Genomic DNA, 57,671 nt, shown 5'->3' with positions numbered 1-57,671 from the left:
GGGATATCCCTGAGGTGGATTTCCAGCTGTCTTATCAGATGTATAAGAACTATCATAACCATACTGACCCTTACTATAATATCAATCTGGATCCGGAGAGCTGCATACCCCGCAGAAGAAATGGGTAGAAGGGAATAATATTATGAAAAACTTAGTCAAAGGTATTATCAGGAAAGCTGCCAATGTGGCGCTGGATAAAACGACGCCGCTGGATACAAATGTGGCGGAAATAACTCCATATACATTCAGAAAGACAGAATTTCCCCGGAAGAGGATCAACCTTCTGGTTCCTTCTGTCAATCCGGAGCATGTGTTCGGAGGTATTTCCACTGCACTGAAATTTTTTGAGGAGCTGGCTGCAAAGACGGGATATGACAGGAGGATCATTCTGGTAGATTCTCCGCCTACAGAAGAAGCCCGGAAAAAATATGGCACAGATTATACCTTCCTGGAGCCTGAACAGGACAGTACTGACAGGGCACAGATAGTGCCGTACAGCAACAGGTATGGAAGGCAGATAGGCGTGTCTGATAAAGATATTTTTATGTTTACAGGCTGGTGGACAGCCCATTGTGCCCAGGAAGCCTGTGAAGAATTTGAAAAAAAAGAGGGGATTGCGCCCCGGCCTTTTATAAATTTTATACAGGATTTTGAACCTGGATTTTATCCATGGTCAACCAGGTATCTTTTAGCTGAGGCTTCTTACAAGAACAGGTATCCCCAGATCGCCATATTTAATACAGGGCTTCTGAGGGATTATTTCAAGCTTAACGGCTTCCGTTTCCAGCATGAATATGCATTTGAGCCTGTTTTGAATGCGAGTCTGAAAGAGGAGCTTTATAAGGCGGGGGACACTCTGGATAAAAAGAAGCAGATCCTCCTTTACGGCAGACCGGGAACTGAGAGGAATGCTTTTAATCTGATCGTGGCTGCCCTGAAAAAATGGGTTTGGATGCAGAAGGACATTGGTGAGTGGGAAATCTATTCTGCGGGAGAGCAGCATGAAGATGTAGATCTTGGAAACGGCAAAGTGATCCATTCAGTGGGTAAGCTTACTTTGAAGGGATATGCGGATATCTTAAAAGAGTCATATGCGGGCATCTCACTGATGGCATCCCCTCATCCGAGCTATCCGCCGCTGGAGATGAGCGTATTCGAGGTGAAGGTGATCACGAATACTTTTGCCAATAAGGACCTGAAGGATTTTAATGACAATATCATATCACTTGACAATATCAGTCCCAACTGCGTGTCGGCAAGGCTGATGGAAATCTGTGACGGATATACCCCAAAAGTGCCCCACAGGATCGTAAACAAAGACTATTGTGAGAATGCAGATATTTTTTCCTTTATCAGCGAGATAAAAGAGCTGCTGTAAACAGAAGGAGGCGTAAAAGTGGAAGAGCAGATAGGAAAAGTAAAACTAGACTATACCTTTTACCAGGGAGCGGACAGCTACAGTGACGGTGACATCGAAAATGTCCTGCTTAACTGGATCAAGAAAGAGTCCGATGTGAACAGGATTATCAGAGAGGACAGCCGCTGGCCGGTACTCTACCATTTTTCGCCTGTGCGCCAGAGCATTGTACAGTGGTATCCATTCAGAAAGAATGCCAGTGTCCTTGAGATAGGCGCAGGCTGCGGTGCAGTCACAGGCGCCCTCTGCGGGAAGGCTGCGGAGGTGACATGTGTGGAGCTCTCTAAACGCCGTTCTCTCATAAATGCCCACAGAAATAAAGAATGCGGCAATCTGAAGATCATGGTAGGAAATTTTAATGATATCCTGTTTCAGGAGAAATTTGATTATATCACCCTCATAGGCGTCCTGGAGTACGCAGCGTATTATACAGCTGCAGACCAGCCGTTCAGAGCATTTCTGGAGAATATCGGAGCCCTTTTAAAGCCTGACGGAAAGGTTTTAATAGCCATTGAAAACAGGTATGGGCTGAAGTACTGGGCGGGATGCAGGGAGGACCATACGGGACGTTTCTTTGACGGGCTGGAGGGCTACAGGCAGACGGACAGCATGGTGCGGACTTTTGGAAAGGATGAGATCACAGAGATCATTAAGGATGCAGGCTACAGCACCATAGATTTTTATTATCCGTTCCCTGATTATAAGTTCCCTTCACAGATCTTTTCAGATGATTATATGCCGAAGGCTGAGGATCTTGTATGTGCCCTGGAGAGCTATGACAGCGACAGGCTTCGGCTGTTTGATGAGACTGCGGTTTTCCAGGACATTGTGGAGAGCGGCAAATTTGACTTTTTTTCTAATTCTTTTTTTATAGAGATTGGCAGAAAAACAGAGGAGAAGGACCTTGAAGAAAATATTTTCTAAATTCACAAAAGAGCGGGATGAAAGATTTCAGATAGAGACAGGCATATACCTGGAGGACGGCGTGAAAAAAGTCGCCAAGCAGCCCCTCGGCGAAGCCTCAGTGGCACATGTGGAGCGCATGTTTGAGAATTATGTCTATTTCTCGGCAAAGGGGATCGACCTGTTTACACCTTGTAAGAGAGCGGATGGCGGGGTCATATTAGAGTTTGTGGAAGGTGATACTTACTATAATTTGCTTTTAGAAGCGATCAAAAACGGGAATGTGGAGAAACTGGCAAAAGTTCTTGAAAAGTACAGAAAGATCGTGGAATCTGCCTGTGACGGCCTTGTAGAAGAGTTCAAAAGCACGCCTGAATTTGAAGAGGTATTTGGAAAGCATGAGTGGCTGGAAGGGAAAAAGGCCTGCAGAAAGCTGGACATAGACCTGACGCTGGACAATCTGATCCTGACAGCTGATGGAAGCAGCAGGATCATTGATTATGAATGGATATTTGATTTTCCGGTTCCGGTGGACTTTGTCTATTACAGGGCAGTGCTGGCTCTCTATATCAAACACGGAAAGGAACTCAATGCTGTTGCAGAGCAGGACAGCCTGTACCAGATGTTTGGAATCAGGCCCGGGGATGCTGAGATATTCCGGCAGATGAATGATTCCTTTAACCAGTATGTCCAGGGCGGGGAAGATTCATATGAGAATGCGCTCAAGGCATATGAGAAGAAGAGCCGGCCTCTGTCCGGCTGGATCACGGATGTAAATTACTTCGCCCAGCTTTTTATGGGAGCAGACTGTTCCTTCTCAGAGGAAAAGAGCCAGGTGTTCAAGATAGAAGAAGACCAGAATAAAGTAAATATATCAATTGACTTAAGGCCGTATAAGGATCTGCGCGTGCTCCGCCTGGATCCCCTGAACCTGCCCTGCTCTGTGAAGAACCTGCGTTTCCAGATCCTGGAGAATAAAAGGGAGAGGGAAGTGTTTCTGGAGGATATGCGCCATAATGCCGTCTTCTTCAAGAAGCGTGAATTCATTTTTGAAGACGGGGATCCCCAGGTGATATGGGAGATACCTGAGACGATGAAGCCCGAGAGGATATGGATCTCATATGAGATTACCTCTAAAAACCTGGGTGAGAATGACGGGGTGAAAGCGGCCCTGAAGCTGGCAAAGCAGAACAGAGATGAATTGCTGGCTGTGATTGAAGATCTGAATAAAAAGAATGAAGAGCTTGGCAGCAGCCTGAGCGACAGGGAGCAGCGCCTGAATTATATACAGGGGACAAGGGCATACAAGCTGTTTTTGAAAAAGAAGGTGCTCAAAGTATTTGCAGGAGAAAAAAAGAATGAAAACAAAAAAGGCTGATTGGATGAAAAAATGGTCAAAAGAGCTGATATTTACAGGAGCTGTATTCCTTGCGATGACTCTGTGGGCGTTTTTCCAGCCCTTTGATTCAGCTCCCGATGAAGCTATGAGATATCAGATACCGGCATTTATCTTCAATTATGGGAAGCTTCCCCACGGGGGCGATCCGCTGATCAGAAGCGCCCAGTGGGGGCTTTCTTATGGGTTTGGTCCTCAGCTGAGCTATATTATAGAAGCGTTGTTTATGAAGGTCATGAGCATTATCTCCAAAAGAGACGGGGCGCTTATATTTGCTGCGCGCATGGTAAGTGTCTGCTGCGGCGCGGGGACAGTCTGGATGACGATCCTGATGTCTAAAAAGCTTTTTGAAAAAAAGTACAGGATGCTGTTTGTTTCACTTATCGGGCTTCTGCCTCAGTTCTTATACCTGGCTTCTTACGTGAATAATGATATCATGGCTCTGTTCGGTTCATCCATCATTGTCTATATGTGGATCTGCGGCATGGAGTCAGGGTGGAAGTATAAGCATTGCATAGGCCTGGCAGCCGGTATTGTGATCTGTACCCTGACATATTATAATTCCTATGGATTTATATTGTGCAGCATTATCCTTTTCTTTGCCAGCCTTTCAATTCAGAAGACTGCTCCTAAGGAGATCGCTAAAAGGGCGGCGCTCATCACTGTGCTTGTTCTGGCGCTGACAGGATGGTATTTTATCAGAAATTATATTATTTATGACGGAGATATCCTTGCAATGAACATAGGCTCCGAGTATGCGGAAAAATTTGCCGTGGACAGCCTGAAGCCGTCTATGAGGCAGACACCGTACAGCTCTGGTCAGTCTATAGTGGAAATGTTCATGGGAAAGAGCGGCTGGTTTGCAGTGTCATGGCGGAGCTTTGTGGGAGTATTCGGCTATATGGCAGTGTATCTTCCGAACTGGAATTACTTTTTCTATGCTTTTATATTCTGGATATCAGCGGGAAGCCTGCTGTTAAAAGCCTGGAAGAAGAAGGCAGGCATTGTAAAGCCTGTCTGCAGAGAAAAATCTGCGGCTGCAAAGTCACGTCTTTTTCATGCAGCTATGGCCGTGGCAGCGGTAATACCTTTTGGGCTGGCATTGTATTATTCATATTTCAGTGACTATCAGCCTCAGGGACGTTATCTGATGCCGATGCTGATCCCGCTGATGTATTTTGTGACACATGGCATAAGAATCGTGCTGGAGCATTTTATAAAGCCGGAGAAGACAGAGGCGGTCATCCGCATCATCACTGTTATAATGGCGTTCATAGCCATATATGCTTACCTGGGAGTCCTGATCCTTACATATTGGGGCAGCTTGAATCATATCTAGGAGAGGGAAGTAGAGGAGAAAAATGATAAATTTTAATGTACCGCCCTGTACGGGCAAAGAATTTGAATATATAAAAAAAGCTGTGGAGAATGGGAAGATCAGCGGTGACGGAGAGTTTACGAAGAAATGTTCAGCGTGGATAACAGAGCGCTACCATATCAGTCATGCACTGCTGACCACATCATGTACCCATGCCCTTGAAATGGCTGCTCTGCTGGCAGGAATCTGTCCGGGAGATGAAGTCATCCTTCCCTCTTATACATTCGTATCTACTGCTGATGCCTTTGTGCAGCGGGGAGCCAGTCTTGTGTTTGTGGATGTACATCCTGAAACAATGAATATGGATGAGCGTCTGGTGGCTGAAGCAGTTACAAAAAAGACAAAGGCGATCGTGCCGGTCCATTATGCAGGCGTAAGCTGTGAAATGGATGAACTGATGGAAATAGCAGAAGACCACAGTCTGGCAGTGGTGGAAGATGCGGCACAGGGTGTTGATTCTTATTATAAGGGACATGCCCTGGGAACAATTGGCGACTTTGGATGCTTCAGCTTCCATGAGACAAAGAATTATTCTATGGGAGAGGGCGGCGCCATCCTTTTTGACAAAGAAGAATATATAGAAAAGGCTGAGATACTGAGGGAAAAAGGTACAAACAGAAGTAAATTCTTCAGAGGGCAGCTTGACAAATATACGTGGGTAGATTACGGTTCTTCTTATCTTCCAAGCGATATGAACGCAGCATACCTGTGGGCGCAGCTGGAGATGGCAGATGAGATCAAGGCGGACCGCATGAGGACCTGGGAGTTTTATGATGAAGCTCTGCGTCCGCTGGCGGGAGCCGGATATATAGAGCAGCCGTATATACCTGAATATGCAGAACATAATGCTCATATGTACTATATTAAAGTGAAGGACCTGGATACAAGGCAGAAGCTGATCGGATGGCTGAGGGACAGAGGGATACAGAGCGTATTCCACTATGTGCCGCTGCACACTGCACCTGCAGGGATGAAATTCGGCCGCTTTTACGGAGAGGACCGTTATACAACAAAGGAGAGCGAACGTCTGCTCAGGCTTCCCCTTTATTATAATCTGGGGCAGGATGACAGAGAAAAAGTGGCAGAGGCTGTCACACAGTTCTTTATAAGGAAATAAATGTGAGGTCAATATGGCTCGGAAAATTTCATGGGGAAAGCTTATTAAAAGACTTTCTCCTTATAACATAAAAAAGGGGATCCTTTACCTGAAGCATTACGGTCCAAAAGAATTTGCTTCAAGGCTGGGGGAACGTTTTGAAAATACAGATATCGACTATAATGAATGGTATATGAGCCAGGTTCCTGATGAAAATGAACTGGAGAGGCAGAGAAAGCACAGCCTGGAATTCAGTTTAAAAATCAGCCTGGCAGTACCGCTTTATAATACTCCGGAAAAATTTCTGCGCCAGCTGATTGAGTGTGTACAGCTGCAGACATATACAAATTGGGAGCTCTGCCTGGCGGACGGCAGCCCTGATACTGAGCAGGGAGCCAGAGTCAGGGAGATTGTCCTTGAATATTCAGGCAGGGACGGCAGGATCAAATACAGGAGGCTGGAAAAAAATCTGGGGATCGCGGGCAATACAAACGCGGCTTTTGAGATGGCGGATGGTGATTTTGTGGCTCTTTTGGACCACGATGATCTGCTTGCCCCCTCTGCGGTCTATGAGGTGTTGAAGGCTTTGCAGGAACACCCCGGGGCGGATGCGGTCTATACAGATGAGGACAAGGTGGATACAGAACTGACTGAGCATTTTCAGCCTCATTTTAAGCCTGACTTCAGCCCGGACCTGCTTCGGGCAAATAATTATATCTGTCACTGGTTTGTTGTAAGGAAGACTCTTCTGGAGGAAGTGGGCGGACTCAGGAGTGAGTTCGACGGCGCCCAGGACTATGATTTTATATTCCGATGTACGGAAAAGGCAGGGGAAGTCGTCCATGTGCCGAAGATACTTTATCACTGGAGGGTGCATAAAGCATCCACAGCAGATAATCCCGCCAGCAAAATGTATGCCTTTGAGGCGGGAAAAAGAGCTATAGAGTCCCATCTTGACAGGTGCGGGCTACAGGGAGAGGTCAGCCATACGCCTGATTACGGTTTTTACAGAGTGAAATACAAGGTAAAAGATACCCCTCTTGTGTCAGTGGTGATACCGAATAAAGACCATGCAGATACGCTCCGGCAGTGTCTCAGGTCGGTCAGGGAGAAGACCACATACCCCAGGTATGAAATTATCATTGTTGAAAATAACAGTGTGGAGGATGAGACATTTGAACTCTACAGATCCCTGGAAGCCCAGGAGAATATAAAGGTCGTGCGCTGGGAGAGCGGATTTAATTATTCGGCAATCAACAATTACGGTTTTTCTGAAGCAAAGGGCGAGTATATTATCTGCCTGAATAATGACATCACTGTCATCACACCGGACTGGATGGAGGAACTGCTGGGACACTGCCAGAGGCCTGATACGGGAATTGTGGGAGCAAGACTGTACTATCCCGATGATACCATACAGCATGCGGGAATCGTTATCGGCATCGGCGGCATAGCAGGCAGTCTTTTTGTGAACATGCCCAGGAGCCGCTCGGGCTATCTGCATAAAGCCAGACTCCAGCAGGATCTGAGCGCTGTGACGGCAGCCTGTATGATGGTGAAACGGAGCGTGTGGGAAGAGGCCGGAGGCTTTGAAGAGAAACTGGCTGTGGCATTTAACGATGTGGATTTCTGCCTGAGGGTGAGGAAGGCCGGTTATCTTGTGGTATACGACCCGTATGTTGAGATGTATCATGATGAGTCAAAGACAAGAGGAGTGGAAGATACAAAAGAGAAGGTGCGGAGATTTCAGAGCGAGATTGAGTATATGAGGGGACATTGGATAAATATACTGAAAAATGGGGACCCTTATTATAATCCGAACCTTTCCCTGACCTCATGGAATTATGAGCTTAGAAATCTGGAATAAAAGAGGAATGGAATATGAGCGAAGTATCCATCGTGATACCGAATTACAATGGAATGGGATATCTGAAGGACTGTCTTGATTCCCTGGAAGTACAGAGCATGAGAGATTTTGAGACTATCCTTGTGGACAATGGTTCAGAGGATGATAGCGTCTCCTTTGTCCGGGAGAGATATCCCAAGGTCAGAATTAAGAGGCTGGAGAAGAATTATGGCTTCTGCAGAGCTGTAAATGAAGGAATCAGGATGAGCACAAGCCCTTACGTGATCCTGCTGAACAACGATACAAGGGCGGATATCCAGCTTGTCCAAAAGCTGCTGGCTGAGATAAAGAAATATCCCGGCTGTTTTTCAGTCCAGGCGAAGGTAGTGATGATGTCATCGCCTGATAAGATGGACGATGCGGGAGATTTCTACTGTGCACTTGGGTGGGCCTTTGCAGAGGGCAAAGGGAAGCCGGAGACAGATTATCAGAAATCCCGCAGGATATTTGCCAGCTGTGCTGCAGCCGCAATATACAGGAAATCAGTTTTTAAAGAGATCGGCCTTTTTGATGAGAGGCATTTTGCATACCTGGAGGATGTGGATATGGGATACAGGGCCAGGATATCCGGGTATGAGAACCGTTTTGCCGCTGATGCAGTGGTTTACCACCATGGCAGCGGTACGACCGGGTCTGTTTACAATGAATTTAAGATCCGCTATTCATCCAGAAATAATGTGTATGTGATCTATAAAAACATGCCGATTCTCCAGATAGTGCTGAACCTTCCCCTGCTTGCTTTGGGATTTGTTATTAAAGGCGTGTTTTTTTCTGTGAAAGGTTATGGGGGAGAGTACGTCAAAGGTGTTTTTTATGGTCTCAGGACAGCGAATAAATGCAGCAAAGTCAGATTTAAAACGAAAAATATTAGAAATTATCTTATAATACAGTTGGAATTATGGAGGAATATAGTCAGAAAGCTGGGCTTTTAAGGAAAACTTTATTTAAAAACAGTTGCCCTTTTGGGGGATGTATTGTATTATATTCCAATAAGAGATCTGCCTCTGAAGATATGTGCGGAGGATTACGATAGATAAAGCAAGGAGTGATAAACGGTGATAAAAGACAATCAGAAGTATTTTAACAGGCTGCATGTCGTGATTGATGCCTTTGTCATTGCAGCTTCCTATCTTTTAGCATGGTTTATTCAGTTCGAATTTATAGTAGATGAGACGACTGGCAAGCTTCCCGTGGGGACTTACATGTCGGCTCTTATTTTTGTGGTGCCGGGGCTTCTGCTCCTGTATTATGCCTTTAATCTCTATACGCCTAAGAGGGTACAGGGAAGACGCCTGGAAATCAGCAATATTTTTAAGGCAAATGTTATCGCCCTGCTATGCTTCTTTTTTGTGCTGTTTTTGACTCATCTTGATGACTTTTCACGAAAGATGGTTTTTATGTTCTTCGGACTGAACATGTGCCTGGAGGTGCTGGTGCGCATCCTGATCCGCATGGTACTCATGAATATGAGGAAGAAGGGCATGAATCTGAAGCATATCCTGCTGGTTGGCTACAGCAGGGGAGCGGAGGAGTATATAGACCGCATAAAAGCGAATCCCCAGTGGGGCTATCTCATACGGGGGATCCTTGACGATAATGTGGAGCGCGGGACAACTTACAAGGGTGTAAAGGTGATCGGACGGATAGACAATCTGATGGTGATCCTGCCTGAGAACAGGCTGGATGAAATAGCCATCACTCTTGGGCTGAATGAGTATTATAAGCTGGAACATATTGTTTCCCTGTGTGAAAAGTCAGGTGTGCATACAAAATTTATTCCGGATTATAATAACATTATTCCGACAAAACCTTACACAGAAGACCTGCTGGGGCTTCCTGTGATAAATATCCGCCACGTGCCGCTGACAAACACTTTTAACATGCTGGTTAAGAGGACTGTAGATATCGTGGGATCAATATGTGCGATCGTGCTGTTTTCACCGGTAATGCTGGCCGCTGCGGCGCTTGTGAAGCTGACATCGCCCGGACCGCTGATCTTTAAGCAGGAGAGAGTGGGACTCCACAACAGGCCTTTTATGATGTATAAGTTCCGTTCCATGGAGATACAGAGGGAACAGGAGGAGAAGGCGGGATGGACAGTAAAGAATGATCCCCGGGTGACAGGTATAGGGAAATTCATGCGGAGGACAAGTATTGATGAACTGCCTCAGCTGTTCAATGTCCTGAAGGGGGACATGAGCCTTGTGGGGCCCAGGCCGGAGAGGCCGCAGTTTGTGGAAAAATTCAGGGAAGAGATTCCAAGATATATGGTTAAGCACCAGGTGAGGCCGGGGATGACTGGCTGGGCGCAGGTAAATGGCTACAGAGGGGATACATCTATCAGGCGCCGGATCGAGTACGATCTGTACTATATTGAAAACTGGACAGTGGGACTCGATTTCAAGATTCTTTTGCTCACTGTATTTAAAGGATTTGTAAACAAGAATGCATATTAGAAAAGGGGAATATAATGACTGAAAGAAAAAATGGTAATGGCAGCAATAGTCAGAACAATACCAGAGCTGATTCAAGGCCGGCGGCGCAGGGGAACCGACGGTCAGGGCAGCGCCCTGAGGGCGGAGCCAGGAGCCAGGGGCCAAATGTCCCAAACATGAACCAGAGACATACGCAGGGACCAGGACCAAGGCAGGGCTACGGCCAGGGACCGGCAGGCCAGGGAAGGCCGCCACAGGGAGGGGCCAGACAGCCGGGATATGGTCCGGGAGCAGGAGGGCCGCCGCCCAGAAACGGGCGCCCGGGATATAACCAGGGTCCTTATGGACAGCCATACGGACAGGGAGCGCCAAGAGGCGCCAGGAGGCCACAGGAACCGGGGAGAGGTCCGGCAAGGCCCGCAGGAGGATACAGGCCGCCGGCAGGCAGACCGCCCGTGCAGCAGCCACCCAGGAAAAAAGGGAAGAAGCGTGTCATGTTCGCAGTGGAGATCCTGGCTCTTCTTGTACTGGCAGTAGGATTATTTGTATTCTCTAAATTTACAAAGCTGAGGCATGAAAATGTTGGAGATGTCGTTCTAAATGAAAATATCCCAACCTCGGAAGCAGACCTTATGAAGCAGTATACAAATATAGTCTTGTATGGCGTGGACTCCAGGGACGGCAATCTGACAACGGATGCCCACAGTGACACGATCATGATAGCCAGTATCAATAACAAGACAAAAGATGTGAAGCTGGTCTCAGTCTACAGGGATACTTATCTGGACAATACGAACGGAGAGTACAGGAAGGCGACGGAGTGTTATTACTTTGGCGGTCCGGAACGTTCCAGGAATATGCTGAATAAGAACCTGGATCTGAATATTGAAGATTTTGTGACGGTGAATTTTAACGCGGTAGTTGCCGTGGTGGACAGACTGGGCGGCATTGAACTGGATATCACAGATGATGAGGTTGTCTATATCAATGATTATTCAGTGGAAAATAAGCAGGTCACAGGAGTCGATTATGAGAACCTGACTCAGTCAGGGCTTCAGACCGTAAACGGTATCCAGGCGCTCGCATACTGCAGGATCAGATACGGCGGCGGTGACGACTTTAAGAGGACAGAACGTCAGAGGCTTGTATTAAGCAAGATCATTGAGAAGGTTAAGAATACAGATCCTCTCACTTTAAACGGCATTATTGACGATGTGCTCCCTGAGGTAGCAACCAGCCTCAGCACTACAGAGATACTCAGCCTTGCGACAAACGCGGCGTCTTATAATTTTGTGGATACAACAGGTTTCCCGTTTAACCAGACTCCAATGACCATCCCTTCCAGAAATGACTGTGTAGTACCAAATAATCTGGCAAATAATGTACAGCAGCTGCACCAGTGGATGTTTGGAAGCGAGGATTACACCCCGTCAGCTACGGTGCAGGAGATCAGCAATAAAATCATTAATGAGACCGGAGTGCAGTAAAGGATGAAAAAAACTGTAGATATAGTAATACCGACTTTTAAGCCGGATGAAAAATTTCATAATCTGATGCAGATGCTTTTTAAGCAGACGTATCAGATCGGACGCATCCTCGTTATGAATACGGACGCGTCCCTCTTCCCAAAGGAGGGATATGATAAGCTGCCGAATGTAGAGATCAGGCACCTTCCCCGGGAAGAATTTGACCATGGCGGCACTAGAGATAGGGCCGCCTGTCTTTTGGACGGAGATATTATTTTGTTTATGACGCAGGATGCAGTTCCGGCGGATGAGCGCCTTGTTGAAAGGCTGGCGGCATGTTTTGAAGATCCCGGCATAGGGGTGGCATATGCCAGGCAGCTTCCCTGTGAGGACTGCAGCATTGTAGAAAAATATACAAGAAGCTTTAATTATCCCGGACAGAGCAGGATCAAATCAAAGGAAGACCTGCAGGAGATGGGGATCAAGACATTCTTCTGTTCCAATGTCTGCGCGGCATACAGCCGCAGCTGGTATGAGAAGCTGGGAGGCTTTGAAAAACACACGATTTTTAATGAAGATATGATTTTTGCCGGCAGGCTGATCCAGGCCGGAGCTAAGATCGCATATGCGGCGGACGCTAAGGTGGTCCATTCCCATAATTACGGCTGCCTTGAGCAGTTTCACAGGAATTTTGATATGGGAGTTTCACAGGCTGACCACCCGGAGGTGTTTGGGATGGCCAGGTCAGAGAGTGAGGGGATAAAGCTGGTAAAGCAGACAGCCTCATATCTTTGTAAAATCCATAAACCGTGGCTGATCTTTGATCTTGTCCTTAAGAGCGGATTTAAGTTTTTAGGGTACAGGATGGGGAAGGCATATAAGAAGCTTCCAAAATGGCTGGTATTAAAATGTACCATGAACAGACATTATTTTTGCGGGCATCAATAAAAAGGAGGAAATGAACATGTGTGGAATTGTAGGTTATATTGGTGAGAATCAGGCGGGCCCCATCCTTTTGGATGGATTGTCTAAGCTGGAATACCGGGGATATGATTCGGCCGGCATCGCTGTCTATGACGGAAGCGAGATAAAGATGACAAAGTCAACCGGAAGGCTGAAGGTCCTGGAGGAGCTTACCCATGGAGGGGAGACTATGCCCGGAACTTCGGGGATAGGCCATACAAGATGGGCCACCCACGGGGCGCCTACAGATACAAATGCTCATCCGCATTTTAATAAAGACCGTTCCATTGTGGTTGTACATAATGGGATCATAGAAAACTATATAAAGTTGAAAAAAAAGCTTCAGTCAAAGGGCTATGAATTTATATCAGATACGGATACAGAGGTTGTGGCCCACCTTCTGGATTACTATTATAAAGGCGATCCGCTGGAGACAGTGACAAAGATCATGAACAGGGTGGAGGGCTCGTATGCTCTTGGAATCATGTTTCTGGATCACCCTGACGAGCTGTACGCAGTCCGAAAAGACAGCCCGCTCATCGTGGGACACGCAGAGGGGGGCAATCTGATCGCCTCAGATGTGCCGGCCGTATTAAAATATACGAGAAGGGTATATTTTATAGAGAATGAGGAGGTTGTGGTACTTAAAAAGGATTCCATGACTTTTTATAATATAGACGCTGAGGAGATCGAAAAGGAACCAGTGACGATCGAGTGGGATATCAGTGCGGCTGAAAAGGGCGGCTATGAGCATTTTATGCAGAAGGAGATGTATGAACAGCCAAAGGCAGTCACCGATACTCTGAATCCCCGGCTGAAAGGCAGCAGGATTGAAATAGAGGAACTGGGCATGACAGACGAAGAGATCAGGGCTGTCAGAAAGATCTTCATAGTGGCCTGCGGCTCAGCATATCATACAGGTGTGACTGCAAAATATGTTTTTGAGGGACTTGCCAGGATTCCCGTAGAGGTAGACCTGGCCTCAGAATTCAGGTACAGGGATCCTATACTGGAGGAAGGAACTCTTGTAATTATTGTCAGCCAGTCAGGTGAGACGGCAGATTCCCTTGCTGCCCTCAGAGAAGCGAAAGCGAGAGGCTGCAGAGTTCTGGGGATAGTGAATGTGGTTGGAAGCTCTATTGCCCGGGAGGCGGATAATGTAATGTATACCTGGGCGGGGCCGGAGATAGCTGTAGCCACCACAAAAGCGTACAGCACCCAGCTCATTGCAGAATATCTCCTTGCCCTGAAGTTTGCCCATGTGCGGGGCAGGATCAATGATGAAGAACTGGCCGGATACATCCGGGATCTGCAGCTTCTTCCGCAGCAGATAGAGATGCTTCTGAATAATAAAGAAAAGATACAGAAGTTTGCAAACAGATATATTGCCGCAAAAGATGTTTTCTTTATAGGGCGTGGAATCGATTATGCGATCTCTCTTGAGGGTTCCCTGAAGCTGAAAGAAATCTCATATATCCATTCCGAGGCTTACGCTGCCGGGGAGCTGAAGCATGGCACCATCTCACTGATAGAAGAGGGGACGCTGGTAGCCGCTGTCCTGACACAGGAAGACCTCTATAAAAAGATGATCAGCAATATGGTTGAGGTAAAAACAAGGGGTGCCTTTATACTGGCAGTGACAAATGCGGATAATGTAGAAGTGGAAAAAAGCGCTGACTATGTGATATATATCCCGAAGAACAATAAATACTTCACAAACTCCCTGGCGGTCATCCCGCTGCAGCTTTTCGGATACTATGTGGCTATCGGAAAGGGCTGCGACGTGGATAAACCAAGAAATCTGGCAAAGTCTGTCACTGTAGAGTAGTAACCGGAAATCTCCTTTTCGGCAAAAAATGTGGCTTGAAATAAACTTTTAAAAGATTAAACACAGATTGAACACAATTCCCTGATAAACTGTGAATAGTTACAGACAGAGAATAAAAAGGAGGTAGTTTATATGAATAACGAGTTCGATAATACTGATCCTGTAAATCATACAGAGCCTGAGAACACAAGCACAGAGAGGGAAACCGTGCCGCAGGAGCAGGGGAGCAGTGAAAATTCGTCTTTTTATCATTATACTTATGAAAAAGGCAGCAATGCCACGGGAACGGGAAATTTTGGAAATCAGCCATACAGCAGTACAGGAAGCCAGTCTTACCAGCAGAATGACAATCAGTCGGGACAGCAGTCATCAGGAAATACTTACAGGTATTCAGACGGAGGCCAGGGAAACGGGCAGGGGTACGGCGGGTATGGAAATTACCAGGGCTATTACCAGCAGGAACCTCCGAAACCTGAGAAAGAGAAAAAGGAAAAACAGCCTCACAAGAGAGGGCTGGGTCGTAAGATAGCAGTTGCGGCATGTCTGGCTCTTGTATTTGGCGTAGTGGGCGGGGCAGCCTTCCAGGCGACAAATTATTTTGGAGCTAAAATAACAGGACAGGATACAGTTACGGCTGCCGGAAAAAACAAGATTGAGACTGCCAAGGGCATAGACAGTGGTATATCTTCAAAAGAGATGCAGGGCAGCGCTTCAGGTACAGAGGCAGAGTCTAAAGAAGTTAATGCTGTCAGCGGATCGTCTGATGGTGTTGCAGCGGTAGCCAGGAATTCAATGCCTTCTATCGTGGCGATCACGAATAAGAGTGTGAAAGAAGTCCAGGATCTGTTTTTCGGGACAACACAGAGGGAAGCACTCAGCAGCGGTTCAGGTGTTATTATTGACCAGAATGATTCAGAACTTCTCATAGCAACTAATAATCATGTGGTGGATGGGGCAGAAGAGCTCAGTGTGTACTTTACAGTAGATGTGGATGATCCTGAGAGTTCAGTTGTCCAGGCTCAGGTAAAGGGTACAGATCCTGACCATGACCTGGCTGTAGTGGCAGTAAATCTCTCTGACATTCCGGCGGATGTTAAAGAACAGATAAAAATAGCTACCCTTGGTGACTCTGATTCACTTGAGGTAGGACAGCAGGCCATAGCCATAGGAAATGCTCTTGGCTACGGACAGTCGCTGACAGCAGGATATATCAGCGCCCTGAACAGGGAAGTGACAGTTGACAATATAACAAACAGCATGATACAGACTGATGCAGCCATAAACTTTGGAAACAGCGGCGGCGCGCTTCTCAATATAAAGGGAGAACTTATAGGAATCAATTCTGTAAAGGCAGCAGCGTCCGGTGTGGAAGGTATGGGATACGCAATCCCAATCAATACGGCGAAGCCGATACTAGACGAGCTGATGAACCGCACGACGAGGAGCAAGGTGACAGAGGAAGAAAAGGGATATATGGGAATTTCCCCATATGATGTCTCCGCAGAGGCCAGGCAGGTGTACAACATGCCGTCAGGAGCTTTTGTATATGAAGTAACAGAAGGAACCCCGGCAGAGAAGGCAGGAATCCATAAGGGCGATATCATCATAAAAGTCGATGGCGTGAACGTGGCGTCAGCCAGTGACCTGCTGGAGAGGATGAAGTACTACAAAGTCGGCGAGACTATAGATGTGGTTGTGGCAACAGCTGATAATGGCGAATATATAGAGAGAACAGTTACGATCACACTTGGTGAGAAACCGGAAGCAGCGTCTTCCTCAGGTGAGGGACAGCAGCAAGGGCAGCTGCCGGAAAGGTCAGATGGGATATTCCAGAGATAAAAGAATACGGATCATGATTAGAATGGGAACGCTTTTCGGGCATTTGTCCGGGCAGAGTTCTCATTCTTGTTTATAAAATCTTCACTTGTGTAAGATATCCATCTGGGCTATAATACTAAAGTATAGTATGGGAATTAAGTCGAAAAATAAAGAGAGGATACCATATGTCTGATAATAATAATATAGATGAAATTCTGGATATAGATTCACTGCATGAGGATCATGCAGATGATAATGACAAACCGGAAAAGGTAAAAGCAGCTTCTGCTGATAAAAATAAAAAAGAAGGCGGAAAGAAGACTGAAGATGAGTATGAGGATGTCTGTTTTGTCTGCCGCAGGCCGGAAAGCAGGGCGGGAAAGATGGTCCATCTTCCGAACAACATTCATATTTGCTCAGAGTGTATGCAGAAGGCATTTGATTCCATGAATGACCCTAATATGCCTTATGCGGATATGCTGTCGAATATGACAAACATGCCTAATATGACAAATATGCCAAACCTCAGTTTTTTCAACCTCAATGACATGGCAGACCAGATCCCCCAGAGGCAGAAGATAAAGAAAAAGAAGCCGAAGGAGGAGCCGCATGTGGCTTTTGATATTAAATCGATCCCGGCGCCTCATAAGATCAAGGCTCAGCTGGATGAGTTTGTGATCGGCCAGGAGTATGCGAAGAAAGTTATTTCTGTAGCTGTCTATAACCATTATAAAAGGGTGGAGACAGGGAGCATGGATGATATTGAGATTGAAAAGTCAAATATGCTGATGATCGGGCCAACCGGAAGCGGGAAGACTTATCTTGTAAAGACTCTGGCAAGGCTGCTGGATGTGCCCCTGGCCATAGCAGATGCCACCTCCCTCACAGAGGCGGGCTATATTGGAGATGATATTGAGAGTGTTGTCACAAAGCTTCTGGCTGCAGCCGACAATGATGTGGAGAAAGCTGAGCGGGGAATCATCTTCATCGATGAGATTGACAAGATAGCAAAAAAGAAGAATACAAACCAGAGGGATGTCAGCGGAGAATCAGTGCAGCAGGGCATGCTGAAGCTTTTAGAGGGAAGCGATGTGGAGGTGCCTGTGGGGGCCAACAGCAAGAATGCCATGGTTCCTCTTACAACAGTCAATACAAGAAATATATTATTTATCTGTGGCGGCGCATTCCCGGGGCTGGAAGACATTATAAAGGAAAGGCTGAACAAGCAGGCTTCCATAGGCTTCAGGGCGGATTTAAAGGATAAATATGACAATGATCCGGATATCCTGAGCAAGGTGACTCTGGAGGACATCAGGAACTTTGGGATGATCCCTGAGTTCATCGGAAGGCTTCCCATTGTCTATACGCTTCAGGGACTTACAAAAGATATGCTGGTAAAAATATTGAAGGAACCGAAGAATGCCATACTTAAGCAGTACCAGAAGCTGCTGGCTTTAGATGAGGTCAGGCTGGAATTTGAGGATCAGGCCCTTGAGGCCATCGCTGAAAAGGCATTGGAGAAAAAGACAGGCGCGAGGGCTCTGAGGGCGATCATAGAGGAGTTCATGCTGGATATCATGTATGAGATACCAAAAGATGACAATATTGGTACTGTAGTGATCACAAGACAGTATATTGAGCATACGGGCGGTCCCCATATTGAGATGAGAGGCGTCCTGAGCCTGGAGGGCTAGTAAATGTTTTATTTATTAATACCTGCTTCGATCTTTGGCGCGGATTCTTATATCAAACAGAAGATAGAGAATGAGGGAAAAGAAGGAGAGGCCAGGGAGATCCTGGGAGGAAAATTCCTCCTGAGAAAAGTACACAACAAAGGGGCCATGTTAAACTTTATGGAGGGCCGTCAGGAGATGGTGGCCGGATTTTCACTTGGGCTTGCGCTTTGTGTGGTTTTGGGATTTTTATACAGCCTTGGGCTGAAGGGCAGAGGATTTCTAAAATTTTCGCTAGCCCTGGTAACAGGCGGAGCCCTGAGCAATGTGTGTGACAGGCTGGTTCGGGGATATGTGGTGGACTATTTCAGCTTCAATGTCAAATGGAAAAAGTTCCGCCAGGTGGTTTTCAATATCTCTGATATTTTTATCTTTTTAGGCTCTATTCTGTTTATTTTTTGGAATACACACCACAAAAGTTGACAGGGAATGTCAAAAATGGTATTGTAGGTAGGAACGATATCTTCATAACCTTAGGAGAGAGTAAATATATATGGATGAATTTCAGGAACAATTTACAAAAGCGTTAAAAGGTCTGGTGGAATTAGCCAGGACGAAGAAGAATGTGTTGGAATACAGTGAGATTAATGACGCATTCAAGGGAATCGAGCTGAGCGAGGATAAGATGGACCTTATCCTGGAATATCTCGAGAAAAGCAATATTGATATTTTACAATCTGGCGTTGAAGAAGACACAGTCGACCTGCTTTTGGAAAGCGATGACGATATCCTTCTGGATGAGGAGGATGAAGTCGAGATCATTGACGATGTGGATGTCTTGGAAGGCGTCAGCACAGAGGATCCGGTCAGAATGTATTTAAAGGAGATCGGTAATGTACCTCTGCTCAGTACAGAAGAAGAAGTGGAGCTGGCAAAAAAAGTTGAACAGGGCGATGAAGAAGCTAAGAAGTCCCTCACGGAAGCTAACTTAAGGCTTGTTGTCAGTATCGCAAAAAAATACGTTGGCCGCGGAATGCCTTTCCTGGATCTGATCCAGGAGGGAAATATGGGGCTTATGAAGGCTGTAGATAAATTCGATTACACAAAAGGATACAAGTTCAGTACATATGCCACATGGTGGATCCGCCAGGCTATAACCAGGGGAATTGCTGACACGGGCAGGACTATCCGTGTACCCGTCCATATGGTAGAGACCATCAATAAGACACTCAGGATGACAAGGACCCTGCTGCAGGAGCTGGGGCGTGAACCGACCCCGGAAGAAGTGGCAGAGCGTCTTAATGTGCCTGTGTCAAAGGTGCGTGAAGTACTGAAGATCTCCAGGGATCCTGTATCTTTGGATACACCTATCGGTGAGGAGGATGACAGCCATCTTGGAGATTTCATTGAGGACGATTCTGCGCTTTCACCGGCAGATTCAGCGGCATTTTCTATGCTCCGGGCGGAGCTTGGGACTGCACTTGAATCTCTGACAGACAGGGAGAGGCAGGTAGTACAGCTGCGCTTCGGCCTGATAGACGGCCGGGCAAGGACCCTGGAAGAAGTAGGAAAAGAATTCAATGTCACCAGAGAACGTATCCGTCAGATAGAGGCGAAGGCTCTGCGCAAGCTGCGCCATCCGTCCAGAAGCAAGAGGCTGAAGGATTTTCTTATCTGATATGATCGCGGCAGCCGCCAAATTCACATACAGGCATGTTCACGGGGCTCATTGCCTCAGAAATAAAAAGGGCAGTTCTGGTATCCCATGGGGGATAACAGGACTGTCCTTTTGTGGTTTAGAGCTTCTTCTTAAAGGGAGCTCATTCCAAAGCTTTTCATATATCTGCAGGCATTGTCACCTTCGTTAAAGATAAGATCCAGCACAGAGACGGCATGCTCGAAGGCGCCGAAGAGCTGGGAGTATTCCGGGTAGCCTGAGTAGTCCATATATTTTAAAGTGATGCCGGCCTCCTCGAAAAGTTCGTCTACGATATAATCTCTGGCAGCGGGGCCGGAGAGATACTCTGTTCCGCCAGCCGATTTGCACAGACCCACCAGCCGTTCTGTTTTTCCATCCACCAGCTCATAGTCAGAGGACCAGGTGATTTTTGTGTTGATATTCAGAATTCGGCATATCTCTGTCAGAAAAAGGTAATTGATGCGGCTTATGTATGTTTCATTTTCACAGGCCTCGTAGACTTTTCTGATGCGGTCCGAATACTCCTTGAAATGAGGCGCTTTGGCATAATTATAGGAAATGGTTTTCCAGTGTTCCTGGCACCATTTATGGTCAAGCACTTCTGTTTCGTTTATTTTCTGAAAGAATTTCCCCTTATTGATAACAGGAATAGAGAGCCATTTGACTCCGTCTGTTGTTTTGATCTTGTTTCTGTTGCGCCAGTCCCGGCGGGTGTACTGCATATCGTCGTAAAGTATAAATTCATCCACCATGTTGATGATGTCAAAATATCCCTTCCAAGGAATATAGTTGGACTGTAATATTGCTATTTTTTTCATTTTGCTGCCTCCGTTTTGCAAAATCTCTTGTTATTCAATTTAATTCAATATTTCTATATAGCGCGATACAGGCAGGCGCTGCCTATATAATACTACAGCTTTTGGGGAAAAGAAAGGATAACATCCGAAAACACCTTGAATCCACAAAAAATGTTGAGATTTGGCATATGAGATGATATAATGGTCGGGTGTATAAAAGGGATGGGATCATTGCGGCATGACAGATTTGACTTGCCGGACCATCTGTAAGGAGATATAGACATGAAGAAAATTATGGTACTGGGCGCTATCTATGCTCAGGTTCCGCTGATCGAGGCTGCAAAGCGGCTGGGATATCATGCGGTGGCTGCCAGTATTCCGGGAGATTACCCTGGATTTGCGGCGGCGGATGAATGCTGTTATGTGGATATCACAGATCCCGAAGCTGTGGCAGAAGAGGCGTGCAGGCTGCAGGTGGACGGCGTCACTACATGCGGAATGGATACAGGTATCGTTGCCATGGGCAGGGCATGTGATAAACTGGGACTTTGCGGGATATCACAGCAGGCGGCGGCAGCGGCTTCTAATAAATATATGAGTAAAAAAGCATTTGTGGAGGCAGGAGTGCGCTGTGCAGATTACCGCGTTGTAAAAAATGAAGCTGATCTGGAGAGCGCCCTTGACAGTCTGGGACTTCCGGCAGCTGTTAAGGCAGTGGACCTGATGGGTAGCCGCGGTATATACAGGTGCAATACACGTGAGGAAGCTCATGCTGCTTTTGTGAAAGTGATGGATGAGACAAGACAGGAGTACTGTCTTGTGGAGGAATTTATAGACGGGCTTTTATTTGGCGCCGACGGCATGTTTTCTGAGGGGAAGCTGGTGTTTCTGCTCCCCTTTGGAACAGAAGCTTATATGGGGGGCCAGGTGGCTACTCCGGTGGGACACTGGGCGCCATTCGAATATCAGGATATGCTGGAAGAGATCAGGGCGCTTGTAACAAAGGCCGGAAATGCTCTCGGCATCCAGAATGGCCCCTTTAACTGTGATCTCATGCTCAGGGATGGCAGGGTATATCTGATAGAAATCAACGGCCGCCCCGGAGCTACATGTATCCCTGAGATCATCAGCAATTATTATGGGTGCAATTATTATGAGGTTATCTGCAGGCAGGCTGCGGGTGAAGATGTGAGCGGCTTTTTCCGTCTGGACGGCAGGGTTCCTTTTGCCAGTATCTCCCATATAATCGGGTCTGACAGAAATGGGATACTCAGGGAGATCAGGAATAATAATGAGATGGCAGATGATATATGCGATCTTACGTTTGGCGCAAAAACAGGGGACCGGGTCAGCCGGTACCAAAATGGAAGGGACAGGCTGGGGCAGGTCATTATAAAAGGAAGTACTCTGGAAGAGTGCCGGAGACGTATGGCAGAGGTAATGGACAATATCGAGCTTGTAATAGATGGCGGGTCTGAAAGCCTGGGTGATTAGATGGTAAAAAAAATAAATTCCAAAATGAATCTGAAACTTTTCCTGGCCCTTCATGCCAGCCTTTTGTTTTCCTCGCTGGGAGGAGTGGCTTCTAAAATGGCTGCCAATGAAGAAATGTTTTCGCTGTCATTTTTTATCTGGTACGGGCTTGTGCTTTTTATCATGTTCGGCTATGCTCTTATCTGGCAGCAGATCTTAAAGCATGTCCCTCTGACAGTTGCCTTTTCCAATAAACCGGTGGGGCTTGTATGGGGAATGGTGTGGGGGACCCTGTTCTTTCAGGAAGTGATCACCTGGAAGATGATTCTGGGGGCTGCCATTATTTTCGCGGGGATATACCTGGTGGTGACTGGCGATGAATAATATGACATATTCAGTAATATTGCTGCTGGTTTCAGTTTTTATCTCAGCGGTGTCCCAGATACTTTTAAAGAAGGCCACATACAGGCATTACGATACGAAACTCAGGGAATATTTAAATCCTTACGTGATCATTGCCTACGGGATGTTTTTTGTATCCACGATCCTGACAATGCTGGCACTGAAGACCGTGCCTCTGTCTATGCAGCCGATGCTGGAATCTACCAGCTACATCTATGTTTCCGTCATGGGATATTTTCTGCTGAAGGAGAGATTCTCAAAGAGGAAGATTCTTGGAATATGCGTGATCCTGCTGGGGATTTTCGTCTATTCCGTTTAGGAGGAAAAAACATGTTGGTATCTATAGTAATACCTTGTTATAACAGCGCCAGGACAATAGGGGACGTGGTCAGGCTGACTGTGGAAGAATTTGAAAAAATACCCGGCTATGAATGTGAATTTGTGCTGGTCAATGATTATTCAAAGGACAATACTTTTGAGGCAATTACCGCCCTCTGTGAACAATATCCTTTTGTGAAGGGGATCAGCCTGTCGAAAAATTTCGGACAGCATAATGCCATCATGGCAGGCCTGCATTACACAGAGGGGGAGTATATCATAGGGATGGACGATGATCTTCAGACACACCCCTCACAGATACATAAGCTTATAGAAAAGATAAGTGAAGGGTATGATGTTGTATTCGCCCGTTTTGCGGAAAAGAAATTTGGATTTATAAAGAAAATTACAAGTAAAGCGGCGGGTTTCCTCACGTGGCATATGATAAAGCGGCCTAAAGGTGTCAGCGCCAGCAATTTCTGGATATGCGCCAGATTTGTGAGAGATGAGATCGTAAAATATACGAATTATAACCTGTACCTGCAGGTGCTTTTCTACAGGACTACAGGGAGCGTGGCGAATGTGGAGGTTGAACATTTTGAAAGGGAAGAGGGAAAGTCAAACTATACATTTAAGAAGCTTCTTACATTATGGCTGTCCTGTCTGAACTATACTGTTGTGCCTCTCAGGATCTCCATGATACTGGGATGTCTGTTTGCAGGCGGCGGCTTTATAGGCGCCCTGGTCGTCCTTATCAGAAAGATCATGGACCCGGCTATCCCCATGGGATGGTCCTCCGTAATGTGCGCAATGTTCGTATTCTTTGGGATCGTCCTGCTTATGCTGGGGATCATTGGGGAGTACCTGGGCAAAGCGATCCTGAACCTGAACAATACTCCCCAGTATATAGTGAGGACTGAGTTAAATGTAAAGAAAGCCTCCCAGGATTCCGCAGATGACCATGAGCAGGATGGGATTTAGTTTCCACTTCCTCATTGCAAAGAAGGCACCCAGGAACAGGAAGACAGATATCACATCCAGATCCTGTATGGCTTTATAGTCCGAGGTGCCGCAGAAGGTGAGCAGAAGTATTACAGCGGCAGCTGACATGATAAGGCCCAGGGAAGCTGCTTTCAGGCTGTTCAGTATTTTTGGTATGTAATAGGAGCCGCTGTGCTTCTGGAAAAATGAGTCAAGCAATAGAGCAATGACAACTCCGGAGATGATACAGCCCAGGGTGGCGGCAGCGGCACCGGGCAGGCCGGCGGCCTTCAGACCCACAAAGGTGGAGGTATTGACGGCCAGGGGCCCCGGGGTCATCTGGGAGATTGTAATGATATCGGCAAAGACCTTTTCAGTCAGCCATCCGTATTTTTCAACTACCTGTTCCTGGATCAGAGGAATGATGGCATATCCTCCGCCTATGGAGAAAAAACCTATCTGCCAGAAGGCATAAAATAATTCTATCAGACGTTCCGTCAAAATTTTTTCCTCCTTTTTTCAATTAAAGCAGCAATAAGGCTGCAAAGACAGCACAGGAGCAGCAGGACTGCCACATTGATATCCAGAATGAAATTTGCCAGGAAAACAGCAGGCACCATTAATGTGAGCAGTTTTGAGCGCTGCTTTATAATAAGCGCATACATTTCCAGGACAAGGTCCGCGATAAGCGCCGCCACACCTGCCTGCATCCCCTTCAGCACTGCAGCTATAATAAGATTAGAAGCAAAGGCGGTGTAAAAAGTAGATATGACTGATAAAATAATAAGGGGAGGGAGTATAGCTCCCAGACAGCAGAGAACAGCACCGGCGGCTCCGCATATGCGCCAGCCCGTCAGAGCGGCCAGATTGACGGCAATGGCCCCGGGAGAGGACTGGGAGACTGCAGCGATGTCCATCAGTTCGTCTTCGCTGAAATATTTTTTCTTCTGAACAAAGTATTTTCTGACCATGGGCACCACCACATATCCGCCGCCAAATGTAAAAGCGCTGATAAAAAAGTGGATGCATGTCAGCCATAGGAGAGTACGCAGATTATTCTGCCTTTGTTTATTTTTCATGAGAAATTCCTTTCTGTCGTTTTGGCATGTAAATCCCTGGTTGCAGTTCGGCTGTCGACCTGTAATATTCCCTGCCATCCATCTACTATAAAGCTTGTACACCTATTTGTAAAATGATATAATTTTATAAAATCCATGAATTTATTTCATGATAGGAGGAGATCAGATGACATTGCGGCATCTTCAGATTCTGAGGGCTGTGGCTGATAACAGGAGTTTTACAAAAGCAGCTGCGCAGCTATATATCACACAATCGGCTGTATCCCATGCAATTAAGGAGCTAGAGGAAATGGCGGGGACAGCTCTTTTTGACAGAACATCAAAAAAGGTCTGTCTTACAGCATGCGGAAGGCTGCTGCTGCAGGAGAGCCTTCCGGTCCTGTCATCCTGCGAGAGCCTGGAGAAGAGGATGAAGGAGCTGGAAAAAGACACTCCGGTCAGGCTTGCATCCAGCATCACCATTGCAGGGTTCTGGCTGCCCGGGATAATCAGGAAAATTCAAGAGAAGCATCCCGGAATCAGGACTGAGGTGGAGGTAGTAAGCGCCTCAAATGCAGTAAAACTGCTGGAAAAGGGAGAGGTGGATGCCGCTCTCATAGAAGGCGTGATCCCGGAAGGGCCATATGAGAGCTTCACATTTGACTCCTACAGTCTGAAGGCTGTCTGTGCTCCCGGATATATACATGAGGACTGTGATGAGAGCAGAAAAAGCAGGGATACAGCACGCGTGGAGGGATCTCCCCGGCAGAAAACCATCAGTCCGTCTGCTCTGTGCAGAGAAAAGCTCCTGTTAAGGGAAAGGGGCAGCGCTATCCGGGATGCATTTGACAGCGCCATGCTTTTGAAAGGGTGCACAGCCCATCCCGTCTGGGTCAGCGTAAATTCTCAGGCCCTCATAGAGGCAGCAAGGGCAGGCCTTGGAATCACATTCCTTCCGGATATACTTGTTGAAAAAGAGATGAGAGAGGGAAGTCTTGCAGAAATACAGATAGAAGGGATCAGCCTGAAGAACGAACTTCATGTTATATACCACAAAGATAAGTACCTTACCGTATCATTTCAGGAACTGCTGCTTATGATAAAAAGTATCAGTCATCCCGCGGCTACCGTTTAAACGGATAGTGTGCTATAATATATCCTGTGGACAATAAATTGGAATGATTAGAAGGAGGATTAAAATGGCAGCTATTATAGGAAGCCCAAGCAGATACATACAGGGAAAAAGTGAATTGAAGAATCTTTGCAGCCATGCTGCAAATTACGGAAAATCTTTGTTTGTTCTTACAAGCCCATCCGGAAAAAAGAGAGTTGAGCCTGCAATCAGTGAAGGGCAGAAGGGAACAGAGACAGCAGTAGTGTATGAAGCATTTAACGGAGAATGCTGCATGACAGAGATCAACCGTGTGGCCGCAGCATGCAGGGCGGCAAATTGTGATGTAATCGTTGGAGTGGGAGGCGGCAAGATCCATGATACGGCTAAGGCGGCAGCATACTACCTGGGAGTCCCTGTAGTGATAGTTCCGACCATCGCATCTACAGATGCACCCTGCAGTGCGCTGTCTGTAATTTATACAGATGAAGGTGTTTTTGAAAGATATCTTTTCCTGCCGTCCAGCCCCAATATGGTCCTTGTGGATACAGATGTGGTAAGCAGGGCCCCAGCCCGTCTGCTGATCTCAGGAATGGGAGATGCTCTTGCCACATATTTTGAAGCCAGGGCGTGCCAGCGGTCAAATGCGGGGAACTGTGTCGGAGGAAAACAGACTCTGGCAGCTATGTCACTGGCAAAGCTCTGTTATGACACACTGCTTGAAAATGGTGTGAGCGCAATGCTTGCGGTGGAAAACAAGGTCTGCACAAAATCAGTGGAAAATGTTATAGAGGCGAATACATATCTTTCAGGGATAGGTTTTGAGAGCGGCGGTCTTGCCGGAGCCCATGCTATCCACAACGGACTGACTGCAGTTGAAGAGACCCACAGCCTTTATCACGGGGAAAAAGTTGCGTTTGGAACACTTGTACAGCTGGTTCTGGAGAACGCAGATACAGAAGAAATAGAAACAGTCATTGATTTCTGCATATCAGTTGGCCTTCCTGTCACACTTGCCGGGCTGGGAATAAAAGAGGTTAAGGAAGAACAGATCATGGAGGTTGCAAAACTGGCATGCTCACCAGACGATACACTGGGCAACATGCCATTTGAGGTTACTCCGGAAGATGTATACGCAGCCATCATGGGGGCAGATGCCCTTGGCAGGTATTATACAGAGGAAATGTAAGAAAACGCTTCAGTAAAATCCAGAATCACAGGGGGCTGTTCTTATATTGTGACGGGGCAGCCCCAAAATGCTTTTTAAACAGCTTGCTGAAATGGTAGACGTCCTCATACCCTACCAGAGATGCGATCGTCTGTATGCTTTCAGACGGGTTTGCCTCCATCAGCTCTCTGGCCTTCTCCATGCGGAGGTCGATCAGGTAGTTGATGGGGGTGTCACCTGTCTCAGACTTGAATATCTTTGAGATATAAAAAGTGCTCAGATACATATTCCTTGCTATCTGGTCAAGGGATATTTTTTCATGGTAATGCTCATCCAGATACTGGATAATCTGTTTCACAACATATTTCTTGCCCGTGGACTCAAAGACGCAGCCCTCAGACGGTGCGAGGGCGTCCCTGGTGCCTGTTGAATCTATCTGTTCGCGCACAAGCAGAAGGAGCAGCTGCATCAGATATGATTTCAGCATGAAATACCGTCCGGGCCGGCATGTCTTATATTCTTTCGTCATCGCATTGCATATCTTAAATACTTCCTGTTTCAGGATACCGTCCATTGTAAAATGACACCGCCCGTTAGCCAGTGTAAAGTGGTTTTTTTCCATCCCCTTAAAATGGATATTGGTGAAGGACAGATAACATTCAATAGCATGGTTGTCGGGATTCAGGATCAGGCTTTTGTGGTATGTACCAGGATTTAATATGATCAGATCCCCCTCTTTCCCCACATACCAGTTCCCGTCTATAAAATATCTGGCCTGCCCCTTCATAATAATAGCCAGCTCAATAAAATCATGGCAGTGATAATTCTTCTCATCCTCCGTCCGCGCCAGCTGGGAAATAAAAAGAAAAGTAGGGTTCAGGTCTTCATATGTCAAATCATATTCATATTGTTTATTATTCATTATTCGTCACCTCATTTAGAATTTCATTATATCGTTTTTTGGGGAAATGCTCAATTGTTAATTGAAAAAAATGTGGGAACGCTGTTAAAGGGTAACGGGACGCTTTGTGCGGGAGGCAGTGAGCCGTCAGGAAGGGGAGCGGTGGGGTTCGTTGTTCTGTCCGACCGCTGCGGAGTGAAAATCTAAGGCTCCGTGCCCCGCTCGAACCGCAAAAAGCGGCCGGAAACTCGGTGCGCTTGCCGATGCAACCGCCCCTCAGACAGCTCCGGCCTCGAGTGCAAGCACTCGTTTTTGCTGACCGCGGGTCCCACAGCCTAAGATTTTCATCTTCCTCACTATAGTCCGCCACAACGAACCCCACCGCTCCCCTTCCTGACGGCGCCAAGTTTACTGGCACAAAGCTGACTGTTATAAACAGGCTATGGCTGAGAATTAATGCAGCCAAGTATATTCTGCCCCCGGGTAGTTATCCATACAAAGGTGTTCCGGGAATCCTCAAAGGTAGTGGTTTCACCTATGCCCCAACCTCATTGCGGGAGCCAGCTTTGCACCGAAAAACTTGGCATCAGCGGGAGGGTTCGGACTGAACCACGAACCCTCCCGCCCGCTGATTCACAACCTATAATGCAAAGCGTTCTCCCCCTTTCAATCTCCTAAACTACCACGTCATCAAAGCGCTGTACAAAATAATACATGCAATGTACAAGAAATTACATTTTACTTTTTTTTGAGGAGACTATAATAATCAAAAGAATGAAGCAAGGGATTTAAATGTTGTATTCGGAAATAAAAGGGAAGGATGAGCAGAAATGACAAAAAATTTAACCACCGGGCAGCCGGCAAAGCTTATTGTGCTGTTTACTATTCCGCTGCTGATAGGAAATCTGTTCCAGCAGTTCTACAGTATGGCTGACACCCTGATTGTAGGCCGTACCATCGGCGTCAATGCGCTGGCAGCCGTAGGATGTACGGGAAGCATCACGTTTTTTATACTTGGATTTGCGCAGGGACTCAGTTCCGGGCTTTCTATTATAACGGCCCAGAGATTCGGGGCACAGGATGAGGAAGGGATACGCAGGAGCGCAGCGGCTAGTATTATGATCAGCCTTTGTGTCACCATTATCCTGACAGCTCTGGCCATACCTCTTACTATGCCTCTGCTGAGGATGCTGCAGACTCCGGAGGAGATCATCGGGGATGCATATCAGTATCTGGTGATCATTTTCATAGGGACCGGGGCCTGTGTACTGTTTAACCTGCTCTCCAACCTGGTGAGGGCGCTGGGGGATTCAAGGACGCCTCTTTATTTCCTGGTGATCGCCTGTGTGCTGAACATAGGGCTGGATTTCCTCTGTATCCTGGGATTTAATATGGGAGTGGCAGGGGCTGCTTGTGCTACGATTCTGGCTCAGCTGGTTTCAGGCATACTGTGCATCGTCTATATTAAAAAGAAACTTCCTCTGCTGTGGCTCACCAGAGATGATTTCAGGATAAGAAGATGGGAGATAGCAGTGCACCTTAAAGTAGGGCTGCCCATGGCTTTCCAGACATCCATCATTGCCATTGGTTCTCTGATCCTCCAGTTCGCACTCAATGGTCTTGGGGCAGTTTCAGTGGCAGCTTACACGGCAGCACAGAAGATAGATATGCTGGCAACTCTGCCTATGTCTTCCTTTGGCACCACAATGGCAACATATGCGGCCCAGAACTATGGAGCACAGAAATATGCCAGGATCAGGAAAGGTGTATTCCAGTGTGCCGTTATCTCAGTCAGCTTTGCCGTTGCCATGGGGCTGGTCAATACCTTCGCAGGATACCAGCTGGTAGAGATTTTTGTGGGAGGAGGCCAGAAGCAGGTGCTTTCACTCGCTGAGGTATACTTAAGAGTCAACGGAAGCATGTATTTTGTATTATCACTCCTGTTCATTTTCAGATTTACACTCCAGGGCCTGGGAAAAGGACTGGTGCCTACTATAGCGGGCATAATGGAACTTGTGATGAGGGCATTTGCAGCTGTTGTGCTGGCCGGTGCATTTGGATTTGCCGGCGCGTGCTGGGCAAATCCCCTGGCATGGCTCGGTGCCTGCGTACCGCTGGCAATAGCGTACATTATCACACATAAAAAAATGCCGAAGCAGGATTTGGATGTTATGAGTCAAAACTCCTGCAGCAGGCAGACAGGATATCAAACCTGCAGCGCAGCAGAGCAGCGGGGGATTTGACCCTCGCTGCATTCGCCAAATGCACATGCAGGCATGTTCACTTGGCTTATTGCTCGCGGGAATAAACATATTCAATCCGGGGATACTAGTATAACGCCCAGCAAATACCTTTATGTTTCGCTGGCCTGATTTCCCGATAGCACAGGCGCAAAAGCCTCAGCGTAGCCCGCTACGCCTGCGTTTTTGCACCTGCACTCTCGAAAAATCATTCTCACCGAACCATAAAGGTATTTACTTTGCGTTATACTAGGAAAAAATGCAGATACGGATAATCGCAGCTGCAAAAACAAAAGGATTGGAGATGGAAGTATGTTTGGTATTTTAATCGCGCTGCTCTCTGGTGCGCTGATGAGTGTCCAGGGAGTGTTCAATACGGAAGTGACTAAGAACACCAGCTTGTGGGTCTCCACAAGCTTTGTTCAGTTTTCGGCTCTTATTGTGTGCCTGATCGCCTGGTTTTTTACGGGGAGGGAAAGCTTTGGGACACTTCTGCAGGTTCCAAATAAGTATGCGCTTCTGGGCGGAGTCATTGGAGCTTTTATCACTGTGACTGTGATAAAGAGTATGTCTGCCCTGGGGCCGGCAAGAGCAGCTATGCTGATAGTGATAGCCCAGCTGGTGGTAGCTTACGCCATTGAGCTGATAGGATGCTTTGGAGTAGATAAGCAGCCGCTTGAATGGAGAAAAGTGTTAGGTATGGGCATAGCGATAGCAGGTATCGTCATATTTAAGTGGTAAATCGTATAAATTTGCTATTGTAATCGGACAAGTTTTCCGATAGAATAAAGATATATGCATAAGGGGAACTTTGCGCCTTCAGGTGTAAAGGAGGTTATGCAAAAAATGAGTTGGATAAAGAAGGTGCCTTTACTGCTTTTGTGCAGTCTTTTAGCGGGCTGTGAGAGGCAGGGAGGCATAGTGTTTGAAGAAACGGCCGGAGGGCAGCCCAGGGAGGAGGTTCTCTGGACAGAGAGCCTTACGGTCGTGACAGGCAAAGCAGATACAGAAGAGGCAGTGAAGAAGGCCCGGGAAGAGATCCGGAACGAGACGGTCCGCAGCACAGAAGCAGGATCAATATATGTTCATGTGTGCGGCGCGGTAAAACATCCGGGAGTCTATGAGCTGAAAAGCGGTGACAGAGTTTATGAGGCTGTAAAGAAGGCCGGCGGGTTTGAAGAGGGAGCTGCTGAAGAGGCAGTGAATCAGGCTGCCGTGCTGGCTGACGGACAGAGGCTCTATATCTGGGATAAAGAAGAGGCCATGACTCTTGAAGCCGGGGCAGAAAATGCTGCTGCCGGACAGGCTGCTTTGCAGCAGTCCGCAGCGGAGCCGGGAGAGAGTAAGGTAGATTTAAATAAAGCCACGAAGGAGCAGTTGATGGAGCTTCCGGGAATCGGAGAGTCAAAGGCAGAAGATATCATGGCTTACAGGGAAGAGAACGGCGGATTCAGATCAACAGAAGAAATAATGAATATCAAGGGGATTAAGGAAGCTGTCTATTCCAAAATAAAAGACAAAATCGTAGTACAATAAGGAGAATTGAACAGAATGGCTAGGAAAGTATTAGTAGTGGATGATGAAAAATTAATCGTAAAGGGAATCCGTTTCAGTCTTGAACAGGATGGAATGGAAGTAAACTGTGCCTATGACGGCGAGGAAGCTCTGAAGATGGCAAAGGAGAAAGAATACGATATCATCCTTCTGGATGTGATGCTTCCTAAGATGGACGGCTTTGAAGTGTGCCAGCAGATAAGAGATTTTTCGAATGTTCCGATCGTTATGCTCACAGCTAAGGGAGATGACATGGACAAGATACTCGGGCTGGAATACGGGGCCGATGATTATATAACAAAGCCATTCAATATTCTTGAGGTAAAGGCAAGGATAAAAGCCATCATGCGCAGGACAGAGCGCAAAGCTGCAGCAGAGGAGCAGCATAAGATTGTGGAGGTGGGAGACCTGGTCCTGGATTGTGAAGGTAGAAGGGTCAGCATTGCGGGAAAAGAAATAAATCTGACAGCAAAGGAATTTGATGTACTGGAGCTGCTGGTGTTTAATCCGAATAAGGTCTACAGCCGTGAAAACCTGCTGAATATCGTCTGGGGCTATGAATATCCGGGGGATGTCAGAACTGTGGATGTACATATCAGGAGACTCAGGGAAAAGATAGAAGAAAATCCCAGCGAGCCGAAATATGTACATACGAAATGGGGAGTCGGGTACTACTTTCAGCATTGAGAAACCAGGGACGAAGGGCGAATCCTTTCGTCCTTTTGCGTCTGAGCAGCGCGGATCAGTAAGGGGAAAATAAGTGAAAAAGTATTTTAATATGGAATTTATAAAGAAGTACGGGAAAAGCCTCCAGTTCAGGATATTTATAATATTTATCCTGGTGGGCGTAGCGCCGATCATAGTACTTAAGTTCGGCATACTGCATAATTTTGAAGAACAGACACTGCAGCAGCGGGCCAACATGGTCCAGAATCAGTGCCTGTCCATAGCAGATCAGCTCAGTGACTCCCAGTACATAAATGGAAGCCACTCGCAGACCATTGACATGCAGCTCTCACAGCTGGCAAATCTCTATGGAGGCCGTATTGTCATCGTGAACAGGGAGTTTACAATTATTAAAGATACGTTTGGGCTTGATGAGAAAAAGGTGATCGTATCAGAGGAGGTCATAAAATCCTTTAAGGGCGAGGATACTATGAACTATAACAGAAAAAATGAGTTCATAGAGATGACAGTACCTGTGAAAGATGCAGTCACAAAAGAGATGATAGGTGTCATGATCGTGAGCATGCCCACAGAAGATATCCAGGTGAGCAAGGATGTGCTCAGCCAGAAGGTGTTTATGCTTCAGCTGGGGATGGGGCTGGTTATCCTGGCAATAGCTTTTTATGCTTCCAGAATGCTTGTTAAGCCATTTACAAAGGTTACGAAATCATTGGAGGAAGTATCCGGCGGATTTTCAGAGGAGGACATCTCTATCCCTGATTATACAGAGACACAGCTGCTGGCCGAGGCTTATAACCAGATGCTTGTGAGGATGAAGGCACTTGATGATTCAAGACAGGAGTTTGTGTCGAACGTATCGCATGAACTGAAGACTCCCATAACTTCCATGAAAGTGCTGGCGGATTCCCTTCTCATGCAGGGGGACGCGCCTGTTGAGCTGTACAAGGAATTTATGGCTGACATAGCTGAGGAGATCGACAGGGAAAATAAGATCATAAATGACCTGCTTTCACTTGTAAAAATGGATAAAAAAGCAGCTGACATCAAGGTTGAGGAAAAAAATATCAATGAGCTTCTGGAGCTTATTGTAAAGCGTCTCAGGCCCATAGCGGACCAGCATGAGGTTGAGCTTATACTGGAGACATTTAAGCCTGTGACAGCGCAGGTTGATGAGACAAAGCTCTCTCTTGCCATATCTAATCTGATAGAAAACGCTGTCAAATACAATAAAGAGGATGGCTGGGTGAGGATCTCGCTGAATTCAGACCACAAGTATTTTTATGTGAAGGTGGAGGATTCAGGACTGGGTATACCGGAGGAAGACCAGGAGCATATATTTGAGAGATTCTACAGAGTAGACAAATCACATTCAAGAGAGATCGGGGGCACGGGCCTTGGCCTTGCAATCACCAGAAGCGCGATCCTGATGCACAGAGGCGCAGTAAAAGTATACAGCAAAGAAGGCGAGGGGACTACATTTACAGTAAGGATCCCCCTCTCATATACACCATAACAGGAGCGAAGCATGAAAAAGATAATATGTTTATTGATAGCCGCCTTCATTGCCATATGTCTGCCGGGCTGTGAAGAGTCAGCCAGTGAGAAGGGCGGGTATCAGGTATACTATACGAATAAAGACGGGACAAAGCTGACACATGAAGGATATACTCCCAAAGGTCAGAGCGACAATGAGTTAATTAAAGAGCTGATCGACAGGATAGCCACGTCCCCCTCATCGTCAGAGCAAAAGAGCGCCAAACCGGAAAATGTAGTATGTACAGGATTTGTACTTGACAACAAGCTGCTGACATTAGAATTTAACAGTGCATATAAAGAGATGGATAACATCTCAGAGGTACTGTTCAGGGCAGCGGCAGTAAAGACACTTGTGCAGCTGCCCTGTGTTGACAAGGTAGCTTTCAACATAGAGGGTAACCCGCTGCGTGACTATGTTGACCAGCCGGTGGGAGCTATGACGGCAGATACTTTTATAGACAATCAGGGACAGGGGATCAATTCTTACCAATACGCGTCTCTCCCTCTTTATTTTGCAGATTCTTCAGGACAGAAGATCATGAAGGAGATGCGCAATGTCCATTATTCCAGCAATACTGCTCTGGAGCGTGTGGTGCTGGAGCAGCTCATCAAGGGACCGGTGAACAGCAGGCTGCAGGCAGTGATGCCTGCTGATACGAAAGTGCTTTCTGTAACAGTAAAAGGGACAAGCTGTACTGTAAACTTTTCCGGGAGCTTTAATAAGGGAATTGACGGAAAAAATGTCCAGCCTGATGCAGCACTTTATTCTGTGGTAAATTCACTCTGTGATTCATGTAATCTGACAGAAGTAAATATCCAGATAGATGGTGAGAGCCAGATAACATACAGGGATACCATCAGTCTGGAAAACGGGTTTGGGCGGAATAAGGATATTATAGTGGTGGCGGACACGTCACAAAAGGCGGAGGACACTGCGGCTGATGATACGGCCGCTGATACAGGCGGAAGCAGTACAGTGCCTGATCCGCAGGCGGAAACGAGTGTAAGTGCAGATCCCTCAGTAGGGATCGATAAGATTCAGGGAGGGAAAAATTGAGAAAAAGGCCTATGTGTCTGGCCTGCCTCTTACTCCTTCTGGGAATGCTTCTTTTTTCTTCCGGCGCGTCTGATAAAGACGCAGACCGGAAGATATCAGGAAATGATTCTGTCAGTGTGGAAGGGCAGGTCTATAAACGTGAAGAGAAGGCGAACAGCCTTCAGATATATCTGAAAAACATTTCTATTATTCAGCCCGGTCAAACCGGGAGTCAGAATACCAGCCAGCCGGAAAATGCAGAAAATTACGGTGCAATGCTGGAAAAATCCAATTTATTAATCCGTCTTGATAAAAATCAGAATAAAATAAAAATAGGTACATATGTGCGGGCAGCAGGGATACTTAAAGAACCTGAAAAAGCTACGAATCCGGGCCAGTTTGATTTTGCCCGGTATTATGCAGCTAAAGGAATATACTATATCCTGGATGATGCCAGAACTCTGGCGGTCTCCGGCTCATATGACCTTATCCTGGAAACACTCTGCAGCCTCAGAGAGACGCTGGCAAAGAAATTTGATGAAATAGGAGGGGAAGATGCGGGATTTCTGCAGGCCATGCTGCTGGGGGAAAAGTCCAATCTGGAAGAGGAAATGAAAGACCTTTATCAGCTGGGAGGTATCTCTCACATTTTGGCCATATCAGGGCTCCATATATCCCTGCTGGGAATGGCTCTCTATAAGTGGCTCAGGAAACATGGGACAGGCTTTTTATGTGCCGGTCTGATAAGCGGCCTTCTGATGGCTGCATACTGCGTGATGACAGGGTTTGGCGTCTCGGCAAAGAGGGCGCTGCTTATGTATCTTGTCTATCTGGGAGCGCAGATTTTTGGAAGGACGTATGACCTTCTGTCAGGGCTGGCTTTTTCTGCTGTTGTCATTCTTACCGGTTCACCGGAACTTCTTGGGGATGTCTCATTTCTTCTTTCATTTCTGGCTATACTGGGCCTTGGAACACTTCAGCCTCTCATAGCCTCCATATTCCACGTAAATAATAAAATAATCCTGGGTATACTGTCAGGGGCGGCCATCCAGATCATAACGGTGCCCGTGAGCCTGTGGTTCTTTTATGAGACCTCTCTGTTCGGACTGGTGCTCAATCTGATCGTGCTGCCCCTGCTGCCTCTTGTGCTGGCCTTCGGGGCCGCCGGAGCTGCGGTTGGTTTTATCAGTATAAAAGCGGGGATTATCTGCTTTGCTCCCTGCCACTATCTGCTGAAGCTGTATGAACTTCTCTGCCGTCTGGCTGCATCACTTCCGGGTTCCCGGATTGTTCTGGGGCAGCCTGAAATATGGCAGCTGTTTGTTTACTACGGGCTTATCGCAGGACTGTTTCTGGGGGCGCGAATATACGGCAGGTTCACGGACAGTTCCCGCGTCCCCGGATGTCTGGGAGGAGCTGCCTTTCTGGCTGCTTTGGGCACAGTTCTTGTGCTGGATACCTCATCAGGGCTCAGGATAACATTTCTGGATGTGGGACAGGGGGACGGCATTTGCATACAGTCGGATACAGGAAAGGTTTATTTTATAGACGGCGGAAGCAGCTCTGAGAAGTCTGTGGGTAAATACAGGATCATACCCTTTCTTAAGTATTACGGCATCAGTTATCTGGATGGGCTGATACTGACCCATGGGGATGAGGACCATATAAACGGAGCCAGAGAGCTGATAGAAGGAAAGGAGGGAATAGGGATCGGCTGTCTTATACTGCCTGATGTGAGTACTGATGATGAGATTTACAGAGAACTTGAGAGTTTGGCGAAGGAGAGGAGGATTCCTGTACAGTATTTAAACAGCGGCATGAGTATACAGGAGAAGGACGGCCTTTCTCTTGTATGTCTTCACCCTGCAGCAGGGTATAAAGCCTCGTCCAGAAACGGGGAGTCATCAGTTATCATGCTGTCATATGGAAGCTTCCGGGCGCTCTTCACAGGTGATCTGGAAGAGGCGGAGGAGAGGATGCTGCTGAGACAGCAGGCATTTTCCAGAGTTGATGTTTTAAAGGCAGCCCATCACGGGTCAAAGAATTCTACAACGGATGAGTTTCTGCAGGTGACAAGACCTGAAGCAGCAGTGATCTCATGCGGTGAGGGAAACAGATATGGACATCCGCACAAGGAGCTTCTTTTAAGACTGGGAGAAGCCGGCTGCCGCTCTTATCTGACAAAAGACCTGGGAGCCGTGCAGGTAGTGACAGACGGAGATAGGTATACCTTGTCGTGCGGAGCACGCCCATCCGGGAGGATGTGAATTATGGGATGCACGGAGGTGTATACCTTGTCGTGCGGAGCACGCCCATCCGGAAGGATCTGAATTATGGGATGCACGGAGGTGTATACCTTGTCGTGCGGAGCACGCCCATCCGCAGGATTAAATTATGGGATGCACGGAGGTGTATAAAATTTTTGGAAAAATAAAGGAAAATAAATTTTTTTGCAGAATATAATAATAAAGGCAGAAGTTGGTTATGAGGCATTAGAAAATTATTATCCGCGGAACCGCGCTTTTATCGGAGCCGTGAATAGCAGCATTAAAAATACTGGTAGGGAGGAATGGCGCTATGACGATACGTGAGATGGCTGAGCTTCGGGAAGAGGAGTATTTCAGCCCGTTTGCATCACTGAGCAGGAATTCAAGGGGCAGGGATGTCTTTGAAGAACAGTGTGACATCCGCCCTGTATATCAAAGAGACAGAGACAGGATACTGCATTCTAAGGCTTTTCGCAGGCTGAAGCATAAGACACAGGTCTTTCTGACCCCCCAGGGGGATCATTACAGGACGCGCCTCACCCACACACTTGAGGTGTCTCAGACAGCCAGGACGATTGCCAGGGCTTTGAGAATGAATGAAGACCTGACAGAGGCCATAGCTCTGGGACATGATCTGGGGCATACACCATTTGGCCATTCAGGGGAAAGTGCGCTCAATGAAGTCTGTCCTCTGGGATTTACACACTTTGAGCAGAGCCTGAGGGTGGTGGAGCTTCTGGAAAAGAAAGGCAGGGGGCTGAACCTGACCTGGGAAGTGAGGGACGGCATATTGAACCACAGGACAGCGGGCAGCCCAAGTACGCTGGAAGGAAAGATCGTCCGTCTCTCTGACAAGATAGCCTATATAAACCATGACATCGACGATGCCGAACGTGCGGGAATTTTAACGGAAGAAGAGATTCCACTGGAATATCGGAGGATTCTGGGCTATACTATTCGTGAACGCTTAAATACGCTGATACATGATATTGTGCGAAACAGCGAGGGCAGGCCGGACATCATCATGTCTCCCCACATGGAAAAAGCCATGCAGGATCTGAGGCATTTTATGTTTGAGCATGTCTACAAAAATCCAAAGGCAAAGAGCGAGGAATCTAAGGCCAAGAATATGCTCAGAGAGCTCTATGGCTATTACAGCCGCCATTTGGATGCCATGCCCGCTGAATATCTGGAGCTTATAGACAGAGGCGAAGCAGAAGAGCGGGTCGTTTGTGACTACATAGCCGGGATGACAGACCAGTATTCAATGGCCAGATTCAGCGAGCTGTTCATCCCAAAAGCATGGCAGTATTAAGGAGAGACATAAATGTATTACCCAGAAGAACTTGTAGAAGAGATAAGAGAAAAAAATGATATTGTGGATGTGATTTCAGGGTATGTGAAGCTGCAACGAAAAGGGAGCTCTTATTTTGGGCTGTGCCCGTTCCATAATGAGAAATCCCCTTCATTTTCTGTCAGCCCCGGAAAGCAGATGTACTACTGCTTTGGCTGCGGCGCAGGAGGGAATGTATTTACTTTCATAATGGAATATGAGAATTATTCCTTTCCTGAGGCGCTGAAATTCCTGGCTGAGCGGGCAGGGGTAACTCTGCCTGAGCAGGAGTATTCTGCAGAGATGAGGAAACAGCAGGATCTGAAAGGGCGCATACTGGAGCTTAATAAAATGGCTGCCAAGTATTTCTATTACCAGCTGCGGACAGAGAATGGAGCCCAGGCCATGGAATACCTGAAAGGACGCCGGCTTTCAGACGAGACGATCAAGGGATTCGGGCTGGGATATGCAAACAAGTACAGTGATGACCTGTACCGGTATCTGAAAAAACAGGGCATATCGGACGAGCTGCTCAGAGAATCAGGACTGATGAATGTGGACGAGCGTCACGGCATGTATGATAAATTCTGGAACAGGGTCATATTCCCCATCATGGATGTGAACGGCAGGGTGATCGGATTCGGCGGCCGTGTTATGGGGGACGGAAAGCCCAAATACTTAAACTCTCCGGAGACAAAGGTATTTGACAAGAGCAGAAACCTCTACGGGCTGAATATCGCCAGAACCTCCAGGCAAAAGAATCTGCTTGTATGTGAGGGATATATGGATGTGATTTCCATGCATCAGGCAGGCTTTAAGAATGCAGTGGCCTCTCTTGGCACAGCGCTCACCACGCAGCATGCCAGCCTGCTGAAAAGGTATACCGACGAGGTGATCCTCACCTATGACAGTGACGCTGCAGGCACAAAAGCCGCCCTCAGGGCTGTTCCCATCCTGAAGGCGGCAGGGATAGCTGCAAGAGTGCTGCATATGGATCCGTATAAGGATCCTGATGAGTTTATTAAAGCGGAAGGTGCAGAAGCATTCCAGGAGAGGATAGATAAAGCAGAAAACAGCTTTATGTTTGAAATATCTGTACTGGAAAAAGAATATGATATGAAAGACCCTGAGGGCAAGACCTCATTTTTTAACGAGACGGCGAAAAAGCTGGCAGCGTTTGAGGTGGAGCTGGAGAGGGAAAATTATATTGAGGCCACGGCTGCCAAATACCATATCGGCTTTGATAATCTGAGAAAGCTGGTAAACAGGATGGCGCTGCGGGGCGCTGCGGCAGCAGAGAACACGGTTGTACGGCCAAGACGGCAGGCAGAGGTGAAGGATGACGGAATGCAGAAATCCCAGCGGCTCCTGCTCACATGGCTGATTGAAAACCCCTCTCTTTTTAAGACAGTGAAAGAGTATATCGGTCCAAAGGATTTTACTACAGAGATGTACAGGACAGTGGCTGAAATGCTTTTTGAGCAGTATGAAGGGGGCGAATTGAATCCCGCCAAGATCATAAATCATTTTATGGAGCCGGAACAGCAGAGGGAAGCGGCGGCGCTGTTTAATACAAATATAAGAGTGGAGACAAAGGAGGAACTGTCAAAAGCAGTCAAAGAAACAATTGGAAAAATCGTGCAGAACAGCATCGAATATCAGACGGCTCATTTGGACCCTGCGGATTTAGCCGGACTTCAGCAGATAGTCATGAGCAAGAGACGTCTGCAGGATCTTGAAAAGCTGCATATTTCCCTGGATTAGGGAAAGAATACAGGATAAATGAGAGTGAAACGCCGGGATGGTGCTACGGAAGGAAGGTAATGGCAGTGGAAGAACAATTAAAGACCTTACTGGAATATGCAAAAAAACGAAAGAATGTATTAGAGTACGAAGAAATCTTTAATTTTTTCCCCAGACAGGACTGGAGTGAGGAAAAATGTGATAAAGTTCTGGAGTTTTTAGAAGAGCACGGCGTGGATGTTTTGCAGGTTAATGAAGAGGTGCCGGAATTTCTGGAGGAAGAAGAGGAGATCGTCCCGGAGGAGATAGATCTGTCTGTCCCGGAAGGAGTCGGCACAGATGATCCTGTGCGCATGTATCTGAAGGAGATAGGCAAAGTTCCGCTGCTGACTCCGGAGGAGGAGACGAGACTGGCGCTTTTGATAGAGCAGGGGGACGAGGAGGCCAAAAAGCGGCTGGCGGAATCGAACCTTCGTCTTGTGGTGAGTATAGCGAAGAGGTATTCAGGAAGAGGGATGCAGCTTCTGGACCTTATCCAGGAAGGAAACCTGGGCCTTATTAAAGCTGTCGATAAATTTGACCATCAGAAAGGGTTTAAATTCAGCACTTATGCTACCTGGTGGATACGCCAGGCCATCACAAGGGCTATCGCCGACCAGGCCAGGACGATCAGGATCCCTGTGCATATGGTTGAGACGATCAACAGGGTGACAAAAGCCTCCAGGCAGCTGCTGCAGGAGCTGGGAAGGGAACCCAGTTCTGAGGAAGTAGCTTTGGCAGTGGGGCTTTCTGTTGACAGGGTACAGGAGATCAGGAAAATTTCCCAGGAACCAGTATCACTGGAGTCGCCTGTGGGTGAAGAGGAAGACAGCCATCTGGGAGATTTTATCAGGGACGATAATGTGCCTGTTCCTGCTGAGGCTGCGGCGTTTGCACTGCTCCGGGAGCAGCTGGGAGAGGTCATGGACACTCTTACAAGCAGGGAGCGGAAGGTCTTAAGCCTCCGGTTCGGGCTGGAGGACGGAAGGGCCAGGACATTAGAAGAAGTTGGAAAAGAATTTGAAGTAACCAGAGAAAGGATCCGTCAGATTGAGGCTAAAGCGCTGCGGAAGCTGCGCCATCCAAGCCGCAGCCGCAAGCTGAAGGATTTTCTGGAATAGACAGGGAGTTATCATTAAAATGCAGTTATCAAAAAGACTATTGTCCGTTGCTGGTATGGTAACTTCCGCAAGATGTCTTGCGGATGTGGGCACGGATCACGGATACATACCGATATATCTGGTGGAAGAAGGAAGAGCGGCGGCAAGTATCGCCATGGATGTGAACAGAGGACCGCTTGAAAGGGCAGAGGCAAATATAAGGAGCCATGGACTCTCATCAAAGATCATGACGCGCTTATCTGACGGGGTGCAGGCCCTGAAGGAGGGGGAAGCGGACTGGGTAGTGATCGCAGGGATGGGCGGAGGACTGGTACAGAAGATCCTCCGTGAAGGACGTGACGTGCTGGAGGGTGTGGAACGTATTGTCCTCCAGCCGCAGTCCGGGCTGGAGGAAGTGAGAAGATTCCTGTATGGAAACGGGTATGAGATAGAGGATGAAGAGATGGTGCTGGAGGACGGAAAGTATTACCCTATGATGAGGGTGATGCATGCCCGGCAGGAGGGCAGCCTCTCTGATCTGGAGTTCATGTATGGACCTGTCCTGTTAAGAAAAAGGCATGAATGCCTTTTTAAGTATCTGGAATGGGAGCAGGCTGTCCTGGGCAATGTGCTGCAGGGGCTTGTTGGCAGAGATGGAGAGCCGGCCAGGGCAAGAAAATGTGAGATAGAAGAAAAGCTGGCATGTGCAGCAAGAGCGAAGGAGTGTTATTATGAAATGCGGTGATCTGATTGAGAAGCTGGAGGAGAGTTTTCCGCTGTCTTATGCCGCAGGCTGGGATAATCCAGGGCTTATGGCAGGACGCAGGGAGAAAGAGGTAAAAAGGGTCTATATTGGGCTGGATGCCACGGATGAGGTGATCCGGGATGCCAAAGAAAAAGGGGCGGACATGCTGCTGACACATCATCCCCTGTTATTTTCACCTGTCAGAAAAGTAAATACTGACGATTTTACCGGCAGAAGGCTGGTAGAACTGATTCAAAGTGATATATCCTGCTATGCCATGCATACAAATTATGATGTGGCAATGATGGCTCCTCTTGCCTCCCGGATGCTGGGGCTTCGGGATGAAGAAGTGCTGGATATCACCTGCACCAATGAAGTGACAGGGGAGCCTGAGGGATTTGGCAGGACAGGATGGCTTCCTGCGCCTGTGACTTTGAAGGAATGCTGTGAGCTTGTCAAAAGGGTCTTCGGGCTTGAACATGTGATCCTATACGGGGATGAAGAGAAGGTTGTCAGCAGGGCAGCTGTATCGCCGGGTTCAGGAAAAAGCATGGTGCAGCCGGCCATTTGGACAGGTGCGGAGGTACTGATCAGCGGAGATTTCGGACATCATGAAGGGATTGACAGCATGATGCAGGGTCTTGCGGTGATAGATGCCGGTCATTACGGGCTTGAGCATATATTCATCAGCCAGATGGAGGAATATATGAAGAAAAATCACCCTGATCTGGAGGTGTATTTGGAGCCTGTCAGGAATCCATTCAGGATCCTTTAAGAATATAAGAGGGGAGGAACGCGCTATATATGACAGATATAAATAAGACATCTGAGGCAGGTATGGTACAGGTCATGATAGAGGGCCAAAAAAAGAGCTATCCCGCAGGGACACCGTACTATGATATTGCCAGGGAATACCAGCCTGGAAAAGTAAATGACATAGTGCTGGTACTGGAGGATAACAGGCTGAGGGAGCTGGGAAAGACTCTTACCCAGGACTGCACCCTTACTTTTCTTACAACGTCTGATAAAGAAGGGTTTAATGCCTACAGGCGGAGCATGACATTGTTGCTGCTTAAGGCGCTGTACCATGAAGGAGGCCATGAGAACATAGAAAAGGCCTGCATCCATTATGCGGTAAGCAGCGGTTATTACTGTACTGTAACGGGCAGTCTTGAGGTGACGGAGGAGCTGCTTAAAAAGGTTAAAGCCTATATGCTGCAGCTGGTTGAAAGAGCAGTTCCCATAGTGAAGAAAAGTGTTAATACAGATGACGCCATCTCTCTTTTTAGAAAATATGAGATGCATGATAAGGAAGAGCTGTTTCATTACAGACGAGTTTCAAAAGTAAATATTTATGATCTGGACGGCTTTGAAGATTATTTTTACGGGTATATGGTTCCCGACACTTCATACCTGAAGTATTTTGACCTCTGTCTGTATGATGAGGGATTTGTGCTTCAGATGCCGTATATGAACAGTCCGAGGGAGGTGCCTTCATTCAATCCCCGGTCCAAAATATTCAATGTGCAGAAGGAATCCCTGAAATGGGGGGAGATGCTGGATATTACCACAGTATCTGATCTGAACCAGTACATTGTACACAGGGACATAAGGGAGCTGATCCTGATCCAGGAAGCGCTTCAGGAAAAGAAGATAGGAGAAATGGCGGCAATGATTGCGGCGCAGCCGGATAAAAAGATTATCCTGATCGCGGGGCCGTCGTCATCAGGCAAGACTACATTTTCCCACAGGCTGTCCATACAGTTATCAGCCCACGGCTTAAATCCTCATCCTATTCCAGTTGATGATTACTTTATAGACAGGGATAAGACTCCTCTTGATGAGCATGGAAAACATGATTTCGAATGTCTGGAAGCTCTGGACGTAGAACTTTTTAACAGGGATATGAAGGATCTTCTGGAGGGCAGGAGAGTAGAGCTGCCGGTTTATAATTTCAGAACGGGTAAGAGAGAGTACAAGGGAAGGTATAAGAAGCTTGGAAAGGATGATATTCTTGTGATCGAGGGCATCCATTCCTTAAATGACCAGATGTCACATGCACTTCCGGCAGAGAGCAAGTTCAAGATATATATCAGCGCCCTCACACAGCTGAATATTGATGAACACAACAGGATACCCACAACAGACGGGCGGCTGCTGAGAAGGATCGTGCGTGATGCCATGACAAGGGGAACACCTGCAAAAGGGACGATCGCTATGTGGTCTTCAGTGCGCAGGGGTGAAGAAAATTATATATTCCCCCATCAGGAAAATGCGGACATTATGTTTAATTCAGCCCTTGTCTATGAGCTGGCGGCCCTGAAGATCTATGCGGAGCCACTTTTATTTGGGATCGGCAGGGATGAGCCGGAATACAGAGAGGCGAAGAGGCTTCTTAAATTCCTGGATTATTTTGTGGGGATTCCAAGCGAAAGCATACCCATGAATTCCATACTGAGGGAATTTGTGGGCGGAAGCTGCTTTAAAGTATAAGGGGAAAGGTAACTATTTGGCAGATCTGTGGATTTACAGAGGAAAATAATAAGGCTGTGCAGCGCTGGGAATGGCAGGCTGCACAGCCTTTTATTTAGAATCATTTATGATCAGCCAAATACTTCCTTGCTGTATTTACTGATCTCCTCAGAGGTAACCTCATATACGCCCGGGAAGGTACTTATAGCCAGGCCCTGGGAAGCGCAGGGAATGAAATAAAGCCTGCCGTTTTCATCGCATGCTCGCCGGACTTCTTTTGCTATCACATCCTGTGACCAGCCGCTGTAATCGATCTTTGCACTGTCGATTCCGCCCATAAAGGAGATTTTTCCGCCGTATTTGGATATGAGCTCAGGTATATTATTTGTGGTCATCACACCCTGCCAGATATCGATACCCATTTCTATCATATCAGGCACAAGTGTTGCCGCATAAGAATCTGAGTGATGTATGATAAGCTCAACTCCATGTTCCTTATAATAGCCGTATATCTTCTTATAGGCCGGCAGGAAGAATTCATTGAACATATCAGGGGAGATGAAGGTGGAAGTCTGGCTTCCCCAGTCATCATGATGGAAGATGGCATCCGGTTTCTGATGGCTGCAGATCTCCTTGGCGAGAGCTAATTCCCATTCAGTCAGATAATCAATTAATTCATGCATACATTCCGGCTCTTCATAGAAATTAATGAGAGCATTCTGGATCTCACACAGATGGTGGCAGTGCTCAAAGAGGCCTGGTGCAATGAAGGAAGTAACAAAATACTCGTTCCTGTCCACGGCCTCAGCCTGTTTGATAAAAGGTTCCCATTCCTCATCTGAAAATTTAACATTTGGTGCATGTACATATTCCCGCCATTTTGTTATATCTTTTACAACAATCTTGTCAGGAGTATGGACAGGGAAGGCGCCGGGAGTGCCGGCGGGCCAGGAATTTGTCACACCCCAGTCATTTACCACATTCAGCTGTCCGGGCTGGGGGGCAGGGCTGTGCATCATGATGGGGTTAAATACCATTTCCAGCGCTTCGTACTGCTGCACGAAGCGGTCAGGTTTTCCGCCCCTGATAGTTTCTAAGAGATTCTGACGTTTAGTAAGCATAAAGATACCTCCTTCAAAATATAATTCCGCATAAGTTATATTGCTATTGTAGTACAAAATGATGAATAATTCAATTGGAAATACTAAAAAGTTATATTAAATATACAAAATTCAAAAAATAGCACCAGGATGGAAACTATAGAAATAACTTGTATATTTTGCACATGTTTGATATAATATTAACTATGTTGTTGTGCAGAATATTATATATTGCTGACGTGACTGTATTCGGTAAAATGCAAAAAGCAGATAAGCGGCCGCTGAACAGTTGCAAAAGCAGTAAGAATGACAGAAACCAGGAGGTATATGAGCATGAAGAGAAACGTGATAGTCGGACAATCGGGCGGACCCACAGCGGTCATCAATTCCAGCCTTGCGGGAGTTTACAAAACGGCAAGGGACAGGGGCTTCCATAAAATCTATGGAATGCTTCACGGAATACAGGGATTTCTGGATGAACAGTATGTGGACCTCTCCAAGTATATTAAGAATGATCTGGATATTGAGCTGTTAAAGAGGACACCTTCCGCTTTTTTAGGTTCCTGCAGATATAAGCTTCCGGAGATCCATGAAGACAAGGATATCTATGAGAAAATATTTGCAATCCTGAATAAGCTGGAGATCGACAGCTTTATTTATATTGGCGGCAATGATTCTATGGATACCATAAAGAAGCTGTCAGATTATGCAATTCTGACAGGTCAGACACAGAAGTTCGTGGGCGTGCCGAAGACGATTGATAATGACCTGGCCCTTACAGACCACACTCCGGGATACGGAAGCGCAGCCAAGTACATTGGCACATCCGTAAAAGAGATCATCCGTGACGGTCTGGGACTTACATATAAGACCAGCCTTGTCACCATTGTAGAGATCATGGGAAGAAATGCCGGATGGCTTACAGGAGCGGCGGCTCTTTCAAAAGGCGAGGACTGCGCAGGGCCGGATCTTATATATCTGCCTGAGCTTCCGTTTGATGTCAAGAAATTCATGGAGAGGGTCAAGACTCTGCTGAAAAAGAAACCGTCTATTGTGGTGGCTGTGTCAGAGGGGATCCGTCTGGCTGACGGCAGATATGTGTGCGAACTCTCAACGAATTCAGATTATGTAGATGCGTTTGGCCATAAGCAGCTGTCAGGCACAGCAGACTATCTCGCCAATTTTGTAGCTGCTGAGATCGGCTGTAAGACAAGAGGAGTGGAATTCAGCACGCTTCAGAGAAGTGCATCCCATGTGGCTTCCAGGGTTGATATTAATGAGGCGTTTATGGTAGGCGGCGCGGCTGTCAAAGCGGCGGACGAAGGTGACAGCGGCAAGATGGTGGTAATCGACAGGGTTTCTGATGATCCGTACCAGTGCGCTACAGGTATTTACGATGTCCACAAGATAGCAAATGATGAGAAACTTGTTCCGAGAGAATGGATCACAAAGGATGGGACATATGTGACTCCGGAATTCCTGGCTTATGTCAGACCTCTTGTGCAGGGGGATTACCCGCCGGTAATGGTGGATGGCATTCCAAGACATCTTGTTATGAGACAGTAGAGTATTTTTTAGGGGGGATGTTTTTACATCCCCCCTTGTTTTGCTTCTGAAGCTGCAGCAGATTATTTGCGGCCTTTATATTTTTCTTCACAGTATTTGCAGCGGTAAACCTCTTTTTTGGGATCTGTCAGTACAAACACATGATCCAGTCCCTGCTCGATGGAGGTTATACAGCGCGGGTTTTTACATTTGATCACATTCGTGATTTCTTTTGGAAGGGTGAGAGCCTTCTTATCAACTATATGTCCGTCCTGAATGATGTTAACGGTTATATTGTGGTCGATAAAGCCGAGTATATTCAGGTCCAGCATATCTATAGGACATTCTACCTTGATGATATCCTTTTTGCCCATCTTGTTGCTGCGGGCATTTTTTATTATGGCTACGCAGCAGTCCAGCTTGTCCAGCCCCAGGTAATGATATATGGACATGCTTTTTCCGGCTTCAATATGGTCTAAAACAAATCCCTCATTTAAAGCTCCTACATTTAACATACTTTCACCTCCAGCAGTGTGAGAATCAGCGCCATGCGGATATAGACGCCATACTGTGCCTGTTTGAAATAGACGGCTCTCGGGTCATCATCGACCTCCACGGAAATCTCGTTGACCCGGGGAAGGGGATGGAGCACCAGCATATCAGGGCCTGCCAGATCCATCTTATTTTTATCCAGGATATAGAAATCCTTCATACGCACATAATCCTCTTCATTAAAGAAGCGTTCCTTCTGGACTCTCGTCATGTAGAGCAGATCCAGGTCCGCCATGGCATCTTCCAGCCGCTCCACCTGCACGTAATCCACATGGTTGGCCTCCAGAACATCCTCACGGATATAATCAGGGATCCGAAGTTCATCAGGGGAGATCAGCACGAATTTGATGTTTTCATATCGCACGAGTGCGTTGATCAGAGAGTGTACTGTACGTCCGAACTTAAGATCGCCGCAAAGACCAATGGTCAGATTTTCCAGCCTTCCCTTGAGAGAACGGATAGTCAACAGGTCCGTGAGTGTCTGTGTCGGATGCTGGTGTCCGCCGTCTCCGGCGTTGATAACTGGAATGGAAGACTTGGCGGCTGCCACCATGGGAGCACCCTCCTTGGGATGGCGCATGGCGCAGATATCAGAATAGCAGGACACAATACGGATGGTGTCAGAAACACTCTCCCCCTTAGCTGCTGAACTGGAATCGGCCGAAGAAAAACCAAGTACATTCCCCCCTAAGTTCATCATTGCTGCTTCAAAACTTAAGCGGGTTCGTGTGCTTGGTTCATAAAATAAAGTGGCTAATTTTTTTCCATCACAGGCATGTGCATATTTGTCCGGATGTGCTTCAATATCATTGGCAAGATTCATAATCTCATTCAGTTCCCCGACTGAGAAATCGAGGGGACTCATTAAATGTCTCATAGTCTTCTCCTTTGCAATCTACTGTAGTGCAGTCCCATAATATGTTACTCCATTGCATCTTATCATATAACAAATCAGGGAGAAATTCAAGGGAAAATATTAAAGGTTACTGTTTACTCCGTGACCAGTAACACGCTCCGCGATGCACAGAAACGGCAAAAAACGCCGTTTCGCGCTGCAACCCTCGGGATTTTCGTGCAAATACGCACGAAAACACCTCGCGGGATGGTGACGTGTGAACAGTAACTATTAAAGCGACTTAAGTATTGACAAGCAGGGTAGGATATTTTACACTGATAACAGCGGGGATTGGCAGCAGCGTCAGGATTGTGTTATGTAAACCCCGGCACTATGTGCCCATATGAATACCAGGAGGTGCAACATGAAATTTAAAGAGAGAAAAAGATGGCTGTTCTTCGGACTTCCATTTACATTTACTACTTATTCTGTCAGCGAAGAATATATTACGGTCAATTCCGGGATTCTGCACAGGAGAGAGAACGACTGCTACATGTACAAGATCCTGGATACACGCCTCTGCGTGAGCCTGATAGAGAGGATATTCGGGCTTGGGACTGTCCACTGCTTCGGCGGGGATGTGACTGACCCTACGCTTACCTTAAAGCATATCAGGCATTCAAAAGAAATAAAGGATTTTATACTGGAGGCTTCTGAGGACCAGAGAGTAAAAAAGAAAACACTCAGCACATTGAACCTTTCCAGAGAACAGGAAGGGGAAGGTATCGATTACGATTTTTAAAGATTAACGGCAGAGGGGATGTTTTGAAGATAACATCCCCTCTGTTATTTTCCGCTCCGGGACAGCTTTTCGAAGAGCAGGCCTGCCCCAAACCAGAGCGGGGCATAATCAAGGCGGATGACCCCGTTGATGTTTGTTTTGGCATCACTGTAGTCCCAGGGGCACATCCCCCTTTTTTTCAGGAAACTCCCTGTCAGGAACTCTGCCAGAAAAATAAAGACAGTGTAGCAGGTACCGCGGATGATAATACTGTAATTTTTCAGCCATTTGAACAAGGGAGCGATAAACGCGGCCATGCCGTAGATAGGGAACATCCAGAGTGAGGACTGGCTTTTGAGCTTCATTTCGCGGCGGCGGAAGGAGAGGAATCCAGTCCACAAATTTTCCAGGCACCATCCGCAGATACCGCATTTTATAAAATTACTTTTCATGGTAGTTAGTCTTGCCAAAGTATTTATTTTTATTCCAATAAAATAGACTTGTGAGACTTGAAAAATCAAGTGCATTATACTATAATTAGGACTTAATGAAATGTTAAAGCGGCGTAACTATTCAGCAGGGCTGTGCATTTATTGCACAGACCGTAAGAAAATGATTCAAGGGTGCAAAAATCCCATCGCCAGAGGCGATTTTAAATGGATTTTTGCATGTAACTGTGAAGGTACTGAACAGTTACAAAGCGGCATCTGGACAAGATTGGAGACTTATGGATTACAGACAGGCAAGAGAGTATATGGACGAGGCGGCAAAATACGGCAGCGTTCTGGGACTTGAAAATATTGAGGCTCTGCTTGAAAAACTGCAGAATCCTCAGGATAGATTGAAGTTTATACATATATCGGGGACAAATGGAAAAGGCTCAGTACTTGCCTATCTTTCTACAGTTATGAAGGAAGCCGGTTATAAAACCGGAAGATATATATCCCCCACTTTGTTTTCTTACAGAGAACGGATTCAGGTAGATGAAGAATATATCAGCCGTGAAGATTTTGCCGGCCTGGCCGGCAGGGTGAAAACTGCTGTGGAAGAGATGCTGGCAGAGGGAAAAGCCCATCCCACAGCGTTTGAGATGGAAACTGCCATATCTTTTCTGTATTTTGTTCAGGAAAAATGTGATATTGTAGTATTGGAGACAGGCCTTGGGGGGCTGCTTGACGCCACGAATGTGGTAAAGACTACTGTTATGGAAGTGATAACTTCCGTCAGTATGGATCATATTGGAGTTTTGGGAAATACGCTTGCAGAGATAGCAGCCCAGAAGGCTGGGATCATAAAAGAGAATACAGCAGTGGTGTCCTGTGAACAGGAAAAGGATGCCATGGATGTAATAGAAAGAACAGCTGCCGAAAAAGGGTGCAGGCTGTATGTGGCTTCAGAAAGAGAAGCGGCGGATGTGGTGTATGGATATGAAGAACAGAGCTTCTCATATAAGGAATACCACAATGTCAGGATACGCCTGGCAGGATATTATCAGATCAAGAATGCCATTCTGGCGCTGGAGGCTGTGCGCAGGCTTAAGAATATAGGATGGAAGCTGACAGATGAGGCAGTCAGGGGCGGATTTGAGAAGGCCAGATGGAAGGGCCGGTTTACTCTCATATCCAGGGAACCTGTTTTCATTATAGACGGGGCACACAACAGAGACGGGGCAGGGCAGCTTAAGCAGTCCCTGGAGCTTTATTTTAAAGGCCGCCGTATGATCTTTATTATGGGAGTATTTAAGGATAAAGAGTATGATGTGATAGCGCGCATGCTTGCCCCCATGGCAGATAAGATATTTACAGTCCAGACGCCGGACAATCCAAGGGCTCTGCCGGCGGGAGAGCTGGCGCTGGCAGTTTCAAAATACAATAATAGTGTGGAGGCTGCGCCGGATATAAAAGATGCAGTCAGAAAAAGCATTGCTTTGGCAGGAGGGGAAGATGTCATTGTGGCATTCGGCTCACTTTCATTTCTGAAAGACATTGCTGAAGCTGTGGAACAAAAGTGAGGAGCATACAATTATGATAAATCAGGACAAGATCAGAGAAGGTGTCAGGCTGATACTGGAAGGCATCGGGGAAGATGTGAACAGGGAAGGCCTTATTGAGACGCCGGACAGAATAGCCAGGATGTATACGGAGATAGCAGGCGGGATGGAAGAGGATGCGGCGGCCCATCTGAATAAAAGGTTTCATGTGGACAGCAATGAGATGGTCCTTGAGAAGGATATTGTTTTCTTTTCCACATGTGAGCACCATATGCTTCCGTTTTTCGGGAAGGCACATATTGCCTATATTCCCAACGGGGAAGTGGTGGGCTTAAGCAAGATCGCCCGCACAGTGGAGGTCTTTGCAAGGCGCCTGCAGCTTCAGGAGCAGCTGACTGCACAGATAGCCGATGCGTTTATGGACAATCTGCATCCTCAGGGAGTTATGGTCATGATTGAGGCTGAGCATACCTGCATGACTATGAGAGGGATCAAGAAGCCGGGGTCCAGGACAGTTACTGTGACAACAAGAGGCGTATTTAAAGAGAGCGAGCAGCTTCAGAATACATTTTACCAGATGCTGAGACAGTAAGGGACAGGACATTGTATGGATAGAGTAAATCAGATCTTGCAGCATCATATGTATAGAGAGTGTCTTGCACAGATAAGAAAATTTGAGCAGGAACGTATATTTTGCGGCCATGATATGTCACATTTTCTGGATGTGGCACGTCTGGCCCATCTTTTTAATCTGGAGGAAGGCCTGAAGATAGACAGGGAAAAGATCTATGCGGCAGCTCTGCTGCATGATGTGGGCCGGCATATTCAGTATATGGACGGTACGCCGCACCAGGAGGCGGGTGTGCCGCTGGCGGCAAAGATCCTGGAGGAATGCGGGTTTGAAGAGGATGAACAGGAAGAAATACTGGCGGCGGTTTTAAGCCACAGAGATAAAAACGTAAGAGAAGAGAAAAATCTGGCCGGGATCATATACAGGGCGGATAAGATGTCGCGGGCGTGCTATGGCTGCGCTGCCAGAGATATGTGCGACTGGGATGATACAAAGAAAAATCTTACGCTGGAATTTTGACGGGATACGATAGGAGAGATGAAAAATGATGAAAATAGGAAACAGGATGTTCGATACAGATCATCATACATATATTATGGGAATCCTGAATGTGACACCGGATTCCTTTTCAGACGGAGGAAAATGGAACGAACGTGAGGCGGCCCTGCGCCATGTTCAGGATATGACAGAACAGGGGGCTGACATTATTGATATAGGCGGAGAGTCCACAAGGCCCGGCTATACTCTTTTGTCAGATGAAGAAGAGATGTCACGTATCCTTCCCATCATCGAGGCAGTGAAGGCAAATTTTGATGTGCCGGTTTCAGTTGACACATACAAGGGCGCCGTGGCAGAGGCTGCCATTAAGGCAGGCGCTGACCTTGTCAATGATATCTGGGGGCTGAAATATGACACCAGGCTTGCCGGGATCATCGCAGAATATGATGTGGCATGCTGCCTGATGCACAACAGGAAGGAAGCGGATTATACAGATTTTATGCCGGATATGTGCAATGATCTGCGTGAGACGCTGGATATAGCTAAAAAGGCAGGAATAAGGGACGAGAGGATCATTCTGGACCCGGGAGTCGGATTTGGAAAAACATATGAGAATAACCTGGAGGCGGTCAATAAACTGGAAACACTCCATGAACTGGGGTATCCCATATTGCTTGGAACTTCAAGAAAATCTATGATCGGCCTTGCACTCGGACTTCCCTCATCAGAGAGAGTGGAGGGGACTCTGGTGACTACTGTATTCGGTGTTATGAAGGGAGCCGCATTTGTGCGGGTCCACGATATAAAAGAAAATGCCAGGGCAATTAAGATGGCTGAAGCGATCCTGGGAAGAAAGTGAGCGAGAGATGGATAAGATTAAGATAAAAGATCTGGAAGTATTCTGCAACCATGGTGTTTATAAAGAAGAGACAGTGCTGGGACAAAAATTTGTAGTAAACCTGACTATGTTTACAGAGATGAGAAGGGCTGGAAAGACAGATGACCTGGAATATTCTGTGGACTATGGGAATGTCAGCCAGTTTATAACTGATTTCATGAAAAAAAATACGTTCAAACTCATAGAAGCTGTGGCGGAAAGCCTTGCGGAGGAGCTTTTGCTCCACTATCCTCTTGTGAAAAAGGTCAGGCTGGAGGTAAAGAAGCCCTGGGCGCCTGTACATCTGCCCCTGGACACTGTCTCAGTGGAGATAGAGAGGGGATGGCATATGGCATATATAGCCATCGGGTCTAATATGGGAGATAAAGAGGCATACCTCAATAAGGCGGTAGAGTCCCTTAAAATGCTTCATGGCTGTGAAGTGTTAAAAGTTTCTGATTATATTGTCACAGAACCATATGGAGGTGTGGAGCAGGATGAGTTTTTAAACGGAGCCCTGCTTCTGAAAACATTATTTACTCCTTATGAACTGCTGGATGAGCTGCACGTGATTGAACAGTCTGCAGGACGGGAACGGATTGTACACTGGGGCCCCAGGACACTTGACCTGGATATCCTTTTTTATGATGATATGATACTGGATACAGAAGAACTGACTATCCCCCATGCTGAGATTGCGCTGCGTGATTTTGTGCTGGAACCAATGGATCAGATAGCGCCGTGCTTCAGGCATCCTGTTTTAAATAAAACGATACGCCAGTTGAGGAGAGAGTTAAATGGCTGATTTAAAAGATCTGAGAGAGAAAATAGATGCGATAGATAAAGAGATAGTCCGGCTTTTTGAAGAGCGTATGGACATATCCAGGCAGGTAGCTGAATATAAGATAGGCGCCGGCAGGAAGGTATTTGATAAAGAGAGAGAGAAGGCAAAGATAGAAGCAGTCAAGGCCATGGCCCACAATGAGTTTAACAGGCATGGCGTGGAGGAGCTCTTTGCACAGATCATGGCTATGAGCCGCAAGCTGCAGTATCAGCTGCTTGCCAAGAACGGGGTGGCCGGGCGCCTCCCCTTTATCAGCGTGGAAGAGATAGAAAAAGCAGGGGTCAGGGTTGTTTTCCAGGGTGTGGAGGGAGCGTACAGCCAGCTGGCCATGAAGCAGTATTTCGGAGACGGTATCAGCTCTTTTCATGTAGAGACATGGCGTGACGCGATGGAAGCTATAGCCGAGGGTTCCGCTGATTTTGCCGTATTGCCCATAGAGAATTCCACAGCGGGAAGTGTGAATGATATGTATGACCTGCTTGTTGAATTTGAAAATTACATAGTCGGTGAGCAGATCATCAAGTGTGAGCAGACGCTCCTGGGATTGCCGGGCGCAGATACCGCTCATATTAAGACTGTATATTCCCATCCCCAGGGCCTGATGCAGTGCAGGCGGTACCTGGAGGGCCACAGGGAGTGGAAACAGGTCCCCCTCGAGAATACTGCGGTAGCAGCAAAAAAGGTATCAGAAGAAAAGGATATGAGCCAGGCAGCCATAGCGAGTACATATGCAGGAGAGCTTTTTGGACTCTCAGTCCTTGCAGAGGGGATCTATAATGAAAAGGCTAATTCCACCCGGTTTATAATAGTGACAAACCAGAGGATATTCAGGGAAGATGCAGGAAAGATCAGCATCTGTTTTGAACTGCCCCATACGAGCGGATCCCTGTATAATATGCTCTCGCATTTTATCTATAATAATGTCAATATGACAAATATAGAATCCAGGCCCATACCGGGAAGAGCCTGGGAGTACAGGTTCTTTATTGATTTTGAAGGGAACTTAAATGACGGCGCTGTAAAGAATGCTCTTCGCGGCATCAGGGAAGAAGCAATCACCATGAAAATACTTGGAAATTATTAATATATAGAAGGAAAGCAGCTATCGGGCAGGCCTTGGCATGTAACTGTGAAGATGCCGGATCGCTACAGGGGAAGAATAAGGATGACCAGGATAAAGGAACTTATAGTATACAAATATTTTGAACAGGGGCAGATCCTTGAGGATATGACCTGGATCATGGACAATTACGACAATGAATACTACAATACGGAAGATGTGCAGGCTCTGTATTATGACTGCATACACGGGCTGGTGGATCTGGCCGGGACATATGGATTTGAGAAGAATCTCTGGCATAATTACCTGACCCTCCTTCTGGTGAACAATGAAAATGTATTCAGCACAGCATGTGAGATAAAGGGGGCTGTGAAGGGAAGTATCAATGAACTGGCCCTCCATGATTTTGAGATTTTTAAGGAATTATATGATTTTGATTTTACGCCGGTGGAGGAACATCTGGGAGCCAGATGTTTTCCGCTGATTTCTGATTATCAGAATGTAAATGAGAACAGCAAAATGTTCAATAAGAGGATCAGAGACAGGATCTGCACATTGAGCGTCAGGCTGGGTGAGGCAGGGGATGCTGAGGAATTCATGGAAGACTGCATCCAGTTCTACAAGGATTTCGGCGTGGGAAAACTGGGGCTTCACAAAGCTTTCAGGGTAGCTCACGATGAAGAGGGTGTCCATATTGTTCCGGTCACAAATATTGCCCATGTCCACCTGGATGATCTGGTAGGGTATGAGCTGGCTAAAAAGAAGCTCATTGAGAATACAGAGGCCTTTGTGGAGGGGCGCAAGGCAAACAACTGCCTGCTCTTTGGTGACGCGGGCACAGGAAAATCTTCCAGCATAAAGGGGATATTAAACCAGTATTATGATAAAGGGCTGCGTATCATTGAAATCTACAAGCATCAGTTCCAGGATCTCAATGATGTGATCGCACAGATTAAAAACCGCAATTACAGGTTTATTATTTATATGGATGATTTATCATTTGAAGAATTTGAGATAGAATATAAGTATCTGAAGGCAGTGATAGAGGGCGGCCTGGAGAAAAAGCCGGATAATATCCTTATCTATGCCACCTCCAACCGGCGCCACCTTGTCAGGGAGGAATTCGCAGATAAGGAGGGGCGCAGGGAGGATCTGCATTCTTCAGATACAGTTCAGGAAAAGCTGTCCTTAGTGTACAGGTTCGGAGTCAGGATATTCTTCTGTGCTCCTAATAAAAAGGAATTCCAGAATATTGTGAAGGTGCTTGCAGAAAAATATGAGATACAGATGCCTGAGGAAGAGCTTCTTCTTGCGGCAAACAGATGGGAATTGGAACACGGCGGGCTTTCGGGAAGGACGGCGCAGCAGTTTATTGACTATCTGCTCGGTCAGGAGCCGGACGACTGAATATAAAGATAAGGGAGAAGGTGTTATCATGAGGATCACGACATTTGCAGCAATCGATGTGGGGTCTTACGAAGTGGAAATGAAAATCTTTGAGCTTTCCTCTCAGAAAGGCATGAAGGAGATCGACAGTATCAGACGCAGGATAGAACTTGGAAAGGATGTCTATGCCACCGGGAAGGTCAGCGTGGCTAAGGTAGAAGAGCTCTGTGCACTTCTGCAGGATTTTGTAGTCATCATGGAGGGGTACAAGGTGGATGCCTACAGGGCCTGCGCCACAAGCGCCATCAGGGAGGCAGAGAGCCAGCTGATCCTGGTAGATTACATCGAAAAGCAGACAGGGCTGAAGCTGGAGGTCTTAAGCAATTCGGAACAGAGATTCCTGGACTATAAATGTATTGCTTCCAGGGAAAATGAATTTAACAAAATCATCCAGAAGGGCACGGCCATCGTGGATGTGGGCGGGGGAAGCGTGCAGATATCCCTTTTCGATAAGGACAGTCTTGTGACCACCCAGAACATGAGGATGGGAAACCTGCGTATCCGTGAGAAGCTGGCAGACCTGCAGTGCAGTGAATCTCACTCTGAAAAGCTGATAGAAGAGCTGATCAATAATGAACTGTCCAGTTTTGAAAAGCTCTACCTTCGTGACAGGGAGATCCAGAATATCATCAT

General features: G+C 46.9%; 54 protein-coding genes (2 of these 54 running past the window's edge). 46 read left to right on the top strand and 8 right to left on the bottom strand.

Annotation, left to right across the window (positions count from 1 at the left end):
* From NSB28_RS03745 to rpoD (NSB28_RS03670), 16 genes are all read left to right on the top strand, one after another.
* On the top strand, positions 1 to 128 hold the 3' portion of the coding sequence (locus NSB28_RS03745) for a glycosyltransferase family 2 protein (RefSeq protein WP_257497440.1). It extends 1,651 nt beyond the left edge of the window; the window shows 128 of its 1,779 coding nt (coding positions 1,652-1,779); the start codon falls outside the window, past its left edge; the stop codon is at positions 126 to 128.
* Between the two features lie 14 nt (positions 129 to 142).
* Positions 143 to 1,378, top strand: a complete 1,236-nt coding sequence (locus NSB28_RS03740) for a rhamnosyltransferase WsaF family glycosyltransferase (protein WP_109624134.1) — start codon at positions 143 to 145, stop codon at positions 1,376 to 1,378.
* Positions 1,379 to 1,396: 18 nt separating this feature from the next.
* Positions 1,397 to 2,341 (top strand): class I SAM-dependent methyltransferase, encoded by a 945-nt coding sequence (locus NSB28_RS03735; protein WP_109624135.1) that lies wholly within the window; start codon positions 1,397 to 1,399, stop codon positions 2,339 to 2,341.
* Positions 2,322 to 3,698: a hypothetical protein gene (locus tag NSB28_RS03730; protein ID WP_109624136.1), complete on the top strand. Its 1,377-nt coding sequence runs from the start codon at positions 2,322 to 2,324 to the stop codon at positions 3,696 to 3,698. The genes NSB28_RS03735 and NSB28_RS03730 overlap by 20 nt, the downstream gene beginning before the upstream one ends.
* Positions 3,679 to 5,055, top strand: a complete 1,377-nt coding sequence (locus NSB28_RS03725; RefSeq protein ID WP_109624137.1) for a glycosyltransferase family protein — start codon at positions 3,679 to 3,681, stop codon at positions 5,053 to 5,055. The genes NSB28_RS03730 and NSB28_RS03725 overlap by 20 nt, the downstream gene beginning before the upstream one ends.
* Positions 5,056 to 5,077: 22 nt before the next feature.
* The gene (rffA, locus tag NSB28_RS03720) at positions 5,078 to 6,211 is read left to right on the top strand and encodes a dTDP-4-amino-4,6-dideoxygalactose transaminase (RefSeq protein ID WP_109624138.1); all 1,134 of its coding nucleotides are present in this window, start codon (positions 5,078 to 5,080) and stop codon (positions 6,209 to 6,211) included.
* A gap of 13 nt (positions 6,212 to 6,224) precedes the next feature.
* Positions 6,225 to 8,057, top strand: a complete 1,833-nt coding sequence (locus NSB28_RS03715) for a glycosyltransferase family 2 protein (RefSeq protein ID WP_109624139.1) — start codon at positions 6,225 to 6,227, stop codon at positions 8,055 to 8,057.
* Between the two features lie 14 nt (positions 8,058 to 8,071).
* Positions 8,072 to 9,028 (top strand): glycosyltransferase family 2 protein, encoded by a 957-nt coding sequence (locus NSB28_RS03710; protein WP_109624140.1) that lies wholly within the window; start codon positions 8,072 to 8,074, stop codon positions 9,026 to 9,028.
* 123 nt (positions 9,029 to 9,151) lie between these two features.
* Entirely contained in the window at positions 9,152 to 10,552 is a 1,401-nt protein-coding gene (locus tag NSB28_RS03705) for an undecaprenyl-phosphate glucose phosphotransferase (RefSeq protein ID WP_109624141.1), read from the top strand.
* 14 nt (positions 10,553 to 10,566) lie between these two features.
* Complete coding sequence (locus tag NSB28_RS03700) at positions 10,567 to 12,018, top strand: LCP family protein (protein WP_109624142.1); 1,452 nt, start codon at positions 10,567 to 10,569, stop codon at positions 12,016 to 12,018.
* A 3-nt stretch (positions 12,019 to 12,021) separates the two neighbouring features.
* Complete coding sequence (locus tag NSB28_RS03695; protein ID WP_109624143.1) at positions 12,022 to 12,945, top strand: glycosyltransferase family 2 protein; 924 nt, start codon at positions 12,022 to 12,024, stop codon at positions 12,943 to 12,945.
* Between the two features lie 16 nt (positions 12,946 to 12,961).
* Entirely contained in the window at positions 12,962 to 14,788 is a 1,827-nt protein-coding gene (gene glmS / locus NSB28_RS03690) for a glutamine--fructose-6-phosphate transaminase (isomerizing) (protein WP_109624144.1), read from the top strand.
* Between the two features lie 132 nt (positions 14,789 to 14,920).
* Positions 14,921 to 16,627 (top strand): S1C family serine protease, encoded by a 1,707-nt coding sequence (locus NSB28_RS03685; protein ID WP_109624145.1) that lies wholly within the window; start codon positions 14,921 to 14,923, stop codon positions 16,625 to 16,627.
* Positions 16,628 to 16,791: 164 nt separating this feature from the next.
* A complete protein-coding gene (gene clpX, locus NSB28_RS03680) occupies positions 16,792 to 18,300 on the top strand; it encodes an ATP-dependent Clp protease ATP-binding subunit ClpX (protein ID WP_109624146.1) in 1,509 nt (502 codons plus the stop codon).
* A 3-nt stretch (positions 18,301 to 18,303) separates the two neighbouring features.
* On the top strand, positions 18,304 to 18,762 hold the full coding sequence (locus NSB28_RS03675; protein ID WP_109624147.1) for a signal peptidase II: 459 nt from the start codon (positions 18,304 to 18,306) through the stop codon (positions 18,760 to 18,762).
* A 70-nt stretch (positions 18,763 to 18,832) separates the two neighbouring features.
* A complete protein-coding gene (gene rpoD, locus NSB28_RS03670; RefSeq protein WP_109624148.1) occupies positions 18,833 to 19,957 on the top strand; it encodes an RNA polymerase sigma factor RpoD in 1,125 nt (374 codons plus the stop codon).
* A 131-nt stretch (positions 19,958 to 20,088) separates the two neighbouring features.
* On the opposite strand, the gene NSB28_RS03665 is transcribed toward rpoD (NSB28_RS03670), so the two are convergent.
* Complete coding sequence (locus NSB28_RS03665) at positions 20,089 to 20,796, bottom strand: WbqC family protein (RefSeq protein ID WP_109624149.1); 708 nt, start codon at positions 20,794 to 20,796, stop codon at positions 20,089 to 20,091.
* Positions 20,797 to 21,057: 261 nt separating this feature from the next.
* Between NSB28_RS03665 and NSB28_RS03660 the strand changes: the two genes are divergently transcribed.
* Genes NSB28_RS03660 through NSB28_RS03645 form a run of 4 tightly spaced genes read left to right on the top strand, consistent with a single transcriptional unit; the run spans position 21,058 to position 23,949 of the window.
* Positions 21,058 to 22,269, top strand: coding sequence for an ATP-grasp domain-containing protein (locus NSB28_RS03660; protein WP_109624150.1), 1,212 nt, complete (start codon positions 21,058 to 21,060; stop codon positions 22,267 to 22,269).
* Positions 22,270 to 22,632, top strand: a complete 363-nt coding sequence (locus NSB28_RS03655; protein WP_109624151.1) for a transporter — start codon at positions 22,270 to 22,272, stop codon at positions 22,630 to 22,632.
* Positions 22,625 to 22,969: an EamA family transporter gene (locus tag NSB28_RS03650; RefSeq protein WP_109624152.1), complete on the top strand. Its 345-nt coding sequence runs from the start codon at positions 22,625 to 22,627 to the stop codon at positions 22,967 to 22,969. The genes NSB28_RS03655 and NSB28_RS03650 overlap by 8 nt, the downstream gene beginning before the upstream one ends.
* An 11-nt stretch (positions 22,970 to 22,980) precedes the next feature.
* Complete coding sequence (locus NSB28_RS03645; protein WP_109624153.1) at positions 22,981 to 23,949, top strand: glycosyltransferase family 2 protein; 969 nt, start codon at positions 22,981 to 22,983, stop codon at positions 23,947 to 23,949.
* On the opposite strand, the gene NSB28_RS03640 is transcribed toward NSB28_RS03645, so the two are convergent.
* Entirely contained in the window at positions 23,890 to 24,450 is a 561-nt protein-coding gene (locus NSB28_RS03640) for a chromate transporter (protein WP_207708124.1), read from the bottom strand. The two genes, NSB28_RS03645 and NSB28_RS03640, sit on opposite strands and share 60 nt — an antisense overlap.
* The gene (locus tag NSB28_RS03635) at positions 24,447 to 25,028 is read right to left on the bottom strand and encodes a chromate transporter (protein ID WP_109624154.1); all 582 of its coding nucleotides are present in this window, start codon (positions 25,026 to 25,028) and stop codon (positions 24,447 to 24,449) included. The genes NSB28_RS03640 and NSB28_RS03635 overlap by 4 nt, the downstream gene beginning before the upstream one ends.
* A gap of 166 nt (positions 25,029 to 25,194) precedes the next feature.
* On the opposite strand from NSB28_RS03635, the gene NSB28_RS03630 reads away from it, so the two are divergent.
* Together NSB28_RS03630 and NSB28_RS03625 are read left to right on the top strand one after the other, a co-directional pair.
* Positions 25,195 to 26,142: a LysR family transcriptional regulator gene (locus NSB28_RS03630; RefSeq protein ID WP_109624155.1), complete on the top strand. Its 948-nt coding sequence runs from the start codon at positions 25,195 to 25,197 to the stop codon at positions 26,140 to 26,142.
* Positions 26,143 to 26,206: 64 nt separating this feature from the next.
* On the top strand, positions 26,207 to 27,307 hold the full coding sequence (locus NSB28_RS03625; RefSeq protein ID WP_109624156.1) for a glycerol dehydrogenase: 1,101 nt from the start codon (positions 26,207 to 26,209) through the stop codon (positions 27,305 to 27,307).
* Positions 27,308 to 27,332: 25 nt separating this feature from the next.
* On the opposite strand, the gene NSB28_RS03620 is transcribed toward NSB28_RS03625, so the two are convergent.
* Positions 27,333 to 28,208 carry an AraC family transcriptional regulator gene (locus tag NSB28_RS03620; RefSeq protein WP_109624157.1) on the bottom strand — a complete coding sequence of 292 codons (876 nt, stop codon included), beginning with the start codon at positions 28,206 to 28,208 and terminating at the stop codon, positions 27,333 to 27,335.
* 54 nt (positions 28,209 to 28,262) lie between these two features.
* Between NSB28_RS03620 and NSB28_RS03615 the strand changes: the two genes are divergently transcribed.
* From NSB28_RS03615 to NSB28_RS03550, 14 genes are all read left to right on the top strand, one after another.
* The gene (locus tag NSB28_RS03615; RefSeq protein ID WP_257497438.1) at positions 28,263 to 28,394 is read left to right on the top strand and encodes a hypothetical protein; all 132 of its coding nucleotides are present in this window, start codon (positions 28,263 to 28,265) and stop codon (positions 28,392 to 28,394) included.
* A gap of 623 nt (positions 28,395 to 29,017) precedes the next feature.
* Complete coding sequence (locus NSB28_RS03610; RefSeq protein WP_109624158.1) at positions 29,018 to 30,430, top strand: MATE family efflux transporter; 1,413 nt, start codon at positions 29,018 to 29,020, stop codon at positions 30,428 to 30,430.
* 309 nt (positions 30,431 to 30,739) lie between these two features.
* Complete coding sequence (locus NSB28_RS03605) at positions 30,740 to 31,168, top strand: DMT family transporter (protein ID WP_109624159.1); 429 nt, start codon at positions 30,740 to 30,742, stop codon at positions 31,166 to 31,168.
* Between the two features lie 105 nt (positions 31,169 to 31,273).
* A complete protein-coding gene (locus NSB28_RS03600; RefSeq protein WP_187374108.1) occupies positions 31,274 to 31,963 on the top strand; it encodes a helix-hairpin-helix domain-containing protein in 690 nt (229 codons plus the stop codon).
* A 15-nt stretch (positions 31,964 to 31,978) separates the two neighbouring features.
* A complete protein-coding gene (locus NSB28_RS03595; RefSeq protein ID WP_109624161.1) occupies positions 31,979 to 32,668 on the top strand; it encodes a response regulator transcription factor in 690 nt (229 codons plus the stop codon).
* Between the two features lie 91 nt (positions 32,669 to 32,759).
* A complete protein-coding gene (locus NSB28_RS03590) occupies positions 32,760 to 34,181 on the top strand; it encodes a sensor histidine kinase (protein ID WP_109624780.1) in 1,422 nt (473 codons plus the stop codon).
* A 12-nt stretch (positions 34,182 to 34,193) separates the two neighbouring features.
* Positions 34,194 to 35,261: a GerMN domain-containing protein gene (locus NSB28_RS03585; protein WP_109624162.1), complete on the top strand. Its 1,068-nt coding sequence runs from the start codon at positions 34,194 to 34,196 to the stop codon at positions 35,259 to 35,261.
* A complete protein-coding gene (locus NSB28_RS03580) occupies positions 35,258 to 37,507 on the top strand; it encodes a DNA internalization-related competence protein ComEC/Rec2 (protein WP_109624163.1) in 2,250 nt (749 codons plus the stop codon). Before NSB28_RS03585 ends, NSB28_RS03580 begins: the two co-directional genes overlap by 4 nt.
* A gap of 310 nt (positions 37,508 to 37,817) precedes the next feature.
* The gene (locus NSB28_RS03575; protein ID WP_109624164.1) at positions 37,818 to 38,822 is read left to right on the top strand and encodes a deoxyguanosinetriphosphate triphosphohydrolase; all 1,005 of its coding nucleotides are present in this window, start codon (positions 37,818 to 37,820) and stop codon (positions 38,820 to 38,822) included.
* 12 nt (positions 38,823 to 38,834) lie between these two features.
* A complete protein-coding gene (gene dnaG, locus NSB28_RS03570; protein ID WP_109624165.1) occupies positions 38,835 to 40,604 on the top strand; it encodes a DNA primase in 1,770 nt (589 codons plus the stop codon).
* 59 nt (positions 40,605 to 40,663) lie between these two features.
* Positions 40,664 to 41,743: an RNA polymerase sigma factor RpoD gene (gene rpoD / locus NSB28_RS03565; RefSeq protein ID WP_109624166.1), complete on the top strand. Its 1,080-nt coding sequence runs from the start codon at positions 40,664 to 40,666 to the stop codon at positions 41,741 to 41,743.
* Between the two features lie 19 nt (positions 41,744 to 41,762).
* A complete protein-coding gene (locus tag NSB28_RS03560; protein ID WP_109624167.1) occupies positions 41,763 to 42,467 on the top strand; it encodes a tRNA (adenine(22)-N(1))-methyltransferase in 705 nt (234 codons plus the stop codon).
* Complete coding sequence (locus NSB28_RS03555; protein ID WP_109624168.1) at positions 42,454 to 43,242, top strand: Nif3-like dinuclear metal center hexameric protein; 789 nt, start codon at positions 42,454 to 42,456, stop codon at positions 43,240 to 43,242. The genes NSB28_RS03560 and NSB28_RS03555 overlap by 14 nt, the downstream gene beginning before the upstream one ends.
* A 62-nt stretch (positions 43,243 to 43,304) precedes the next feature.
* A complete protein-coding gene (locus tag NSB28_RS03550) occupies positions 43,305 to 44,960 on the top strand; it encodes a uridine kinase family protein (RefSeq protein ID WP_109624781.1) in 1,656 nt (551 codons plus the stop codon).
* A 110-nt stretch (positions 44,961 to 45,070) separates the two neighbouring features.
* Here NSB28_RS03550 and NSB28_RS03545 read toward each other — a convergent pair whose 3' ends face one another.
* A complete protein-coding gene (locus NSB28_RS03545; RefSeq protein WP_109624169.1) occupies positions 45,071 to 46,060 on the bottom strand; it encodes a uroporphyrinogen decarboxylase family protein in 990 nt (329 codons plus the stop codon).
* Positions 46,061 to 46,366: 306 nt separating this feature from the next.
* Between NSB28_RS03545 and NSB28_RS03540 the strand changes: the two genes are divergently transcribed.
* Positions 46,367 to 47,605, top strand: coding sequence for a 6-phosphofructokinase (locus tag NSB28_RS03540; RefSeq protein WP_109624170.1), 1,239 nt, complete (start codon positions 46,367 to 46,369; stop codon positions 47,603 to 47,605).
* Positions 47,606 to 47,667: 62 nt separating this feature from the next.
* Here the strand turns inward: NSB28_RS03540 and NSB28_RS03535 are convergent, their stop codons facing one another.
* The gene (locus tag NSB28_RS03535) at positions 47,668 to 48,099 is read right to left on the bottom strand and encodes an aspartate carbamoyltransferase regulatory subunit (protein WP_109624171.1); all 432 of its coding nucleotides are present in this window, start codon (positions 48,097 to 48,099) and stop codon (positions 47,668 to 47,670) included.
* A complete protein-coding gene (gene pyrB, locus NSB28_RS03530) occupies positions 48,093 to 49,013 on the bottom strand; it encodes an aspartate carbamoyltransferase (RefSeq protein WP_109624172.1) in 921 nt (306 codons plus the stop codon). The genes NSB28_RS03535 and pyrB overlap by 7 nt, the downstream gene beginning before the upstream one ends.
* A 382-nt stretch (positions 49,014 to 49,395) precedes the next feature.
* Between pyrB and NSB28_RS03525 the strand changes: the two genes are divergently transcribed.
* Positions 49,396 to 49,773, top strand: coding sequence for a PH domain-containing protein (locus NSB28_RS03525; protein ID WP_109624173.1), 378 nt, complete (start codon positions 49,396 to 49,398; stop codon positions 49,771 to 49,773).
* A gap of 44 nt (positions 49,774 to 49,817) precedes the next feature.
* Here NSB28_RS03525 and NSB28_RS03520 read toward each other — a convergent pair whose 3' ends face one another.
* Positions 49,818 to 50,204 (bottom strand): putative ABC transporter permease, encoded by a 387-nt coding sequence (locus NSB28_RS03520; protein ID WP_109624174.1) that lies wholly within the window; start codon positions 50,202 to 50,204, stop codon positions 49,818 to 49,820.
* A 275-nt stretch (positions 50,205 to 50,479) separates the two neighbouring features.
* On the opposite strand from NSB28_RS03520, the gene NSB28_RS03515 reads away from it, so the two are divergent.
* The 8 genes from NSB28_RS03515 to NSB28_RS03480 form a co-directional block, all read left to right on the top strand.
* Positions 50,480 to 51,763: a bifunctional folylpolyglutamate synthase/dihydrofolate synthase gene (locus NSB28_RS03515; RefSeq protein ID WP_109624175.1), complete on the top strand. Its 1,284-nt coding sequence runs from the start codon at positions 50,480 to 50,482 to the stop codon at positions 51,761 to 51,763.
* A gap of 13 nt (positions 51,764 to 51,776) precedes the next feature.
* On the top strand, positions 51,777 to 52,334 hold the full coding sequence (folE, locus tag NSB28_RS03510) for a GTP cyclohydrolase I FolE (RefSeq protein WP_109624176.1): 558 nt from the start codon (positions 51,777 to 51,779) through the stop codon (positions 52,332 to 52,334).
* Positions 52,335 to 52,349: 15 nt separating this feature from the next.
* A complete protein-coding gene (locus tag NSB28_RS03505) occupies positions 52,350 to 52,832 on the top strand; it encodes an HD domain-containing protein (protein ID WP_109624177.1) in 483 nt (160 codons plus the stop codon).
* 28 nt (positions 52,833 to 52,860) lie between these two features.
* Positions 52,861 to 53,670, top strand: coding sequence for a dihydropteroate synthase (folP, locus tag NSB28_RS03500; RefSeq protein WP_109624782.1), 810 nt, complete (start codon positions 52,861 to 52,863; stop codon positions 53,668 to 53,670).
* A gap of 7 nt (positions 53,671 to 53,677) precedes the next feature.
* On the top strand, positions 53,678 to 54,493 hold the full coding sequence (folK, locus tag NSB28_RS03495; RefSeq protein ID WP_109624178.1) for a 2-amino-4-hydroxy-6-hydroxymethyldihydropteridine diphosphokinase: 816 nt from the start codon (positions 53,678 to 53,680) through the stop codon (positions 54,491 to 54,493).
* On the top strand, positions 54,486 to 55,616 hold the full coding sequence (gene pheA / locus NSB28_RS03490; RefSeq protein ID WP_109624179.1) for a prephenate dehydratase: 1,131 nt from the start codon (positions 54,486 to 54,488) through the stop codon (positions 55,614 to 55,616). Before folK ends, pheA begins: the two co-directional genes overlap by 8 nt.
* An 81-nt stretch (positions 55,617 to 55,697) precedes the next feature.
* Positions 55,698 to 56,999: an ATP-binding protein gene (locus tag NSB28_RS03485; RefSeq protein WP_109624180.1), complete on the top strand. Its 1,302-nt coding sequence runs from the start codon at positions 55,698 to 55,700 to the stop codon at positions 56,997 to 56,999.
* A gap of 28 nt (positions 57,000 to 57,027) precedes the next feature.
* On the top strand, positions 57,028 to 57,671 hold the beginning of the coding sequence (locus NSB28_RS03480) for a Ppx/GppA phosphatase family protein (RefSeq protein WP_109624181.1). Its footprint extends 877 nt past the window's final position; 644 of the gene's 1,521 nt are visible here — the first part of the coding sequence; it begins with the start codon at positions 57,028 to 57,030; its stop codon lies beyond the right edge, outside the window.

This window comes from Murimonas intestini (genome assembly GCF_024622195.1).
Taxonomy (GTDB): domain Bacteria; phylum Bacillota; class Clostridia; order Lachnospirales; family Lachnospiraceae; genus Murimonas; species Murimonas intestini.
The sequence above is the reverse complement of the archived record's forward strand: the minus strand, read 5'-3'. Positions and strand labels throughout refer to the sequence as shown.

Bases quoted from the DNA above. Each gene is read 5' to 3' on its own strand.
- NSB28_RS03590 (WP_109624780.1), top strand. From the start codon at position 32,760: ATGGAATTTATAAAGAAGTACGGGAAAAGCCTCCAGTTCAGGATATTT.
- NSB28_RS03525 (WP_109624173.1), top strand. From the start codon at position 49,396: ATGAAATTTAAAGAGAGAAAAAGATGGCTGTTCTTCGGACTTCCATTT.
- NSB28_RS03625 (WP_109624156.1), top strand. From the start codon at position 26,207: ATGGCAGCTATTATAGGAAGCCCAAGCAGATACATACAGGGAAAAAGT.
- NSB28_RS03515 (WP_109624175.1), top strand. From the start codon at position 50,480: ATGGATTACAGACAGGCAAGAGAGTATATGGACGAGGCGGCAAAATAC.
- glmS (WP_109624144.1), top strand. From the start codon at position 12,962: ATGTGTGGAATTGTAGGTTATATTGGTGAGAATCAGGCGGGCCCCATC.
- NSB28_RS03630 (WP_109624155.1), top strand. From the start codon at position 25,195: ATGACATTGCGGCATCTTCAGATTCTGAGGGCTGTGGCTGATAACAGG.
- NSB28_RS03545 (WP_109624169.1), bottom strand. From the start codon at position 46,060: ATGCTTACTAAACGTCAGAATCTCTTAGAAACTATCAGGGGCGGAAAA.
- NSB28_RS03675 (WP_109624147.1), top strand. From the start codon at position 18,304: ATGTTTTATTTATTAATACCTGCTTCGATCTTTGGCGCGGATTCTTAT.
- NSB28_RS03725 (WP_109624137.1), top strand. From the start codon at position 3,679: ATGAAAACAAAAAAGGCTGATTGGATGAAAAAATGGTCAAAAGAGCTG.
- rpoD (WP_109624148.1), top strand. From the start codon at position 18,833: ATGGATGAATTTCAGGAACAATTTACAAAAGCGTTAAAAGGTCTGGTG.
- clpX (WP_109624146.1), top strand. From the start codon at position 16,792: ATGTCTGATAATAATAATATAGATGAAATTCTGGATATAGATTCACTG.
- NSB28_RS03710 (WP_109624140.1), top strand. From the start codon at position 8,072: ATGAGCGAAGTATCCATCGTGATACCGAATTACAATGGAATGGGATAT.
- NSB28_RS03560 (WP_109624167.1), top strand. From the start codon at position 41,763: ATGCAGTTATCAAAAAGACTATTGTCCGTTGCTGGTATGGTAACTTCC.
- NSB28_RS03540 (WP_109624170.1), top strand. From the start codon at position 46,367: ATGAGCATGAAGAGAAACGTGATAGTCGGACAATCGGGCGGACCCACA.
- NSB28_RS03550 (WP_109624781.1), top strand. From the start codon at position 43,305: ATGGTACAGGTCATGATAGAGGGCCAAAAAAAGAGCTATCCCGCAGGG.
- NSB28_RS03585 (WP_109624162.1), top strand. From the start codon at position 34,194: ATGAAAAAGATAATATGTTTATTGATAGCCGCCTTCATTGCCATATGT.
- NSB28_RS03715 (WP_109624139.1), top strand. From the start codon at position 6,225: ATGGCTCGGAAAATTTCATGGGGAAAGCTTATTAAAAGACTTTCTCCT.
- NSB28_RS03505 (WP_109624177.1), top strand. From the start codon at position 52,350: ATGGATAGAGTAAATCAGATCTTGCAGCATCATATGTATAGAGAGTGT.
- NSB28_RS03635 (WP_109624154.1), bottom strand. From the start codon at position 25,028: ATGAAAAATAAACAAAGGCAGAATAATCTGCGTACTCTCCTATGGCTG.
- pheA (WP_109624179.1), top strand. From the start codon at position 54,486: ATGGCTGATTTAAAAGATCTGAGAGAGAAAATAGATGCGATAGATAAA.
- folK (WP_109624178.1), top strand. From the start codon at position 53,678: ATGGATAAGATTAAGATAAAAGATCTGGAAGTATTCTGCAACCATGGT.
- NSB28_RS03685 (WP_109624145.1), top strand. From the start codon at position 14,921: ATGAATAACGAGTTCGATAATACTGATCCTGTAAATCATACAGAGCCT.
- NSB28_RS03485 (WP_109624180.1), top strand. From the start codon at position 55,698: ATGACCAGGATAAAGGAACTTATAGTATACAAATATTTTGAACAGGGG.
- pyrB (WP_109624172.1), bottom strand. From the start codon at position 49,013: ATGAGACATTTAATGAGTCCCCTCGATTTCTCAGTCGGGGAACTGAAT.
- NSB28_RS03665 (WP_109624149.1), bottom strand. From the start codon at position 20,796: ATGAAAAAAATAGCAATATTACAGTCCAACTATATTCCTTGGAAGGGA.
- dnaG (WP_109624165.1), top strand. From the start codon at position 38,835: ATGTATTACCCAGAAGAACTTGTAGAAGAGATAAGAGAAAAAAATGAT.
- NSB28_RS03695 (WP_109624143.1), top strand. From the start codon at position 12,022: ATGAAAAAAACTGTAGATATAGTAATACCGACTTTTAAGCCGGATGAA.
- NSB28_RS03660 (WP_109624150.1), top strand. From the start codon at position 21,058: ATGAAGAAAATTATGGTACTGGGCGCTATCTATGCTCAGGTTCCGCTG.
- NSB28_RS03620 (WP_109624157.1), bottom strand. From the start codon at position 28,208: ATGAATAATAAACAATATGAATATGATTTGACATATGAAGACCTGAAC.
- NSB28_RS03600 (WP_187374108.1), top strand. From the start codon at position 31,274: ATGAGTTGGATAAAGAAGGTGCCTTTACTGCTTTTGTGCAGTCTTTTA.
- rpoD (WP_109624166.1), top strand. From the start codon at position 40,664: ATGGCAGTGGAAGAACAATTAAAGACCTTACTGGAATATGCAAAAAAA.
- NSB28_RS03520 (WP_109624174.1), bottom strand. From the start codon at position 50,204: ATGAAAAGTAATTTTATAAAATGCGGTATCTGCGGATGGTGCCTGGAA.
- folP (WP_109624782.1), top strand. From the start codon at position 52,861: ATGAAAATAGGAAACAGGATGTTCGATACAGATCATCATACATATATT.
- NSB28_RS03645 (WP_109624153.1), top strand. From the start codon at position 22,981: ATGTTGGTATCTATAGTAATACCTTGTTATAACAGCGCCAGGACAATA.
- NSB28_RS03700 (WP_109624142.1), top strand. From the start codon at position 10,567: ATGACTGAAAGAAAAAATGGTAATGGCAGCAATAGTCAGAACAATACC.
- NSB28_RS03740 (WP_109624134.1), top strand. From the start codon at position 143: ATGAAAAACTTAGTCAAAGGTATTATCAGGAAAGCTGCCAATGTGGCG.
- NSB28_RS03535 (WP_109624171.1), bottom strand. From the start codon at position 48,099: ATGTTAAATGTAGGAGCTTTAAATGAGGGATTTGTTTTAGACCATATT.
- rffA (WP_109624138.1), top strand. From the start codon at position 5,078: ATGATAAATTTTAATGTACCGCCCTGTACGGGCAAAGAATTTGAATAT.
- NSB28_RS03575 (WP_109624164.1), top strand. From the start codon at position 37,818: ATGACGATACGTGAGATGGCTGAGCTTCGGGAAGAGGAGTATTTCAGC.
- NSB28_RS03605 (WP_109624159.1), top strand. From the start codon at position 30,740: ATGTTTGGTATTTTAATCGCGCTGCTCTCTGGTGCGCTGATGAGTGTC.
- NSB28_RS03595 (WP_109624161.1), top strand. From the start codon at position 31,979: ATGGCTAGGAAAGTATTAGTAGTGGATGATGAAAAATTAATCGTAAAG.
- NSB28_RS03610 (WP_109624158.1), top strand. From the start codon at position 29,018: ATGACAAAAAATTTAACCACCGGGCAGCCGGCAAAGCTTATTGTGCTG.
- NSB28_RS03555 (WP_109624168.1), top strand. From the start codon at position 42,454: ATGAAATGCGGTGATCTGATTGAGAAGCTGGAGGAGAGTTTTCCGCTG.
- NSB28_RS03650 (WP_109624152.1), top strand. From the start codon at position 22,625: ATGAATAATATGACATATTCAGTAATATTGCTGCTGGTTTCAGTTTTT.
- folE (WP_109624176.1), top strand. From the start codon at position 51,777: ATGATAAATCAGGACAAGATCAGAGAAGGTGTCAGGCTGATACTGGAA.
- NSB28_RS03655 (WP_109624151.1), top strand. From the start codon at position 22,270: ATGGTAAAAAAAATAAATTCCAAAATGAATCTGAAACTTTTCCTGGCC.